We start from the raw sequence: 53,945 nt of genomic DNA on the forward strand, positions 1-53,945 counted from the left end.
ACAATTGCTTAGATCTGCTCAGCGATAATAAAGAAGCCATTATCAAATATCTGAATAAAAAGCTTTTAGAACAAAATCCTCAACGAGACACGCGAGTGTGCCTCTATGACATTACTACTTACGCCTTTGAAAGCATTCGAGCCGACAGTCTTCGAGAATTCGGTTACTCAAAAGATAAAAAATTTAATGAAGTTCAGGTAGTTATGGCCTTAGCTGCTGACAAAGACGGACTGCCAGTCAGCTATAAACTCTATAAAGGCAATCAGGGAGAATCTCCGACGATGATTCCTTTTGTAGAAGAATTGAAAAAAACTTATGGGGTTGAAAAACTTGTAGTCGTGGCCGATAGGGGCCTTAACAACACGGCCAACATTCACTGCCTGGTCGAGCTTGGTCACGACTATGTATTCTCATCGAAGATTAGAAGCGCTTCCGAGGAAGTCAAGGCCGCTGCCCTTTGCCCGGAAGGAAGAATCTCATATACCGTGGTCGATGATGACGGGGTTGTGGAAGAAAACTGGTACAAAGAGGTCACGCTTGAAACCAAAGTTAACTATCGTTATCCGGAGTTTGCAAAGGAGCATGATAATCCTGCAGAGATAGAACGGCTGGAGAAGATATTAAAGCCCTATGAAACTCGAGCTAAAAATACGAGAAAAAAAGGAACGCTCAAGCGCAGGTACATCGTTACATTCTCTAAAAAGCGCTTTGATAAAGACAGACACGATAGACAAAAGTTTATTGATAAAGCAATAGGGCTAGTTACCCGTCCCTCTACCTTCACAGCGGAAATGAAAAAAGGAGGCAAGGGATTAGTTCGCGTTGAGATTGATAAAGAGAGTTTGAGTTTAGACGAGGAAAAGATCGTTGAGCAGGAGAAGTTCGATGGAATGCATGTGATAGAGACTTCACTGGAAGATCCTGTAGAGGAAATCCTAAGCATCTACAGAGAGCTCTGGCACATAGAGAGCAATTTCCGCCTCTTGAAAAGTCAATTAGAAGCACGACCGGTGTATGTGCGCACTGAGCAACACATCCGCGGTCATTTTCTTTGTTGTTATATCGCATTAGTAATTTCGCGTTTGCTCGAGTACAAGCTCAAATCCAACCAGACCCCAATTTCCATAGAGAAGATCGTGGAAAGTCTCAACGGACTAAGGACGACAAGAATCAAATTAGAGAGACTGCCGGCGGTCTATGCAACTACAGGGATTTCAGACGATGTAAAAAACATCTGCAAAGCCGTATCTATGCCGGTGCTAGAGGACTATGAAACCGCAGCAACCTTGAGAAGGAAACTGGGGCTATCCGGAGATTTGAACAGTTACTTCTCTATCGAGTGAACTACTACTACGAGGAATAAAAAAATGAAAAATTAGAGATACATTGAGGCCCAATAGATATAACAAAATTTCCTCAATTTATTCTCTGAAACTCAGGAAGAACAAACTGAAATCCGCCGTAAGTCAAGTAGCGGTCTTTAAATTTGCCGACAAGAATCGTTTTATCTAAGCCTTTTTTCGGATCAATTAATCCTGCTTTTTTAACTTCAGCCATAGTTGCAAAACGGGCTGCCCCGTGCAGCGCTCTTTTGTCTTTTGTCAAAACAATCAGAACGGCAAGTCCTACAAGCAGGAGCCAAGGAAAAAAGAAGCAAAAATTGACCGCCAAACGCAGCCATTTATAACCGCTCTCTCGGTACATTGCCCAGTATTGAATAATCGTCCATGGACGAGACATTCCAACCGGCAGCCCGTAAATCTGCATGAAGATAAAACTTGCGGCCCAATAAAATAAGACCAGAAGAACAACACAAGCAAAAATGCCGAATAGGACTTTCTTTGAAGTATCGCTCATGCGCTGACTCCCTTTGTCAGAGGATCAGCATAAAAAATTTCGGTAATATGCCGTCCTTCTTCACGATCGCGGTGAACGTGAACAATGACATCAATTACTTGATGCAGAAGTTTTTGAATGACCTCATAAGGCAGCTGTCTTCCGGTATTAGACTGCAGCACTTTGAGAGCCAAGTATTCAAAAACCTGCTCACAGCTGCCGGCGTGGCAGCTTGTTATTGAGCCTGCATGACCGGAAAGACATATATTTAAAAAATCATATGTTTCTCCGCCTCGAAGTTCAGCAAGAAGAATCCTATCCGGTTTCATTCTCAGACAAGATCTCATCAGACTGGTGGCAGTCACGCTGGAGTCTTCCGTTGCCTCGGAAGGATAAAAAAGATTGACCTGATTGCCGTGTTTGGGCAGTCCGTAAAGCAGCTCCGGAACGTCCTCAATTGTGATAATTCTCTGTGAGGACGGAATATGCTGCATTAAAGCCTTCATAAAAGTGGTTTTGCCGGAACCGGTCTCTCCGGCGATGATGATTGTCTTTGCGCACTTAACGCATTCAACCAGAAACTCGGAACGGCTGGCAATTCTTATGGCTTCATCCGGATGAAAAAGATTTTCATAGAGATCGTGCAGTTTCTGAGCATTTGGATCAACGCTGTCGGATTTTCGGATTTTGTTGAAAAAACCGCTTTTTTTGTAATCCTCTATCTCGATAACCGAGCGGGAAATTTTTCTGACCGTAAGGCTCACTGTTCCGCTTTTACAAGCAGGAGGCATTACAAACTGGGCTCGTTCACCGTCCGGCAGTTCTACTGATAGGACAGGATTACCGCTATCGAAAACTTTATTTTCACCTCCGAAAACTGCAGCCGCATTGCCCAAAGAAAGAAGATAGTCGTATGTAACTGCCGGATCTTCAATCTTGGCCCATCCCCCCGACTCTTCAACCCACACAATCCCCGGAGAGTTAACGGCAACTTCCGTAATATCGCTTCTGTCTAAATACTTCTGCAAAGCTTTTTTTAATAGATTTCTAAGAACTGCATCGTGGGCTATTGCTCTTCCCATGCTGTCCTCCTTTTCTTCTTATTTTCAAATGCCTGTCTTTTGCCCCATAAATCGTGGGGCATTTGTTTACTTCGCACATATATCTCCGTCATCTCTGCATTCCTCCGGTTCTTTTCTCGACAACGGCTGCCTTTGGAAGCGGTTTACCGGCTTGTTCTAATTCGACGAATTTTCTGTAGAGAGTTTTTATTTCCGGTTCGGCATCCGTTATCTTGGAGTACTTGAAGTTCATGGCCTTGACGTGTTCTGCCAACACTTCCATTCCTCCCGGAGACAATTTCACTTCCGGCTTTTGACGGGCGATTTCTTTAACGTTTGCCTTAGCAATTGTCACCAGATCTCTTGGACTTAATTTGTCAACTTCTTTAAAGCCGTGTTCATATAACCAAACTGAAGTTTTGCTTTTTAACCCATTGAACCAACGAATTAAGGAAGGCTCTGTCACTGCATGAAGAGCACAACTTTCTACCAAGTAAGCACAAACCTCTTCCTTATAACCTTTTGACTTTTTTGTAATCTGGGCCAGTGTCAATTGCGACTGAGCATACAGCCCAATTGGATCACTTTTCGCCACTAAATGCTCAAGCAAGCTTGGAGCTTCTTCAATAATTGGCTGAAGTTTATTTTTGAAAAAGGTGTCATATGCCATATGAATACCAAGCTCGTGGAGCAAAACACTTGGAGCAGAAACGGCGGAAAGATTTTCAGCTACAAGAACTGCAATTTTTTTAGATTTCGAATAAAACCCTTGAATATTGTTAGCGTCAGAACGCAGGTTCCTCTTCGCCCTTTCAATAGCATTCCTTAAAGCAGGTGTATAATCAACGTCAAGATAATTATCCTCGTGCGACTTCGTAGACTGAGGTTCGGTATGTTTTCTCTCAGTAGTCTGTAAACAAGAGGAGAGCGGGACCGAAGCCGCTTGATCAGGAAAGATGAGCGCGCCTGATATTTTTATCCACTGATTGCCCCATAGATTTTGGGGCAATTCTTTTTTGCGAACCGGTCGAACGGTAACTACCTCTAAACGGTTCGATTTCTCATTAAGAGTACAAACTATCCCGTACTGATGCTTGGAAGAATAGAAAACATATTTCAAAGGATTCAGTTGATACAACTGAGAACTATTCTTCAAAACCTCTACCAATCCTTTTAAAGAACCTTCAGTTTTGTTTTCTTCTTTAGGAAAAAAGTCTCTGTTAGGAAACTCTATTACATTCCCAGTTAAATGCCGGGAACCTGCTCCTCTATGAACAAAAGGAATATGAAAGCCTATCCTTACAACAATTGGGCAAGCAGGAAAACCTTCCTTAAGATGAGGAAGCTCTGCGATAATTCCCTCCTCGTTATCCGGAGTTGCAAGTTCATCTGGAACAATGTTTTTTGTTTTTTTATGAATCTTCGAAGCGATAGAGATTCCATCAAGCTCATCAGTTTGCAGCTTTTCTATCACTCTCAAAAAGCCGCAAAGAAGCAAGTTGTCTATAGTACTTTTTCCAAAATAGTCACAAAGCGAAGCCAAAATGACATCTCTTCTTTGATGAGTTTTATTCAATCCTGTAGACATAGCCATCCTTTTTATCGTTGCAATCCGCTTTTCGGCTTCTCGACAACAGCTGCCTTTGGAAGAGGTTTTCCTGCCTGTTCCAGCTCAACGAATTTTCTGTAGAGAGTTTTTATTTCCGGTTCGGCATCCGTTATCTTGGAGTACTTGAAGTTCATGGCCTTGACGTGTTCTGCCAACACTTTCATTCCTTCCGGAGACAATTTCACTTCAGGCTTTTGACGGGCGATTTCTTTAACGTTTGCCTTGGCAATTGTCACCAGATCTTGCGTTTTTAGTCTGCTTACATCTAGAACCCCATGTTCAGAAAGCCAAACTTTCACGGTTGAGGTGACTTCCTGAAACCATCGTTGAACTTTCGGAGTTTTATTGATTTCCTTTGCAGCTTCTTCAATAAGATATCCGCAGACTTCCTCTTTGTAATTTTTAAAGAACGGGTGCACATTTGAGTCAGAAAGTCTTTTCTGGACTTTTTCCATTAAAGGATCTTTTCCTTTTAATCCTTCTTGGAAAAGTTCATTAGCCTGTGTAATCAGTCTTTCGGTTCTTTCTTTAAACTGCGAATCCCGTGACATATGCACGCCGATTTCATGAAGCACAACGGCAACTGCATTTTCTTTGGTTAGGTTGTCGGCAACGATATAAGAGCACTTTCTCTTGGGATCGTAAAAACCCAGGACTTTTTCGTTTAGAGGCTCTTGAACCGACAAAGTTTGGAAGTTACCCTCTCGTTCTTTTGTGGCGTGAATGAAAAGGGCCTCCTTCTGATTTTGAGCAATGTAAAGTTTGTTGGCCTTAATAAGCTGAACGATTCCGTTTTCACCGAACTCTTTGGTTAGAAGTTCTCTAATGTCCAAACGAGGGGTCCCGACTTTTTCTGTTATTTCTCTCGAATAAAGCTCTACTCCCTTTTTTGTTTCTTTATTTTTAATAACGGCAAAGAGTTCTCTGAATTTATCGCATACCTTCTTTACATCTTCTCCGTCCAAGTACGGATAGAAGTTATCTTTTCCTAGAGATTTTTCACTGAAAGCGGCATTAGTCAGGAAATCATTTTGTATGTTAAGTTCTTTACAGCGATACTGAACAAAGGCTTCAAAACTTCTGGCAGATTCTTCTATTTTCGACTGCCAATAAGCGTTTTTCTTCTTCATTCTTTGATGCATTGAAGAAGCTCTTATTGCTTCTACCACATCTCCCCACGCATGAAAAACTTGCGGACGCAGCTTGGTTTCATGCTCGAAGTGAATTTCTCTGAGGTCGTCTTTAGTAATTTGGTGTTTCAACGAATAGGTCACGCTTCTGCCGTCTTTAAATGCAGCGTGATGAGTAACGGTCTCCAACACAAGGCCTGTGCTTACGGCGGGAAACAAAGGGTTTGATGTAAGTTTGCTTTCAATTGATTCCACAACCGCATCGGGCGTTTTTGAGTAGGCTTCAATTTGTCTGCGCAGATTTTCTTTATAAGCCTCTGATAGACCGAACCTTACAGGTTCAGCCTTGTCGCTTAGGAATTTGCTTTCGAAGAGTTTCGCTTCATATAGATCACAAGCCATGTGGTGATCCAGTGCATGAAACCATTCATGCGCCAAACTCGAATATCCCTTAGTTTTTGTCAGATTAATCAGTCGATTTTGCGGGTCATAGTGAGCAGAAGCAGAGCCGAATCCTCGGGAACCAAAACAAAGTCCCAGTTCACCGTTCAGAGCAACGGCCTTAGGAGGTATGTTTAAAATTTCTGCCAGATCTTTGAGAGAATCAAAAGCATTGTTAAGCATCCACTGACGCTCTCTGCCGTGTTTGCCTTGTTTTACCCAATTACCGAATTCGACGCCACGGAAACCGAACGTTGACATAAACATTTCCGGCGTAGCGTCTTTTCCTTGCCGCCAATCAGTCCCAATTCTTTCACGAATAGGTGAATTTCCTCTCCAATCCTTCTCGCTTTTTGAATACTCCGTCCTTAGTTCAAGATATTTGCTTTCAAACTCTTCTTGATGTCTGAGCACATAATCCCAAAAATCCGCGTCGGATTTAAAAGCTATCCTTTCGGTAAGTTGAAGCTCTATGCTGCCCTGTTTTCCATAGATTTCATAAGTATGAGATTGACGGTCCCCGCGCCCAAACAATCGAATAGCTGAAATCTTTTTGGGTTTATCTTCCTTTTGTTCATCTTCTTGCTTTTCAGCCTCTAAATACCTTTGCAGAGAAATACTCAATTGCCGATTTAAATTTTGCTTAAATTCCTCTTCATCTTTGCCGACAACAACAGCTATATAAGGAATTCTTTCTCCGTCTTCGTCCAGAAAACACAGAGGATGTTTCTCTTTGGCGTTATTTTCATTAAAACCGACTGCAATTTGAAAGGGGTAATCGTTAATATCCGAACCATCACTCAATTTCCAATCATTAGCAGTGGGAATGGCTTTTGCGTTTCGGAATACACCCATTCTCAAAAAAGGCCAGAACTTACCATCGGCTAGAGATAGAACCTCATAACTTTCTTTTCCTATTCCATAAAATCTATCAAAAGCTCTGACATCTCCTACTTCTGGAGCATCCTCTCCAAAGAGCACCTGACGGTGCAGACCGATTGCGGTTAACGCTGTTTTTAAGTAACCTTGATAACGAGGCGAGCTTTGTGCAGGCTTTCTGCCGCTCATAGTTCCTCTAACAAGCCAGAGGCATGCGGCAGCCTTCGGATTAATTTTTTGAAGTTCTATTATCGAATCTTTGGGCCAAACTGAATCCAATGGCTCCCTTGATAGACGTTTCTCCAGTTCGCTTTGCTCGTCATAGAGAAACTGATTTGATTGTCTATTGACTCTGACTTTGCCTTTGCGGGTGTTGTTCAGATCCTCTCCGAAGTCTTCCAATTTCAGAGAGCCGTCTTTGTTGTGTTTAAGACTGTCTCGGTGTTTGAAAAAATCATTGTCTGCTTTTCTTTCTATTTCAAACAAAGCGGCAACATCCGCTTGAGTCAGACCGGACTGCTTAAGAAGTTCTGTATTTTGTGAAATATCAAAGACGGTACTAGCGAGAATTCTGAGTGCTCCGGCTCTAGCAAGAAGTTTGTTTCCTTTTTTATCAAGTTCTTTGCCTGCCTTCATTAATTCACAGCTGCGTTTGAATCGGTTTTCAAGCGAAAGCCGATTTCCAGCAGGCAAATAATATGAAGGATTTTTGTCCTGTAAGTACCCTAAAATTTCTGGTGTCAGGGCACTTAGGACTTTTTCAGCAGGTTCCCGCAGAGATGGATCTTTGTTTGGCAGCTCTTGTATCCACTCCAAGACGGAGCTATTCCGAGGAATTGGGTTCTTCACCTTATTGAAGTCTTTCTGTTGATAGACAGGAAAGAAAAAATCAAATCCAAGCTGTTCAGCCATCAATCTAGCCATATCATCCTCACTCTTTGTTATCGTTCTCGTTGTTTTTCAGCCGTCTTAGCCGGTTCTCCCGCTTTTTGCGGTTGTTCCTTATTAATCTTTAAAGTCACTCCCTTTTCTTGAGCGGCCAAAAACATATCTGCCAACTTAGATCGAAATGCGGGTTTTAAATCAGGATGTTGTTGGAACTCCTCTTGTTTGATATGAGCTTGATAGACGCTCTCAAAAGTTTTTTTATTCTCCTCTGACAAGTTACCTAACTTATTGTCAGTCTCGATTCTCTGCTCTTCAATTTTTATGAGTTCACGGTTAATTGCGACTACTTCAACGCAGTCAGCCATCAATCCGCTAATTTCACATCTTGCAAATACCGGTTCGTCTACAGTCTCCGATTTAACTTCAACAACTTCCCATTCCTTTTCAAATTTTTCTATGGCTTTTTCTTCATTTTCGTCCAAATCGAGAGGAAGCTCGTCTGTTGACCCGGAAAGATAAGGTGCCCATTGCCTGCCCACATAAAGAGGCCGGGCATACTCAAGCCTGTCTTTAAATTCCATTTCTTTTTTCCTTAAGGATTGGTTTGTCTCAGCTAGTCGTGCAAATTGAAATTAGTTTTATTTATTTTTCTTTTTCTTTTGATTGTTGTTTGATTTGGACTCTTACGGCATTACGGCTTGGTGCATTGATGTCGTAGCGGTTCAAAGAAATTTTTATTCCTTGTTCTTGTGCACTAAGAAACACTGAAGTGAGTTTTTCTTCAAGTCCTTCTGCAAGCTGCGGATGCTCTTTAAATTCTTTTGTTTTTCTGTACGCATCCAGCAGCGTCTGCAATGTTCTCTGATTTTCTTCATTGACCTTAGCCCGTAGGTCCCACTTTTTCTGAGCCTTTTCTACTATTGGAAGGAGCACCGCTTCAGCTATGGATTTAGCTTCGGGACGAACTTTTATCTTAACTATTTGATTCTCTGAATGAAATACTTTCTTCCAAGGCTCTTGGATATTCTTAGCATAGAAAGAAAAATCTTTTCGGAAATGCTTATAGGGTTCTTGTGATACGTAGCCTAGAACGCTAAACCTGGAGATATCTTTTTTATCCTTGTCAGAGAGCTTGCTTTTATCCAGCACAATTGTGAAACTGTTAGTCTTTTCATTGAATCCTGTATAGCCAACGACCGGAGGATTACTGAAGTTATGCCAGATATTCAAATTCATGTACCGTTGCCGACAGTGCTCTGTCAAATCAGGCAGGTAATCAACGATATCTTCAAAGCTGTGTCCTCTTACCGGCTCGCTTGTTTCAAAGAACTCTTTGACTTTATATTTGAGGGCCCGCTGATAAATAGCCAGTTTTTCTTTAACTTGATTTTCATCAACTGCAGGGATAATCATTGAACCGTCAGGATTGAGAGTTCGTTCAATAAAATGCCGTTCCGGACCATGTAGTTCATACTTGCAGTCCAAAAAATGAAAATCTATTGTGTAGTATGGCTTGCTGATCTTTTCTGCCGGAGAGCCAAAATATCCCCAAAAATCAGAATGCAATTTACGCTGCAGACGATTTGAAAAGTCTTTTTCAAAAATTTTCAAAACTTCTTCTTTTGATAATTCATCTACTGTTTTTTTCATTAATTTCTCCTGAAGTTTGGCAAAATAGCTAAATCAGATTGGCGGCTTGCGCAATCCTCACCGTGCTTTTAGGATTGGGAAATGGAAAGTTATCCGCCAATTTTTGATTACAAGGACGACTATTAATGACAAAACTAAATCCATGCCATCCCGGGCTAATCATTGAAGACGTCCTCACTGCTTTTAAGATCACGCCGGCTGCCTTAGCGAAGGCATTGAAGATCTCTCCTTCAACTGTTTCCAGAATCATCTCTGGAAAGATGGGTATTTCAGCGGATTTAGCTTTGCGTGTGCAAAAAACTTTAGGTATCAGTGCCCGCTTGCTTCTTGATATGCAAAGTGCATATGATCTTCGACAAGCGGAAATCAACGTTGAAAAAACGGGTTTGCTGCTTTCTCTTCCGGCCTTGGTTGAGAAAGTCTCTCTTACGCACAATTGAGGCTTCTTTAGCCTAAAAGCTTGAAGGAAATATTTGATGTCCCAAAAAAAACTTAATAAGTTCTCAGTGGACGATGAAATAAACCAATTCTGCGAAGATCTTATTTCTTCAGTCCGGCAGATGAAACAAGGCAAAGTTGAAAGAAAAACTTTTGTGGTTCCTATTGTCGAAACACGAAAGAAAACCGGCTTAACCCAAGAAGATTTTGTAAAATAGTATCTCATTTCTCCTTACCTCTTTATCGGATTAAGCTGATAGACACCCGAAAAATCAACGTCTCTGGCAACAAAAATGCCGATTCGCTCACCTTGATTTTTTGTCAGTGTCGGAGGAATATTGCCGCTTTGACGCATAGCCTCTTCAATGATTTTTTCCATGCCGTCTTGGGAATTTTGGTAGTAGTTAACGCCGCCGGAATTCTCAGTCTGTTTTGTCATCGCAAAGTCAAACCCGTCTTGCACTAAAGTAAACAGAAGAGCGTTTCCAAAACGTGCCCACCAATGAAAATCAATGTTTCCAGCAAGACCGGAGCCGCCCAAGGAATCGGTGCCCGGAGAGTCAAGCATGACTCTTACACCCTTTGGTGTTTGAACCTGCGTCCAGAGAACAAAGATTCTGTTAAGACCGTTTTCGACGGCTCCTTTGTACTCACCAATCGCTTTAGAGCCTTTCTCAATTAATAAAACTTTGCCGTTTGCTGAATAGATATCCTGCGGAATAACACAGCTTGTCATGCCCGGGACAGTCGTATCAAGCTTAGTTTCCAAAATGCAGTCAATAAACGTGCCCTTTGCTAAAAGCAGGTTCCTATCGGGCATCATGACGGCTCGTGTAGCCGGTGTTGCCATTCCATGCATTAAAGAACCGAGCTTTCCGCCGGCACCGGAACTAACATATCCTTCCTGCTCTTCTTCACGCAGGGTGCTTGCAAATCCTTTTTTAGCTCCCGAGCCGCCGTCAGAGGTGCCTGCGGATTCACCCATCATCGGGGCCATATTGCGTTTTTCTGCCAATGTCGGCTCCTTCTTTTGCTCTTTTGCCGGAGCACCGAATCCTTGAGGTGCCCCCTGTTCAATTCTCGGAGGCTCTGCAAATACTGTAACCGGAGTTGCAGGAATAGGAACCGGCTCAACCGGAGGCTTTTCCTCTTCAGTTTTTGTTGAAGTTCAGGTTTTGGTTCGGGAGGAGTAATCGACTCCAAAGACGGCAAAATCAAAGATTTTGCTGAGTTGTAATGAATAGGCTCTTTTTCCTTTGTTTCAACTGACTTTGGAGCAAATTTCTGATAAAAACCAACACTAATGCAGGCTAAAAGAAACAAAGCCAAGCAGACACCGATTACAGCTCCCTTTTTAGACTTGTTTTTTCTTTTTCCGGCAACGCTCGGAATGCCCTTACTCGTCTGAGCAAGTTCAGTCTCTTCTTGTTCGATTGAATTGATTTTGTCTTGTTGGGCCATATTAATTGACCTCCTTAATAAGCCTGCGCTCAACTCCGGGAACGCTCACGCCGGTTTCTTTTCTTACACCGCCTCCGCTATAGCCGTCGTTGTAGATACCAACTACTCCTTGTCCGGCTCTAAGTCTTAGTTCTTTGTAAATCCCGTGAATTACAAGCCATTGTCCTTTGACATGACTGTTAAGCAGAGTTTCTTCATCATCGTCTGCGACTCTGTAAACAGCAGGAAAATCGGTGTGCTTGTCAAACTTAAGATAAGTAAACTGGCCGTCATCAAAAACCTCAAGGGGAGCCAGATCTCTTGACAGAGAAGAGGAGCCGAAGTTTTCGGTATAAAGCGTATTCTTCTGGCCCTCGTCCTCGATTGCCGCTTCATTTAAAGGCGAGTTGCTTAACAAAGCATTCACAGTTTTTTTCTTAGCTTCTTCTTGAGCTTTCTGAGCCTCCAGCATTGGATATCTGAAGGTCATCGAGTAAGTGGCGTTCTTTTTGTTTGAAGTAAGTTTTACATCAAAAAGATAGGTGTACCGGTCAGTGACAACCACTAAGTTTGTTGTGCCTTGGAAATCTTTTGGCTTCAGGAAAAAATGATTATTTCGTGCAGCAAATTCCCAAGCAGTTGAATAGCCACTGCCCCAGTCAAGCACTTTTTCACCGTCGGCAAAAACAATTGCCGTAATAACGCCGTTGACAGCATTGATCGGATAGACCTGACCTTCTTTATGTTCGGTATAAAGAACTCGTTTGTCCAGACTGCTGGAAACCGGTTTTTCTAAGGCACTGACGGAAAAAGCAGACAGAGCAATCAAACTTGCAGCGATAACTTTAACTGTTAATTTTTTCATGGCGTACCCTCCAAAATGCGGTCAGTACGCCAGCTTGTAACAGTAAACCCAAGCGGATTAATCAGACGCTGCGACTCTTCCATCGAATACGTCGGGTTGTATTCGTATCCGATCGTGGCTCTCCAAGAGTGCCTCATCTCTTCTTGATTGGTATAGGTATCAACCAGTCTCTTAGTGAATCGAACAGTAGCTACACCGTTTCCGTTAGGAACGACTGATTCAATATCACAGATAATTTTCTTTTTATCTTTCAGTTTGTTTTGAATGGAGTTTTTATTGTCAGCACCATACTGTTCATCATAAGTTTGGAAAATTGCCGGCACGCTCATTAGTCTGACCCGAGCATGATCGTTTTCCAACGTTCTCCAGTCGTAACTTTCGTGACTTAACGTATATAAATTCAGCCAATATTTGTCCATCATCTCGTCGACCGGAATGTTTTGTGGATCCCGCAGATCAATGACTCTTGTAGTGCCAGTGGACTTATCTAATTCGACAATAAACGGATAAGCCTCTTTTTTTACCGCAATAACAACCGCAACTGTACTGACAATCAAAAGTAAGACGATAAGCAATGCCGAGACATTCCAACCAAGTCTGGCTTGTTTTTCTTTTAAAGCCATTCTTTCAATGGTCCAGTCTCTGGCATCCTGATAGTTGTAGCTGTCTTGTTCTACCTGGGCGTCAGGGCTTTTGCCTGCGGGGGAAGATTCAGGAACAACTTTATGTTCCTGAACGTCTTTTTTGGGTTTTTTCTTAAAAAACATATTGTTCCTTGAGATATAATTTAAGTGGTACTTTTGTGATACTTATATAACTTTTAAATGGTGTAAGAATGTTTACTATCAGTTTGAGAAAAACAGGAGGTTCCACTGTTGCAACTATTCCGAAAACTATTTTGGAATTGCTTAACATCAAAGCAGGCGACACAGTTGAATGCGAGCTCACCGACAAAGGACTCACAATGCTTCGAAATTCTTCGGGTTTGCGTCGTAGGAAACTAAAGATTAAAAAGTTCAATCTTGAGACTCTTTTAGACGAACACGAAAAAATTCGGCCAATGCTTGATAAGGAATACAAGGCTTGGGATGCTCTTCTCCCAGTTGGTGAGGAGATTGTCAAATGAGCAGAGACCTTAGGGAAGGCGACATTATTTTTGTCGATTTTGATCCTGCCTTTGGCCAGGAACAGGCCGGAAAAAGACCAGCTCTTGTTTTGAGCACTTTTCCCTTTAACCGCAGATCCAACAAAGTAATTGTTGCTGCAATCAGTCAAGGAGCCTGTTTCAGTCGAGATCAGGGGATGACCGTCTCTCTTATCGGGGCAGGTACTCAGACACAAGGGGTTGTTATTTGTGATCAAATTCGCACAATAGATGTAGTAGCCAGGAAAGCCTTTTACATTGAAACAGTTCCAGACTTTATCCTTGAAACTGTACTTGGTAAACTGGTTACCATCATCGGAATTGAACCTGAATAATTTCATTTTCCGCTCCTCCAGCTTCCTTCGCTTTCAAAACGAAAATTCCTTGTTGCCGCATCTTGCTTTGCTTGCGAAACTTTTTCTTTACGGACTGCTTCTCTCTGCTTAGCAAACTCAACCACAGAGACTTTCTGTCCTGAAGGCTGCGGAGCTTTTGGAGCACCGCACCCGGAAAGAGTAAGCACGCTTACCGCTGTCAAAAGAATTAGTAATTTTTTATTCATTTTTTATTCCTTTTTAGGATTTCTTCGGCTTTTCGTTGGTTTTCAGCCGCCACTGCTTCCTCTTTAGCTGCCGTCTCTGCAGCAGAAGCAGACTCTGAAGTAGATGAAGATTGATGGTTTAAATTCACACTGTCTGCCGGTGAGCCAAATCCGGCTCTTGAGTCAAACTGGCTTCTGTCCCAACCGAATTCACTGTCTGGAATACTCTGAGATTGAGAAACACTTTGAACGGAACTTGTAGAACTCTGTCCGCCAAAAGTTGTTGTGCCGGAACTCTGTGCCGTAGAAGCGTTTGAAGTAATAGGAGCGGCACTGCCCGAAGGGGAAGAGCCGGCCGGAGCAGACGCTGCTGGACTGCTTGAGTAGCCTGGAGAAATTGAAGAACTGCCGGAGGCATAATTTGCCCCAACTCTCATGGCATTTTGTGCTGCAGTTTGAGCTTCTGCGGGACTTTGAGCCATAGAACCGCCGGAAGGCGTGTGGCTGCCGGAATCAGCCGCTGCATCTTTGCCGGCGAAAAAGTTCATACCAGCCCCTAACGTGTAACCTAATGAGGATGCTGCAAAAGCACCTGTTTGATTTAATCCGCTTCCGCCAAGAATGTTTTTTGCTCTTTCTCTAATCTCTTCATTACCGCGGGCAGCTCCGTATCCGAGCATACTGCCTCCCACAAAGGCAGCTGCGGTATGTCCGATGCCGCTAAACATTCCGGCCATTGAAGCAGCCTGCAAAGCCACGCCTCCGGTTAGACCAGCGGCAAACGACGGAATCGACTTAACAACCGTAGCAATAGAAAAAACAACAACGGTAAAGATAGCCAGTTTGATAAACAGAGCAGAAAAGTTCTTTCCGCCTTGGGCTTGAGCGGCTGCTGTTGTTAAATCCATGACGTTATCCGAAAAGATACCGTTAATTAAAAGCAGGGTTGAAGCTATAGCCGCCAAGGTAAAAGTCCAGCAGATCATTGCCCGCAGCCACCCGTCGAACCATGTACGTGTCGATTGAAACATCAGGCAGGCAATGAACACGGGACCGAAAGCTAAACCCATTACGATGAAGATTTCATATAAAAGAAGGTATCCGACGGCAAAAATCATGAAGTAGACGCACACCACAAACATGATGAGCATCAAAGCAACGAGAAAGAAGATAATGGCGATGTTTTGTCCAAACATCCCTACTCCGGTCTTCTCCCAAACTCCTTGAATTGCGGTGAAACCCAACATAAAATTTTTCCAAGTCTCATCACAAGCCGCCCAGGCTGAGTCAATGCTACTTCCCGGCTGAACAGCCTTAGATACTGCCGACAGCAGCATGGATTCGACCCCGTAAACTGCGGGAATGACATATTGAGCAAACATTGCCGCATTCAGGGCAAACATCGACACCAGAGTTATCTTTACGCATGACTCCACAAGAGAGGGAATCGAGCCTTCGACACGTCCGCTGCTTATTTGCCAAGCTCTAACCAAAAAGAAAATCAAAATTGCAGAGCTCACTATCGGCAAGATATCCGTGATGATTGATGCAGAGACAGATTCAGCAAATCGCTGAATCATGCTTCTTACCTGATCCCCGAAGGCTTCAAAAACGCCGGCAGCCATATCAATTTCTCTTCTTCGGTTTATTAACAGGGGCTAAAAGATTGTCTAAATCCGCCTCAGTAATCGGAGGGAACATCTCTTGAAAAGCTTTTTTCTTTGCAGCTTCTTCCAGAGCTTTGGATTGTTGCGCCATCTGGGCCTGCTGAAACTGCGCCGCAAACTGCGAAGCGTTTAAAGCTACTTGTTCGGCTTGAATTCGAGCTGATAAATCTGCAATGGCTTTAGCGTCTTCTGCCTCATTGATTTTCGACATCAGTGATTCAATGTTCTGAAGTCTTTGAGCGACGGTATTCTGTCCTTGCTGTAAGGCTGCCGCAGTCTCGGCTTTATAGTTCTGAGACCTCAAACAATACTCTTTTGGTTCTCCTTCAAGCTGCTCACAAGCTCTTCCTAGTTCGAATTTTTCAAAAAACTGTTTCCCAAGATTACTAAGAGTGCCGGTTCCGCTAAGAATTGAATTAAGCCTTGATTGAACATCTTGAGGAATCAAATTTCTCAGATTCAGATCGTACTTAAGTGTGCCGAAACCACGGTTTCCGGTAAAGTTTTTCAGCTGATTGACCGCAGTGTTGTACTGTTGAAGCTGCGTCTGATAGGCTTGCTGCAGCTGTTGAAGCTGCAAAACAGCCTGAGTAATTGCGCTCACATCCACTGTCGGGATGCCGGAGGCAAAAACCTGACTGCCCAAACCTAAGCTCAGACAGAAAGCCAGAGAAATTACAAATTTTCTTTTTTTGATTTTCATTATTTTCTCCTTGGATAACTAATTACTGTCATTTTTTGGGGTTCTTATCCAACTGAAAGTTACATCCCCGTTGTCTAGGAACAACTCCTTTCAAGGCAGCAGAAAGCTTCTTTTGAGGACTCCCAGCAATAAAACTGTGGTTCTCCTATACAGTAGTTTTCTGCCCCCTTTAACCTTTGTTCCCCCTTTAACCTTTGTTTTTTAACCAACGAAACCAAAAGAAGTAAAGAAAAGGTAGTTCTTCTCAGAAGCGGGTTATTTAGGTGTACACTGTGGACACAAATAGGAGGAATACAATTGTTAGCGGTTAATTCGAATACTTTTCTTAAAGTCCGAGTCTCAGAAGATATAAAGCAAAATGCAGCTGCTTTATTTGAAGAATTAGGCATGAGTCTTTCTGAGGCAGTCAGACTATTTCTGATTCGATCAATTGCAGAACAAAGATTGCCCTTCGATCTGAAATCTAAAAACGAGCCATTAATTCCAGCTCTGATGACCGAAGAGCAATTGGTTTCAGAAGTCTTGGAAGGATATAACTCCCTGAAAACCGAAGAGACATTTTCTTTAGAAGATGTCAGGAAAGACACTGACCGCATTTTAAGAAAATGTGCTACAAAGTAACTATTTCCAAAAAAGCCCGTGATGATCTTGTAAAGCTCACTACTTATTTGGCCGTCGACTGTGCTGTCCCCATCACCGCAGAACGCCAACGCAATAGAATTCTGGAAGGCATAGAGTCTCTTAAGCAGTTTCCTTACAGGTGTAAATGTTTTCTTACCAAGGAGAAGTTCCAAGGCATTGAGTTCAGAACTCTGATCCTTGACCCCTGGCAGGTCATTTTTGTCATTGATGAAAAAAGTAAAACTGTTGATATTGTCCGTATCCTGAGTTCTCGGATGGATCTTCCCTCTCATTTGCAAAAACAATTCTCTTTGAGGCCTTGATTGAGTCGCTTTCTTCATGCCGCACCTTCCTCTTGAGGCAGTGACTTTTCCCCTAAGAAGTAAGGAATCCACTCGTTAGGTTCTTCTCCCACAAGATTGAACAATTTTTCTGCAAACTGAACCGAGCCGGCATTGCCGGACAGAATTTTCAGAGCTTTTTTAAATGGTCCGAGATCCAGTCTTACAAGCACAGAGACGGGACCCTGTTTGATGACAGCAAGGCGGCTTTGCGTATCCATCTTTTTGATAATGGAAAATTCATCTTTAGTTGTCTTGAAGCCCTCTACATAATCGCTTTCTTTGGCATAGGGATTCGGCAGATAAATCTTTGTTGCACTGTTATCAATAAATGCACTGCCTCTCTCGTTTTTAAGCACGTCTTCCGGAGACTGCGTAGCAAAGACAAAGATGCCGTTTTGTTTACGGATGGTTTTCAATTTGTCGAAGGCATACTTTGCCGTAACCGGATCGGCCAAATACTTCCAAAACTCGTCCATAACTATGATGGTGCGCCTCTTATCCTTCATAACCTGCGTTTCGATAAGATGCAAAATGAGTTCTGTAAAAGCCCCTCTGCATTCAGCATTTTCTAAAAAATCCGTTCCATCAATGCCGAAATTCGGATACTCGTTTAGATCTAAAGTGTTCTCTTCGTTGTCAAAGCACCAAGCCAAAGGACCGTCCAGAATCCACTTCTTAAGTCTAAGTTTCAGCGAAGTTCGAGCAGAGGCTGCCGTGTCTCCCTGCTGGAACAATTGCGACAGATACGCTAAGCGTCTGTCTTCTTTCGGCAGACTCATTACCGTAGTGACGGCTTGAGCGATTCGATCTTCGTCCATCGGATCAATCGGCAGTCCGTCTCGGGCTAAAAGCCGCTTGGTCCAACCGATTAAAAACTGAATATTTGCTTGAGTCGGCTCCAGCTGAAACGGATTAATACCCGAGGGAACTCCGTTTTCAATTGTGAGATAGCCGCCTCCCATAGCTCGAATAGCCAGCTCAGCACCTTTGTCTTTATCAAATAAAATGACTGAGAGCTTATGTTCGTTAGTTCTGTACTTTTGCGCACAGAACAAAAGGAAATTTAAAAGAACAGTTTTACCGGCTCCGGATGCTCCGATGATAGAAGTGTTGCCTAGCGGAACTTCTCCGAAAGAATCTGCCTTTGCGTCGGTGTAATGAAAATTAAAATAAAACGGCTGATTCGATGGCATTTTCAGCAACGCTACGGCTTCTCCCCACGGATTACGGTCTCTTTTTCCGCACGGGAAATTGTGAAACGCTGCTAAGTGAGCGAAATTCATGCTCGTAATTCTTGCGACTCTCGGGCGTTGTTTGCATCCGGGGATTTGATGCAGATAACTTGTCGGTAAAGCTAAAGTGGACTTTACCGGCAGAAATCCTGCGTCTTGCAGTTTCTTTACTACATCGTTAGCGTTTTTATAAACTTTTTCTTTATCTCCGAATACGAAAAGCGAGTAGCAGTATTCACCGACAACAATCTCACCGTTTGCGACCATATCACGAGCTGTCGAAAGAAGCCTGATCTGACTTAAGCCGTCATCTTCAGCATTGTTCAATTGATTCTGCTGCCGCTTCAGAACGGTTAGGCCTTTTTGTTTGCTCATGGCTGTAAAGGTCTGAGTTTCAATAAACGGATAAGGACTCTGATCGAAATTACTGTTGTAAAGCAGTCCGTCTAGGATTCGTGAGAAGGTTGCCAAGGGATAATCTTTGAGTTCTATGGACTGCGCATAACTGTTTTCAAGAGCAGTTTGAAATTCAATTGTGTCGCTTCCGACGAATATCTGAACATTGCCCAAGGCTTCATCCAAAGGCATCGAAGGAACTCTGATTTTTTGCCATTGACCGGTAATCAGATAGTTGTAAAAACTTAACTGATTAGAGTAAGTGATGCCGTTTTCAGCATACTCGGAAAGAATAACCGGCTCATAGTCCTGCAGGGACTCGTAAAGAGCTAAGAAAACTTTTTTGAAGTCCTCAATTCTTTGGTCTAGTTCTTCTTTAATTTCTTCCGCTTTTCTTTTATCTCCTCCGAAAATAGTAAAGATGCTAAGAGGATTTGCTTTATGACTGACTAACGTTACATAAAGCTCTGTTGCCATTAAATTGCCGTCGGAAATGTTCCTGTTGTACTCAGAAATGAATCTGTTTACAAAATCAGTTCTGGGATCGGTGGGAGCCGACAGCTCATCGTGAATTACTCTTCTAATCCGATGGACTTTGATGGATATTTCATCGGTTTGAGAGGCACCGGCCATCACTTTTAAAAAGTTGTTCTGACGCTCTGCATCTCTTTGTAGATCTTCGTTGCTTACAGCTTCAAAGACTTTGCCGGAAATTTTTACTGTTGCGACAAGATCTCCTTCTTTGCAGATCACAATTCCCGGCGCAATCACTGCCGAATAAGGCAAATAGGCAGATAAAGACTTTTCTTGTTTTTCTTTAGACTGTTTTTCTGAAAACACTGCCGTTTACTCCTTTAGGTCATTCAAAACACAAACACAGTCGGCTTTTTGTTTCGGTGCAAAAGACAGAATCCCTTCTCGGAAATTCCTATTTGCCCCGTTAGAGAGCGGCAATCGGTCAAAAAATTGCTGAAAAATTTGATCGTCTTTATCCGCTGCCGACTTCAGAAAAAAATGCATCGGTAAACACAGAAGCAAAAGCGGAAGCCACACCCACAAACCTAAAAGTGAAAAAATTCCGATATTGGCGACAAAGGCTTTAATAGGTACACCGAAGACACAAGGTGTCTTCGCTGCACCCTTAAACAAAGGAGCTTGTAAATCCATAAACTTAACCTACAAGCAGGTCTGCAAGCCAAGGAGCGGCAGCAATTGCGATAGCTCCTAAAAATGGCCCTGCAATGTGCTGGATAGAAGCCGAAGTCCAAATCATTCGGTATCCGGCCCATATGATCGCAAGAGTTACTACACCATAAGAGGCACTCTGGCAGAGCCCTAAGATTGTCTGCAGAAGGTTATTAACGCTTTGAGTGCCGCCGGCTGCCAATGCAGGCTCAGCAAATGCACTAATCAACGCAATAACAGCAAGTAATGCGGGGGCTTGAAGTTTGCTGATAAAGTTCATATAAATATCTCCTATAGGAAAGTTAAAAAATAAGTCCCCTCGTCTGTTGTGATGACGAGGAAATCAAAGGCCTGGAAGTGTTTACTTCCGGCAAATTCTTTTGTTCTGGTGCTGTAATAGAGGGCACTTGCGCTTGAAGTCCGGCAGAATTTCTTACTTTGTTGACATAACCATGTTCGTAGCCGGTTTTAAAGTTTCCCGAGTAATAACAAGACAATGCGTCATGCAAAGCTTGCTGGCCTCTGGCTCCTTTTCTTTGCGCTTTTGCGTAACACGCACCTAAAATCTTTGAAGCTGCCTTTAAATTCGTACAGGCATCCAATGCTTGAGCAGCGTCCAACCCATACTTCGAAAAATTCTTTTTATTAATTTGAGCTAGTCCCACTGAATAATTAGCCCCTGATAACTCAAGTTTGGCTATCGTGCTCATGGCTTCATGAAAGGCTTTAGGTTGAACGACTGAGCCTCCGACCACTCCTATAGCGTATGGATTAAAGTCCGATTCTGTTTTGACCAATGCACGCAGTGTGTCGACTGCCACCGTTGGAGCACACCGTTTAGCAAGCAATTCGAAGTCGTCTGCGGCTGCACTTGCTGCGGCAACTAAAACAAAACCTCCGGCTAGGATCTTCGTGAACTGCCGAAGACTGAAGCCTGTGGAACTTTCGTTAGGCATCGTGACCTCCTTTAAGAGTTCCTCTTCGATAATCTCTTGCCACATCTCTGACGAACCACAGATTTAAGTCAAGGAACTTGGAAAGACTCCTGTAGCCCCAGCCGGAACCAATAAATGCAACGACTATGGGTTTAAACGCCTCACGTTCGAGTCCCATTCTCTCCAGAAAATTCTCTTTTCTCCCGTGAGTTTTCAAATGCCCCCAGTCAATAACCGTTCTTCTCTTAACCGGAAGAATTTGTGAAACCTGCATACAAGTCAGTCCCGCTGCGAGCATATCTTCTGCGACCTCTCTGTAATCAGAAGCCTCACTTGTCATTTTTTCGTAACTCAATTGACTTCCTTTTCAATCAATACATCAGTGAACAAAGTCCTTAAGTTTTCAGTCATACTTTTGTATAACTTATTAAGGAAGTTGCTCATGACTAAAACAACATTGAGAAAAGCCGGCGGCTCTGCAATTACAACCGTCCCCGCACTCATCAGTGATTCTTTGAAACTGAACATCGGAGACGAACTAACATGGGAAATTGAAAACGGTAAGGTCATCCTTAAAGCCTTAAAACCGGTGCGGAAAAAATCAAAGCTCGATGACTTGTTAGACAAATTCGAAGCATCGCAAAACGTGCGTTCCTTGGAAGACGAACAATGGCTTAACTCCGCTCCCCGTGGCAAGGAACTCTTATGAAAAAGATATGCCGAGGAGAAATCTATAGAGTCTGTCTTGACCCCGTTCAGGGAAGGGAGCAGCAAGATTTTGGTTGTTTCTTCCGACTGTTTGAACACTGATTTGAAACAAAACTCTTTGAAAGAAAGAGAGTTGATTGCAAAACGCTTGAGAGCAGAGTTTTTGTTCAATTTCCAGGGCATATTTATCGCTCCATGCCTTTGACAGGCGTTCTCTCTTTGGTCACAACTGTCTGTTGAATCATCTGCTGCTGTTCGGAGTTTCTTGTCATCGCGCGGATCTTTTCCTTGACAATTTCCTTGATTGCGTCAAGTTTTTCTCTTTTTGTTAAATATGTAAAAAAGACCACAGTTAAGCAGGAGTATGTGAAATTCTTTCGCAGTGAAGGTAAAATGGAGCCGTACCCGTTAAGTACCACAGACGGGCTACATATCAAGAGAGTAGAGAAAATGAATGACACGTACATCAAAGTTCGGCTTTCCGAAGAACTCAAGGAGCAGGCACTCAGAACTTTTGAAAGTATCGGCATCAGTGCTTCAGACGCGATTCGGGTGTTTTTAACCCGCACCATTGCCGAGCAGAGAATTCCCTTTGAGTTGAAAGCCGCCAGAACACCTGTTTTTGCTGATAATCTTGAACCTGAAAAGCTCAGAGAAGAGATTCTGAAAGGCAAAGTGGCGATTGATGAGGGCAGGTATCTTCCGGCCGATGAAGCTTTTTCCCAAATTCGCAGAAATCTTGATTTATGAAATACACAGTCATTGTTTCTGAGGAGGCACTGGAGGATATTCAGGCAGTTTTTCATTACATTTCTGACAAAGAATGTCTTCCCGCAACAGCCCGACGTTGGGTTGATTCGCTGGAAACTGCTGTTAACGCCTTGAATTATCAGCCGTATCGTTATCCGCAATACGAAATTCAAATTCCCGGAGTTTCGTCGCTTCGAAAACTTGTCGTCGGAAAGTATTTGGTGCTGTATACGGTCGATGACTCTAAGCAGCTCGTTTCCGTGTTCAGGGTGATTTCCTCCAGACGGGATATTGCTTCGCTGCTTGACGGCGAACTCTCTGAGAGCAGATAAATCACTCATTTGATTCTCCCGATGTTAAGAAAAACGGGGTCACCACCCTTTTGACAGCGTTTTGCAGCACTTCAATTGAAGCTCTCATTGTTTGAGGAGACTGAGTTAAAAACCTCTCAACTTCACTTCTAAACCGCTCTTTAACCGTATAGCTCAAGAATTCTTCGCTTACTGAGAATCCCAGGTTGTTAACAAAAATAGTGAAAGCTTCAAAGCGCATATCTTTGGAGACAGAAAGAAACTGAGCAAGTACAACCGAAAGGGCAAGTTCTCCTTGAACTCTCCAAAAATCTTCCTTTTCTTCTAAAAGCAAATTCCCTAATTTCTTAGAGCTTGCTAGGAAATTGTTTGCGTTTTGAAACTGAGAAATTACCGAGTTGAATTCATTTATTAAGTTTGCTGCTTTCATTTTAAATTTCTCTAGGCAGGGAAAATCCTCTGCCTTTTTCCTTAGAACCTATACCTACCCTCAAGCTTGACTGCCGCATCAAGCTTGCCCGCAGAGCCTTTTGTCAAACCAAATTGCAGACCTCCGGAAACGCCTTTTCTTTCAACCTGTATTCCGGCCTGAAGTTTTGAGGAGAACCTTCCGGCAAATTGATTGGACATAGAATCAAGTTCTCCGACAGTAACTCCAGAAACAGTTGTAGAGTTTTTAAGGTTTCCAATGCTGTAAACAAGAGTCAAATCAGCTTGAGGACGAATCCTCCAGTCACCGATAGAAGCTTCTGCTTCAACACCGACACCAAGGGGAACCTGCAGCAAATTCGTGGAAGTACTGCCGTAACGGAAGGCACTTTGACCGTTAAGTTTCGTGGTGTATCCCTGAGTATGAGTTCTCATCCAGCGTAAGCCGGCGTGCGGAACGATATGAACGTTTTCAGAGAGCTGAATGTTCTTCTCAAGTTTTGTAGCAACGTTGGCAACTGTATTTTTAATACGTGCATCCGAGCGATCAAAACCCGACCACAACGGCAGAGACTGAGACGCTTTACTTACATTTTGTCCGACATTGATAGAACTAATCCAGTTAAGGTCGTTGTCGAAGTCCTTGGCTACATAGCCATGAATCATCCACTGGCTAAATTTGTTCCTTGTCGCAATGTAATCTCCGAGAGAATCTGCTTTTCCTTTCTGGAAGGAAAATGCTAAACCTGCTCTTACATCAGGCATCGCTGCGAACTGATGATCCGCACCAAGAATGAAACCGCCGGAATAAGCTCTGAACCCGCCGTTCATATTGCCGGCACCGTCCAAGTCTTTAGTCTTTAAACGTGTTCCAAGCAAATCAGCCCACAAATGCAGACCTGAATAGTCTTTAAGCATTCCATTGGCATATCCGTAATCTCTAAAAGAAAGGTGTTTTTCTACAGAATCCGTTGTGCTATCGGCCAAGTCGTTTGTAATGGACAAAGCTCCCGATGCCTGCCCGATCATCACCACTGAATTCAACAGTTTTGTCTTAACATCTCTGCCGGCTGTCTTATCCTTGAGAATCTTGCAGATGAGCTGCTCGTCAGCTCCTCCGGAACAAGGACCGTTTAACGCTTTGTTAACGTTATTCGGTATAACGATATCCGGATAAAGAGTCCTAACATCGGCTAGCTGAGCATTGACCCAAATATTCGCTGGGTCATGATGCAGCGTCAGAATCCACTCAAGACCGGTACCTTGCTGCGCAAGTGCATAAAGATTATCTTTTGCTATCCAGCCTCCGATCCAGCCGCTTTCATCTTCATTGCCTGTAGTGACAAAACCGCTGACAATTGAGTAATCTCCGGGCTCCTGCAAATCTCCTAAGACTAAAGTTGCACCCGGCTCCACAGTCACTTTGGCTATATCGCTGGTTGTAGTAAATATCGGTGAATTTGCAGCCGCTTCAGCTTTGATCACCGTGTAGCTGCCGTCTGCAAAATACAAATCACCGTTGCCGATTTGGACATGATTGTCTTCATCTGTCCAGACTTTCGGACCAACCGCAATTCCGCCTCCAGGCCCGGTAACAACCTGCTCTGTAACAACCAAGCGGCTCGGAACATCAGGAATACGAAGAGCACTTACAACGTCTGCAAACTCCAGTGCATCTTCACCTAAGCCTAAGTCACCGTTATTTTTTACATAAATATTCGTATCTATCGGCTTATCGGTTTTCAGCTCTGCTTGAGCTTTGTTTTCTTCTGCCAACGGCTTATCGTTGCCGATGACTAAGTCACCGCCGTTCAGATCGGTATCTTTTGCATTGAGTTCACCTGCACCGATCTCAACTTTTCCGTCGTCGATAGTGAGCTTGTCAGTATCGGTCTTACCTGTATTTTCAAAATCTCCGCCGTCGACTTTAATTTCATTCCAAATTGAAGTGCCGGAGTTTTTATGAGTACCGTCGGGACCAACGGTTTTGATATCTCCTTTTTCATAGCCTTTATTATCTGAGAGGCCACCGTCTTTGATAGTCATATCATCGTAGTTGGCCGTTCCGTCATTGGTAAGAGTACCGGTGACTTCAGTGTTCTCGACTTCTGTTGCATCAAGCCTGCCGTCTTTCTCATTGTTCAGCTCACCGTCAACAGCAAGTTGGTTCCAGATAGAAACTCCGGAATTAGCGTGTTTGCCTCCGTCTTCAATCTTGAGCCACTCTCCTTTTTCGTAGCCGGTATTAATAGAGCTGCCGCCGTTTTGCACAGTCATATCTTTGTACTGAGCTTGCCCGTCATTTGTAAGAGTACCGGTGACTTCAGTATTTCCGACTTTTGAAGCATCGAGTGTGCCTGTCTTTGTATTAACAAACTCTCCGGCAACTTTAAAGGCGTCAGCTATTTCCAAAGATCCGGAATTTTCCTGCTTGCCGCTCTGGCCGACATCAATCTTGTTCCAGATGGAGACTTTAGAGTTTTGATGAGAACCGTTGACTGTCAGCCATTCTCCTTTTTCATAATTTGCTGTAGTCGAAGAACCGGTAGCTGAAATTACCATATCGTTGTAATTGGCCACTCCGGTATTGTCGAGCTCTCCGGCGATCTGAGAGGTTTGAATAGAGCTGGCGGTTAAGTTACCTTTGTTTTCAAAACGTCCTCCGGCTGCAACTTCAAAAGCCTTCACATCCGTATCGGCATCTGTTTCGGCCAAAGTTGACGTCGAAGAGTCAGCTCCAATCACAAAATCTTTAAAGTTTTGAATAAGACCGGAAACACTGACTTTCTTAAAGAAAGAGGAGCCCTCGTTGACGTGTTTTCCTCCGGTTTGAACCTCAATGGCTTTTCCGCTCTCTTCTCCCTTATTGACAGAAACTCCGTTTTCAGCAATGGTAAGTACAGAATAAAGCCCGGTACCTTTGTTCAAAAGTTCATTGCTGACAATAAGGTTAGTTTTATTAGCAGAGCTGAAAATTGCTCCTTCTGCATTTTCAAACTTACCTTTAATCTCAAATGGAATATGGTCTTTATCGGCAACTTGTCCCGAATGAGAGTTACCTAACCAGATTTGACCTTCGTTGAGCCAATCTCCGGTGCCAGTATAGTTATGCGAATGAAGAATAGAGCCTTTATTGATGTGAATCTTGCCGTTGTTTTCAATATCCCAAACAGCATATTCTCCGTTCTTGGCCTCTACAGTGCCTGACTCATGGATGAGCAGGGAGCCAATCCAGTCGATTGTCGGAGTATGCGCTGCGAAGCTTCCATAAGTAAACTTTCCGGAAACTTCAACATGACCTCCATCATTGTTGTCATTTTTAATTAATGCTGTCTTCTCATTGAATAAAACACTGTCAGGAACACTGTGAACGTTGTTTCTGTCTTCATCAGTTCTGATATCGTCATCATCATGATGACCGACAAGCACGAACTCCCGACTTTGACACCAGATTCATCAAGAAATCTGCGGGAACCTAGGCTCCATCGAGGTTCCCAGACTTTATAAAAATTACGTCTGTGTAGCTAAAGTTTTTGCAATCGGCAAATGTAATTTCCTTCTTAGAGAAGACGGAGTTTCCACTCGATTGAGAGCGTCCAGCCCAAATACGGTGGACATTCGGTCGAACAACCCAGCCTCATACAGTCTTAAATAAAGAGGCACCTGAGGGTTAATATCATCGTAAACAACACTGGCGGTTTTGATGCTCTCAAGCATCTTGTCGTGTGTGATTTCTTCTTTGCCTAACTCCCTTTTAAGCATGAAGAGCATGTATTTTTCAATGACCAGGCTTATAAAACAACTAAGGAAGTGTCCATAAATGTGAGGATCCGTCCACACGAAGCACTGACGTGTTTCCAGATGAGTTTTTGAGACTCTAAAACAATCTTCAATTTGCCAGAGTTTTCGATAAATACTGGTTGCTTCATGAGGCGAAATTTCAAGATTCGTACAAATAACGTAATAACCGTCCCACTTGGCCTGTTCTTCAATTTTGTCCCAATTTATACGAGGAGAACCGGTCCCTTTAGGGATCGTAATAAGGGATTTATACCCGCAGCTTCGAAGTCTGTTTGGATCATCGACCGCCTTCTTTGCCTTCTCAATGGCTCTGTCTCTATCGGCCTTATCTTTAGCCGCTCTTGCCGGGCTGTAAGAGACGATCCAATTTAGTTCCATGGTGCCTAGAACCTTTGGGGCCCGGTACCGGCGATGAGTAGTCGGACTTTCTTTCCTCTCGTGCAGTTCCTGAGTCACATTCAGTGTTTTATATTGACACTTAACCTCTCCGTCGTCTTTGCAAATAAACTCCTCCCAGTTGTCGGGATCCAGAATTTGAGTCTTTATTTGCGCCGCAGAGTTTTTAAACTTCTGAGCAATAACGAAGTCGCAGCCAATTTCTTTGAGAGCAAATAGGTTCTCAGCACAATTCAAGCCACGGTCAGCAACCACAATCAGCTGTTTGAGATGATAGGTATTTTTTATTTTCTTAATCAACGGCACCATCGTCCCGAATTCACTGGTGTTGCCTGCAAGGAGTTCATAGTCAATGGGGATGCCGTTCTCATCCATAACAAGTCCAAGCACGACCTGAACCTCGTTAACCTTATGATCTTTGCTTAGACCGAAATCCTTGTATTCAGAGACACTGTGGCTCTCAAAACTGTAGGTGGTCACATCGTAAAAGGCAGCCGTGACAGTCCTTTTTGTTCTTTTCTGGATTTCTTTATTTAAATGTCTGACGATGGTTTTCTTATCTTCTTGAAGCACATCGAGAACTTTATACAAATCTTCAAGATGATCGACTTGGCCGTGATCAATGATGCTATGAGCACGGTTATTAAAGCTTTTCAACTTACTTGAGGGATTTAAGAACCTCTGCTCAGTCAGAAGGTAAGCAGTCTGGTCATAGGGATATTGGATTTTTCTGCCTTTTTGAAGATGGCGGAACATCTCCGGCATTTTTAAATCTAACCACACCTTCCTTATAAGAGCCGAGCCAACATTGAGGCTCTTGAAATTGCCCGGTTTCTCGTTAAGACCTTTAGCAGAATCAGCCAACTTATCCATTCTTCTTTTGGCTTGATTTTCAAGTTCCAGAGATTTGTTCTGAGCTTCTAGAGCATTCTCCTTAGCAATGCGTTCTTTGAGTCTTTCCACATACTGAGGATCTTTTTCTAAAGCGGCATCAAGTCTGCCGTGGTTTTCAATTATTCGAGAACGAGGTTGTCCTTTTTCATTTCGATAACTCGAATAGACACGGATGTATTGATGATTTTTAACTTTAACCACTGAAACATGCAAAGGCATTTTTCCGACTCCGACTACTGTAAGGATATTATACCTGAATTTTTTAAAACACGCTACTTTTACGCTACAAAGACGGTAAATTTTTTTGCAGAGGAACCCAGAGCGCGTCTGGTCTCATCTGCAAAAATAGGTGTCAAACTCGGGAAACACTGTCAGGAACACTGTGAACGTTGTTTCTGTCTTCATCAGTTCTGATATCGTCATCATCATGATGACCGACAAGCACGAACTCTTTGCCTTCTTCAATATGAACTTGATCCGCTCCGTCAACACTTAAAAAACCAATACCCTGGTTGACATCAATAACGTTCGCATTCGGATGATTATGCTCATTAAAGCCGATAACCAAATTATTGTTTAATTTATTGGGATCGCTTGCAGACTCGTTGTAAAGAATCGTGTGACTAAGTACCACACCGGCAAGATCTCCTCCGCTCTGCTCTGAATCGAACTGATTAGCTAAGTCAACAGTTAATTTTCCGTCAACTTGGCCTGTGAAAGCCAAGTACAAGCCTGTAGAAGTATCTCCGGGCGTGTAAGGATTATCGGGATCAATGACTCCCGGATTTTCGGCATCCGCTACAAAGTGCTGCATAGCATCAATAACGCCGGACATTTTCAGATATTCGTCATTGAATACGACTAGTCCGCTATGACCGTAGACAGCGTTTTTGACTTCTTCTTTCATGGAACCGACGCTTGTTGCGCCGAGTACATGAGTAGGAACTCCAATCTGACCGCCTGAGTCCGTTCCATCCAAAGTTAAAAGATCTCGCTTAACATCATTGAAAACTTGATCAAGTTTTGTTTCTAAGGCACCGCCGGCTAACACAACAGAATTTTCAGTTGTGCCGTCAAAATTGAGTTTGTCGGCTTGAAGAACACCGCCTTCGTAGACATTAACCGTTGTTTCGCTTGTGATCTCCGGCGTATAGACAACTGTTAAGTTATCTTTCCAATTTTTCTTGCTTTCAGCCGGATCAGTTGTGACGATAATCGGATTTTTACCGTTGCCCCTGATATTGATTGTGTTGTTGCCGAGTCCGGCAGCATTTCCTTCAGAGTCTTTAATCAGAGAGCCATCGAGTTTTCCGCCGCTAATATTCAATGTGGCATTTTCAAACCAACCGGAATCGGACTGAAGAGAACCGCCAGTCTGGTTGTAGACTGCTCCGGCAGAAGAATCGATGGAAGTCAGATGAAGATTGGCTGAATTATTCAGAACAGAGCCCTCAGCGAGCTCAGTATGCCCGAGTGAAGCGTCACCTTTGACATCAAGTTGACCCTTAACATCAAGTTTTCCGCTCTGCGAAGCCCCTTTTATAGCAAAAACCGCTCCTTGCTCGACTTTGACAGAGCCAGCCCCGGAAACGCTTTCCGACTCATAGACGCCGGCCGCAACAAGCAAAGCTGCGTTGGTGTCGGTAAGGTGAACTGCTGCAGTCTTTCCGGAATAAGTATCTTCTAAGCCTTTGGAACCGAAAACAAGTTTAGAAAATCCTTCGACTACCGTATTGACTGCGGCCATTAAGAAGTTGGAGTTATTTTTTTCTCCGACAAGTTCTAAAGTCTTACCGTCTTTGACAGTGATAGAGGCAGCCTCGTTTATGCCTTTGAAACCTGCAGAATGCTTAACGCCGTTTTCTCCAATTTCAACGTCTTTTCCTTCACCTTCCAGATTGTGACTAATGATTGTGACGTCTCTTAAGGACTCAACGTTGTCATAAAGTTCATTGACTTTGGCAACATTCAATTTATCATCATGTGAAACGCCGGCTATCGTGCCTTGGAATTCAAGCGTGGTAGCGGATCCAAACTTTGATTTGAATGCTTTTGTCAAATCAGCTGCCTGCGTCTGCGTCAGATTGACGCCGGTAACGATGACTTTTCCGCCGGTAAACGTGGCGTGGTCAACCAGATTCTGAGCAACGGTTCCGGGAACATAGTGACGGAATAAGTCAGTCAATGCAGTCTTCGCTTCTTCCGGCAATTGCGCATTCATACTGACGATCGTCAATGCCGTTTGTCCTTGACTCCCCAGGGAGTCAAAGATATTTGAGGCATTGCTGGTTTGAATAGTGCCGGATGAATTCAGTTTTCCGTTAGAAGCAAAAGTAAAACCATTCTGGAAGTTGATTGCTCCAGTGTTGTTGAGATTGCCGGCAATAGTGAATGCATTAGTTTCCGTCCAGCTGCCACGGTTATTTAGCGTTCCTGTCGAAGACAAGTTTCCTCTGCTCGTAACATTGCCTGTAAGCGTCAAAGTTCCGCTCGAAGTCAATGAACCATATAAATCAGAGTTTCCAATTGACAGAGTTCCGGTATTGGAAGAGGAACCTCCTGACTGATTAAATTGAGTAATTGCTAAAGTGCCGGCGTTGCTAAGAGTACCGTTGCTCTTATTGAAAGTACCGAAGTCATAACTGCCGCCTGTTATGTTGATACTCCCGGCTATCTGAGTTAATAAATTTCTGTTGGTTAAATTACCGCCCTCTAAAGTAAGCGAATTACCAACAGAAAATTGACCGCTCTTTCCTCCTACTACCAGCGAAGATTCGTTAGAAAGGGTGCCTCCTAAAACTGATAATGAATTGGAAGCATAGGTTTGGATGTTATTTGTTTGATTAAAAGTACCGCCACGTACAAAAAGATTTTCTGTACTTATTGATCCGTCTTTGATTCTCGTTAGATCTAGAATTCCTTCAGAATCAATTGTTTTGGAATACACATTGATATGCGTATTACGGTAATCGCGATGAACATCAACAAAACCTGTTTGGGTTATTTTCCAAGTATTGCCCACGTTGAGATTGGAAATGCTTGAATCTTTGTCGCCTTCATTTCCGCTGCCTAAAGCTAATTCACCGCTAACATTTAAATTGCCACCAACGTTTACGGTTCCGTTTAATTGAGCTCCGCCATCCCCGTTATGACTTACAGTTAATTTGCCGCCATTATCAATATGAAGATTGCCTTGAACAGTCAGGACTTGATTGTTGTTGGTATAGTCCTTTGAGGTCCAAACTACCGATCCATATGATCCATTGCCTACGGTTAGATCACCTGTAACTATGTAATCCGAAGCCATAATGTGATGCTTGGAGTAAATCATCTCATCGAAGCTATGATTTCCTTCCAAGGTGACTGCGGCATGAGTAGTTAGAGGCAGAAGTAAACTTGAAATTCCGATTATGGTTGGTTTTCCTGCTCTTTGGCAGGCAGAAGACACTGCTTCGGATACTGCAACAAAGCACCCTCTAGCCTTATTCCAAATCTTTTTATAAATTTTGTTCATGATTTTTAATATACAATTACATTGTTATGACAAATTAACTACATTAAAACTATGAGTACAGTTACAGACACCCAGATTCAAGTTCGGCTGACACAAGACTTGAAAGAACAAGCTTCGGTTCTCTTTGAAAAGATGGGTATGAGCCTTTCCGAAGCTGTCAGAACATTTTTGAGTCAAGCGGTTGCAGAACAAGGAATGCCATTCAGAGCGCATATTCCTAACAAGGAGACCATAACTGCTATTAAGGAAGTGGAGGCAGGAGGCGGAACCAAGTACAAAAATCCAGAGGCTTTTTTTAAAGAGATGGATATTTAACTCATGAAAGAGTTTGTCGCATCCTCTAGGTTGAAAAAGGACATAAAACTTGCGAAAAAAAGACATAAGGATTTGACTCTTTTCAAAGAGATAGTTCGATTGTTGATGTCTGAGCAACCACTTCCCGCCTCTGTCAAAGACCATCTCCTTATTGGAAATTGGGCAGGTTATCGGGAGTTGCATCTTGAGCCTGACTTTCTTTTTATTTATGAAAATCGCCCCGAGCAGATCTATGGAATACGTCTTGGATCCCACTCGGATCTCTTCTAATTCGTCTCTGACAGATAGCGAATTGTTCTGGCTCATAGGTTTTCTCCTGAAAGAAATACAGAAACTTCAGTTAGCACTCTTGTGGAAAAGTGCTGGCGTTGCTAAGAGTACCGTTGCTCTTATTGAAAGTACCGAAGTCATAACTGCCGGCAGTAACCTGAATTGCTCCTCCGACTTGCGTAAGAAGTGAACGGTTCGAAACGATTCCGCCGCCCAAAGTTAAAGTACGGCCTACTGAAAAATTACCGCTCTTTGTTCCGACAACAATGCCGACAGGATTAGTTGTAGTTCCACCGTAAAGATTCAAATCATTTACCGCATGAAACACATGGGAAGAGCTAGTACGCAGTACGCCTCCGTACTGGTTCACTGTATTTATTGTTGAATAGCCGCCGGAGGCATCCAGTGCGTAGACTCCCGAGAGATTTAGGACATTTAAATTAACATTTGCAGTCGTCTTTACATCCGCTGCGTTGGAGATGCCTCCGGACGAGTTGACGGTTGTGACGCCTCTTACCTCGACGTTAGAAATAATACTGCCGTCATGGTAGCCTCCGCCGCCTCTCACACCAAGGCCCCAAGCTCCGTCTAGCGTAGCATTGCCGCTGACAAAAAGTCTGAAATTCGATACCTCAGAGCTTTTTCTGTTGTGTCCAAAGTGGGCCACCGTCCTGGCTTGCGCATAATAATTGCCGTTAACGGTTAGAGACATATTGGGATAATGATAGTGTTCGTCGGTGACCGCATACATGAGTCCAACGTCCTGCGTGAAATTCCCATTCACTACATTAGTCTGGCTTGCACGAGGTCCTTCATCCGTTGAAAACTGAGACGCATTAGTATCTCCTTCCCACACAACTTCAGCACTTGCGGCAGCAGGCAGGCAGAAGAACGGCAAAACTAATGTACTTGCTACAGCTTTTTTACAGCCTGTTTTTGATACTGACGAAGCAGCCTCAGATACGACTACAAAGCAGCCTCTGCTTCTGTTCCAGATCTTCTTAAAAAATATCTTGTTCATATTCGTTCTATATTTAACTTGGCCGGTTAACTGGACGCTTATGAACTTTTGAGAAAAATTATCTTTTACCGTACCTTCTCATTACGGGGCCGTTGTCTTTATGGATGCTCTGACAATTTAAAATAGGACAGTTCGGAGGCGTTTAAATTTACCGGCCAAGTAAAAATTTAAACTTTTTAGCATCCGGCCTCCGAACAGCCTTGAAGAAAAAACCTTTGTAAAATAAACGTTTGCACAAATAAGCTGAGGTATAAAAATTCACAAAGGTGTAAAACCTTACGCTGCCTTCTTTTTCTGAATCCACGCCAGCAACTCGTTCAAATCTTCTGACTTCTTTTTCAATGTCTTTTGTCCTTGTTTGACTCTTGCTTCATAGATAGCCAGTTTCCGAGGGCCGGCAAAACCGGGTTTAAGTTTTTCTCCGATTTTGACAACTTCAACGTCCTGAATTTTTTCTTTATTAATAATCATTTTTTCTTCCGGTAAGTACCACAGAGAAAATCTTTTGAATCTACCGGGGGATAAAAACTCATCAGATATTTCTCTATGGTGTTTAAAACTCTCCCTTTTACCAATGAACGCGTCTGAACACTTTTCCGTCGATATAAACATCGATCGCACGACGGCTCTGATAATCCTGCCAAAGAACTTGTTCGTAAACTTTCACAGGGCGATAGCAAGTCGTCGGATAACTGTCTTGATAGCAGGTGTAAGGTTCATAAACAGTACCTTGGTAACCTTTCACGCAGGCCTTTGTTCCGCCCCAGTGACCGCCGGAACCAGTCGTCTCTACAGGAAAGTATTGTTCTTCTCCCCAATTGAAGGAAGAAGAACCTCGCTTGACGTACTGAGTCTTTCTTCTTTTATTAGTCGTGAGCTCAAGTGCATCAAGTTTTCCCTGCATCAAATGGCCTTTTGGTGCATCTTCCAATCCATATAAGGAACATGGATCGAAGCCGTCATTGAGCTGCTTCGCATAATTTCCTTCTCCGGCCATCGGGCAAGACGGGAATTTACAAGGATGACGCTTTGACAGGCATTTAAACAACTTGTCGATAGGAGGCCGGCATTCGCTTACCGCTCGTGGCCCGTTTGGGTTTGCGAGACAAAGAAGAACTTCGCATCCCCAGCGGTCATCACCGGTCATAAAATCGATGCTTGGCATCCCCGGAATCTTTGAATAATTCTCCTGAGCCATGACCTTAAATGCAAAACAGCTTAAAAGGCCAGTCCCGGCGATAAAACAAAGTGCAGTTTTTAGTCTTCTGGATTGGGTTATCTTCATTTTTCATCCTTGAATTGCCGGAGAGGGAGATTGAGTCCTCCGAAGGAAATAATAGAATTTGAGTGTCGAATTCAAAAAACTAAACAATCCTCGGAGGAAAAAGATGTCTGCAAAAAAAATTGTGATTAAAGAAACTCTCCTTATCTTGCTTCTGACCGCATTATCGGTGGTTTCCTTGTACCATGTCAGAGAAGTATTTTTTTCTCTGAAAAACTTAATTCCTAAGGAAGATATTGAGGCTTTTATTAGTTTCCTCATTTTTCTTTGTTCTTTTGCTGCCTGAGTAAGTTCAATAATTAATGCCAGAGCGATTCTGAAAGCGGAGGAACCTGTCATTGACTGGACTATTACATCTACAAAAGTACATGGGGTTTTCTTGCTCACAATCTCTTTCTTAGACGTTAAGCATCCCCTATATTTGGAAGAAATTAAATGTAAAGGTTTTATCTTTGATAATGCACCTTCCAATTCCAGTGTAATCAAGCTAGATAAAAAGATACCTTCTACTAGATTCCAACAGTTGGAGCCTGAGAAATATAAAATCCATATTCCTTTCAGACTACGCAACACAAATCGAGTATGTAGCGTATTACATTTCACAGTTTTGGAAGGTAACCTTCCAAAACTCAAGCTAAAGGTATTCATTTAATATGCCTCAACTCCTGAGAACTTCACTCAATGCACAACCTTTCTAGCGTGAAGTTATAACTATAAATCGCTAACTCCAGAATCAAAGTAAAAAACAACGCAAGCAGCCCATACTTGTACATTGCCTCAATATCCTTGGAGATCGCCGCCATAATTCCGTAAATTGAAACGGCTACTGATATAGTCGCCAACACCAATAGGATAAACAAACTCAAAAATTTAAGAACATCAATTGTCATCCTTCATTCCTATGTGACTATTGTTTGGATGTAGCTTTGTATACATCTCTCCAATCCTCTCCTGTCCGGATAGAAGGAGTCTCCTCCTACTGTCCAATAGCAGAGACAGCCCTCTCTTGTCGTATAAAGCAGTGGATCCTCCGAAGGGAAGAATAGAATTTAGCTACCACGCCAAAATTACTAATCAACCCTCGGAGGATTAAATGAATAAAAGGCAATTTCTTGTTGCTGCAAAACTCTTTTGTCAGAATCGGATTCTTGGTTCTTGCATTTTTATTAGTATCGTTATAGTTACATTTTCTGGTTTGTATCCAAGACTCTTGCTGGAAGTTATGAACTTCGGAAAGCTTGGAGATACTATACTTAATTGGCTTTCTACAGCTTTGGCGGGAGCCGCTTTGCTCTTTGCTATATATTGCTTTCTCTACCAAACAAAAAATTTCACAATCATCAACATTAGATCTAAAAAGAATAGAATTTTTAAAGAAGCTTGGATAGTTCAAGAACTTTCGTTTGAGATTCAATCCACTAGAGAGCAACTTTACTTGGAGAAAATATATGTTTCTGATCCATTCAATCGATTTTTTAGAAAGCCAATTTCCCTCAGTTGGGAGCAAAACGGAGTCTTTCGTCCGGAAATAGACGGAAAACAAATCTTGCTCTTTCCTTTGGACGAAAAAGTTAGAAAAAGTCTTTTTATAGAATTCCCTCCAGAAAGCACAGAACACTTTCTGACGTTCTCCTTCAGCGATAATACCCGCAAAGAAATCTATATTAGAGTCGACCATGCTTTGACAAAAATGTCTGAATTGATGTAATAGCCGAAGAACGTAGCGAATATCGATAAAATCAAAAAAGTTAAGTAACTGATAAAAAGAATTTTTTCTTTTGGCCAAAAATAGGGTAACAATGATGTCAGAATTGAAAGTATTAGTGCTCTGTGCCACTCTTCCGTGTACATATATTCTTTTAGAGAGGCATTTGTTATCAAAGTTGCCATCGAGTACACGTGACATAAAAAAGTAGTCAATGACGGCCGAATAAGAAACAAAAAGAGGCAAAAAGAAGTACACACAAGAAGGTTCTGGACGAACAGTATGTACATCACATAGTCTTGATTCATTTTTTGAGTCCGAAGATCTAATACAACTTCTCAGTGCAAGCTTCAAAAATACGGAATACACAAAGCTCCCACTGTAATAACAGCAAACGCGGCATACTCTATAAACAATTCCAGCGGTTTTGGAAAGTAATAAGGCAGGCCTGCGATTAGGCAGGCGGTGAAGAATTCCGTACCCCAACTGGAAGTATTGAAAAAAGGTTTTAGATCCGGAAGAATTGCTGTAGCTATAACTGATCCAAGGAAAACCAATGTAGTTGTTGGACATGGCTCTTTCAATCCATTTACTGCGCAATAAACAACACCCAAGATACTGGCTTGAAGGAGTATTTGATACTGAATAGCTTGGGTAAACATAGTTTTTCCAGTTTCCGCTTTTTTCATCCTTCCCGATAAATCTCATTGGCTACACCTCTTTGAAATCATCCGGCAAAGCGCACAAATCAAAACTTTTGCCTAAGACAGACAAATTCCTCCTCAGTCCTTTTACAAATCCTTTTGTAGTTGAAACATATATAGGGGCACAGTCGTGAAAATAACCATAACCGTTAGCCGCCCATTCCAAATTCTCCACAGTAGAATAGACAATTTGGTAAATTTGCGGTTCTGATTCTGACGCCGGCACATCTTTGTACATCTCGGTCAGAAGACCCCTTAATCGGGTCACAAACTGAGGTTTTAATTTCTTTGTTAACTGGATGCAGTTGTTCATAATCACTCTCCCACTGCTGCCGCCAAAATGACAAGAATCATTCCAAGAACCAAGAGTCCCATCACAGCAAACTGCCCCATACCGACGGTTTCCTTTTCAAACAAAAACGCCGGGCTCAAGGCAATACAGGCCAATCCGCTCAAAAGCAGAATCAGTTGAATTTCTTTGGGATTTACTAGCGTCATTTTTGTTTTAGGAGATGAGGTTAAAAAAATTGCTCTTAGCCGGTTAGCTGATATACGAGAAAAGATCTCCGGGGAGGTTTGTAAAATTTGAGCTGAGAAAACAAATTCAAACCCAAACCCCGGAGATAAGCTAAATAAAAAACAGATCTAAATCTAAAAAGAAAGCCGCTAACCAACTTACCTTGCTTTTGATAATTTATTGCGGAGTGATTTTCGTGTTCTAACTTTTCGTCCCTGACTTCGTGAACACTATGTGTGCCGCTCTTTCGGCTGCTTGCGCTTTTTTTTCCCGCTCTTGCTTTGGCTGACATGAAAGAGGTCCAAAATCAAACTGAGCAGAACAAACCTACCCCTTCTCGGGCAATTAATAAAAGAAGAAAAAGACTCATCAGAATCAACCATATGAAAAGAACGAGAAGATAGAACACTCTTCCTACATTCGGCTCCCAAATTGCTATTGAATCGATAGCTCTTTTTGAAGACGATAGGTAAAAATAGTCGCGGAAAAGACAGTAGGTGGCAAATACCGGAATAAAAATTAATGTGCCCCCTACGATCACCTCCACAAGCTCTTTTGTCAGCATATAGAACTCGCAGGAGACCAGCCCGTCGCACAATGAAAGTAATTGTTCTTTGTTGCGTCCGATCAGAGTCGTTAATACCGTGACATTGAAAAAGAGAACCGGAAGAAAAGTTTTTCTGGATCTCAGAAAGAGACTGTAGGGAAAGAGCAGCATAGCTGCTGTGACTGCCGCAAGACCCAGCAAAAACCAATCTGCATAATTCATTTCTTTCCTTAGGGTTTATGGCTGTTATCATTTTTGTACCTTGGGTTCTGTTCTTTGTTGTTTGCGGGGGTTCGGTTAAAAATTTAAGCCACTTCTGCCGGTTTTATCTTATTTACCCTCTTGTTGTACTCATAACAAAATACAGAAGCCTTCAAGAGTCTCTCGGTCAAACTCTCGATTGACTCTCCGGTTGTACGAGCCGCTTTTTTAATGATGTAAGCATCAATCTCGCACTCAAAGAAAGATACCCAACGAGCTGTGTAACGAGTCGGAATCGGAAACTCCTTATCTTCCTCCATTAATTCATAGACACGCTGAACCGAACAGCCGAGCTTTTCAGCCACTCTTTTCAGTCTTATCTGTTTCAAATTTGGTTCTTGGGCGTACATAACTTGCTTTCCAAATAACTGTCATCAGGTTTTTGATATTTGCTAATCAAGTTCCAATCGATGTCAGGCCTAATTTCCTCGCACCTTACTTGATTCTGGGTGTACATACTGATTTGCAAACACCGTTGAATCGTAGGTTTTTCTCCATTTATCCAGCGATAAGCGATACCCGGCGTTACATTTAAAGCTCTTGCAAGTCGCATACCGAAACCCTTACCTGAAACTGAAGCAAATTCTTTTAGCAGCACGTCTTTCTCACAAATACAAGAAAAATACTCTAGTAGGCTTTAATTATACACTACTGGGATTATATACAAGTAGTAAATTTAATTAATTGTTTCAGGTAAAATAGGAGAGCGAAGTAAAAATTATTCATTCTGTATTAATCGACTAACTGGCACCTAGGTAAAACAATGCGCATTCGAGGAAAAGATAAAACTGACTACTCCGAAGTTAGAAGAAGAAACTTAAAGCTATTGGTTGAACTTTACGGTTCAATGGTTAAATTAAATTTGGCTTTAGGGAGAAGAAAGAATGACACCTCATTGGCGCAAATCAAAAATGAAGCCTTTAATAAAACCAAAAATACACCAAGGCGAATGGGAAACTCGATAGCAAGAGAAATAGAAGATAAATTAAATTTAAAAAGAGGTTGGATGGATGAAGAACATCCTGATGCTTTCCCTTTGCCTTTTCAAAATTCTTGTGAAACTCAGAACACAGAAAACAGAAAGAATTTAAACAGCTCAACGACAAGTGTTTTAAGCAATAATAACAACCTTCTTTCAAACATTCCTTTGTACGAGGTCAGCTCTGAAAGAAATTCGGGACTTAACTCTATCCCAATTTCTGTAGGAGAAATCGTAATGCCTGATGCATTTTTGACCTTACTGCCTAATTTAGAAAACAAGTCAGAGATTCAAGCTTTTTACATGAAGGACAACAGCCTCAGTAAAACCATCCCTTATGGTTCTATTGTGATTGTTGACGTTAGTGTAAAAGAATTTATAAAGGACGGGATCTATCTTGTTCGAATCAATAACAATACTATTGTTAGAAAGATCGTTTTGGCGGCAACAGGAGGTTACTTTGTGATTAATGACCTTAATCCCCCTGAGAAAGTGGATACTTTATCGGATATCCAGATCTTTGGTTTGTGTCTAGGAGGATGGGAACCAAGAATCTTTTAAAAGTCAACCACACAAGAATAACAACTTGCGAGGAATCGGAATCTAACGAAATCCTTTTTTCTTACAAGTTTGTTGATGTTTCATAATACCCATTTGATTTTTTGAATATTCCTCCAAACTTATCTTCGAGTAAGTGTACAAAGATAAGTTTCTTTCAGCTACTTCATTCGTATAGCCGACTCTGCATGAATATTCATCTGGCTTCAATTTTTCAACGTACTGTCTTACTTCTTGCGGTGTCATCTTTTTTGCATCATTCGCGCTCCAAGCACTTCCAGAAAAAACTAATACTAGAAGTAAAGCAATCAGCTTTAAACTTTTTTTCATAATCTAAATACCTTAAATATTTACTACTAGATCCGATAATATCTTTTATTATATACTGGTAGTATATTTTTGTAACTATAACTTTAGCTATTAACAAATTTATTGATATAGCCGAAGTAGAGAGCACATTATGCCTCAAGCTGAATTGAAAGCGCAGAATTTTTATCCGATAAAATCCGATGAGTACACCACAGATTTTCTTCAATTAACCACAACTCAAGCCGGGTGCTTGTTCAAGTTGAGAACAGCCTACTTTTTTTCAAAGAACCCCCTGTCACCTGAACAGGTTGCTTATCTCTGTCCCGCAGTTACGGAGCAAGATCAGCAGGCTCGGGAGTTCGTTTTATCTAAATACTTTACTTTCTCCGGGGGTTTCTATCATTCAGAACTTATGGAAGAAAAAATCTATTTGGCGAAGCAGGAACAAGAAATTCTTGAAGCCGAAGAGAAAGCCCGAAAAATCAGATCGGAAAAAGCCAGAAAAAAAGCGATGTCTCGGTGGGGAACAATTGAGAAGGAAATGCCACAGCATGTGCTACAGCATAAAAACGAAAATGCTACGGCATATGCACCAGCACATGCTACAGCATCCAACTCAGATGAAAGTATGCCACAGCATGTGCCACAGCATAAAAACGAAAATGCTACAGCATATGCTACGGCATATGCACCAGCACATGCTACAGCATCCAACCCAGATGAAAGTATGCTACAGCATATGCCACAGCATAAAAACGAAAATGCTACAGCATATGCTACGGCATATGCACCAGCACATGCTACAGCATCCAACCCAGATGAAAGTATGCTACAGCATATGCCACAGCATAAAAACGAAAATGCTACAGCATATGCTACGGCATATGCACCAGCACATGCTACAGCATCCAACCCAGATGAAAGTATGCTACAGCATATGCCACAGCATAAAAACGAAAATGCTACAGCATATGCTACGGCATATGCACCAGCACATGCTACAGCATCCAACCCAGATGAAAGTATGCTACAGCATATGCCACAGCATAAAAACGAAAATGCTACAGCATATGCTACGGCATATGCACCAGCACATGCTACAGCATCTTTATTACCTGGCAAAAGCTCCGAAACTCCTGAGCATCAAGCTGTTTCGGGCGATTCCAAAAACTCCGAAAAAACGGTGCAATCTACCTCGCACGCGTACGCGCACGCGCGTACCGATCCGATGTCCGATATCCGATCTGTATGTATTAATAATTTAATAAATAATAAACAACATAGATCGGTATCGGTATCGGGATCGGGATCGGATCTGGAAAACACCGTTAGAGATCTTTTTAACAGAGAAAACACCCCCTGGACCGTTGACGAAGTTTTGCAAACCATGACTTTTTTCGGACTCGACGCAAAAAGTCTCGAACGTTGGCGAAAACGAAGTCAGGAAAACGAAACGGCAGTTGCTGAACTGGCCCAAACGGGCATGCCGGGGTTTGATTTTGAGACCGTTGCTCAGGTTTTTGCTCGCTGCCAGCAGGCCAAGGACAAGGAGGGCAAGTCGCTTTCATCGGCTGTTGCCTTTGTCGTCAAATCGCTGCAAAGAGAGCTTTCGGCAATCCGGAACCGCAAACTTGCTGCTAAAGCAGCGAAGCCCGAAGATGAAGCCGAGCCCGCAGAGACTCAGGACCCGTACGATGTGAGCGGAATGATTAGAAATCCGAACGGATCCTACCGGTTTGGGCCAAAAAGAAGCTCGTACGCAGACCGCGATTACACCGCCGGCCTGATTCAAAACCCCGACGGCACTTACCGTATTGCCCCCAGACCGAGGAAATCATGATGATCCCAAGAGAACCAACTCCCAGAAGCTCGATTGATGAATCGAAATACATTGCGGCCGAATGCCCGATTCATGGTTGGTTTGTGTCCGGCATCAGAAACAGCACAAACCCCCGCTCGCTCAACAATGCCGTACGCTACTTTGCCGGCGGCTGCCCTCGTTGTGCGGCAGAACGAAAGTCCAAAGCTATCTTTGAGCAAAGCTTGATTCCGCCAAGATTCGCCAACAAAAATTTTGAGAACTATTCGGTCTCCGGCTCGTGCCAGCAAGCCGTCTTTGAAACCTGCAAGGAATTTGCTGACAAAATCATCGAAAACATCCAAAACGGGCGTGGGCTGTTGCTCATCGGCACGCCCGGAACAGGAAAAACTCACCTCGGATGCTCAATTCTCTCAGAGGCGATTTGGCAAGGCAAAACCGCACTTTTTACGACCGTCGGAAAAATGCTCTCGAAGATAAAAACCGCTTGGGTAGCAGGAGCTGCGGTTAGTCAGGACGAACTCGTTAAACGGTTTACGGAAGTTGAAATTTTGGTCCTGGACGAAATCGGAGCCTACCGCAGCCTCACCGAACGAGAAAAGGACCTGCTTTTTGAAATCGTCAATGAACGCTATGAGCAAATGCACTCGACGATTTTCATTTCAAACCTCCAGCTCTCAGGCCGTGACAGCATCGATAAGTATCTCGAAGAACGCATCATGGACCGTATATGCGAACAAGCACAAGTACTCATCTGCAATTGGGAAAGCTACCGGAGGAACTGATGAACGAAAAAATTGTTATCCGAGCCGAAAAAATTCTAGGCAAAAATCTTATGGCTAGAGCCCAGAACGCTCAACCGGAACTTAAAAAATTATTTAAGCAAAGGATGCGATGCTATAAGACATTCGATGCCAAAGTTACTGAGGCAATATCCGCTCAGTGCGCTGACGCAAAATTGATTTTTGAGGCAATTGGCCGATATCGTCAAAAAAGAGCCTTTCCAATCCACAGGGATCATCTTCTTGCTTTGCAGTTTGATGTGATAGTACCTAATTCGCTCCAAAACGCTCTAAAAACCACGAATGCTTTTGTTTTGTCCGGAGGAATCGTATGAAACAATGCAATGAAGTTTTCCAAAATTTTTATCTAAGAAGGACGAAGAAAGTTACTCCGATTGCTAAACCTCAGGCAATCATGGCCAAACGAAAACAAGAGATTGAGAATCAAAAGGTTATAAATTTCCTTTGTTCGGAAAACGGCAATGTGCAGAAGGATAAAATTTTGATTCTTTGCGAGGGATATACCGAAGTTAAGTATTTCAGCTCTCTTGTGGAAAAGTCCGATGGACTAGAGAAGATAAAAATAAAGAAAGGAAAAGATGTTGATCCCTTGAGTCTCGTTGGCGAAGCTAAAAGGTACCTTTCCTTTGATCGAACTCATGAGAAAAAACTATCCGAAGTTTGGATCGTTTTTGATCGCGACAACCATTACAGCTACCAAAGTGCTCTGGAAAAGGCCTCAAGAGATTCTCAAATCAAAGTCGCGTGGTCGAATCCTTGTTTTGAATTTTGGTTCCTGCTGCACTTTAGAAGAAAATTTGATGACTTCTCTCGGACAAAATCAGTCTGGAATCCGACAACCAACGAATTTGAACACCTCTACGACAGTAAGGCGTGCGTCTCAAAGTTAAAAAGTTGTATCCAAGGATACAAAAAATCAGATATTTCAACTTTTAAAAATTTACGCACCAGAACCCTAAAGGCAATTGAGAACTCCTCTTTCAATCAATCCGATGCAAACGAATTAGGGTCTTCTGTTGGCCTTTTAATACAAAGCATCATCGACTCTTTAGTTATACAAGATGATTTTTGGAACAAAGAGGATTAATTCTTCTAGTTTGGAGGAAAACAAAATGAAAACTATGGGAAGAAAAGGTATTCTGGTTAGGAAGCCCGAAGGCTCCCTCGTATCAAAAAAGAATACGGCCAATGGCTATTATTTCAGCCATTTAGCAACCATGGTCAGTATTGCGCAAAATGCCCCAACTGAGACACAGAGCTTTACTCGGAACTTGCGTTCTTTTCTCGTCTTGTGCGACAATATGACCACGGAGAAAAACGATGGTTTCGTAGCTTTCATCGCTTCTACTCCTGCTTTTGAGAATGGCTCGGGTGCGACCGGGCCATTGTCGTTTGCGCCTTCCAAAATGAAAAGGCACACTGCCTTTCAATCTCACAAACTCATCAAGAGTCTGCTCAATATCCCCGGCAAGCAAAAACATAAGCCGCAGAGGTTGCCGATTTTATCAGGGTTTCATTCTGCCGGATATTCTCCATTCGCTCCTGTTGCGTCTTTGACTTGAGAATTGCGCCATGACAAATAACACATATAAGTTGCTCCCTGACAAGCTAATCGAAGTTGTCAGAAACCTTCTTACCGATGACGTTTTCTTAGACTCCGTCATCCAAACCGCTTTTGAAAGCCGTTCGGCTAATGAGCTTGTTTTCAACGTTCCGGCAGAAATCAGCGTAACCGGCAATTCGTTAATCCTAATCGCAGATAGAAAACATCTGACAGGCGAGCCGGCTTATCAGCCGGGAGACTGGAATCGTTGGCCTGACGTAATTCCTCCACGTCTGAACACGGAACCTTTTATCGAAGGGAAACCGCTTGAATGCGATTATTGGCTCTTACGGCTTAAAACAAACAAGTTCATGACAGGAAAGCTCACAACCCAAAAGAATTGGATTCAAGTTCCGGAAGATCAAATCGAGGCTTACCGTGAGTTCTCTCCCTATCCGGCTATCGCAACATTGAACGCAAAAGAAAACTTTTCTGACGACGGCTGGAACGCTTATCCGAAATTCGTTCCGAAAAACGGAACTTATGAAGTTGTTTTGTGCGACGGCAGACAAAGAGTTTGTTCTTGGAAATCAAACGTATGGTCTTTTTACGGCGATGAAATAGTCGCTTTTAAGAAAATTGTTTAATGATTCAACTGAAAAATATAAGGAATCAAAATGAAAGTCCTATCTATCCTCAACGAGAAAGGCGGTGTCGGCAAATCTTTCATTGCCACTCAATTTGCGTATTTTTGCCGGTACAAGCTAGGAAATCGTGTGTTAGTCATTGATCTTGACCAGCAAGGAAACTCCGGAGACATTCTTTCGGCTTCCGGGCTCTGCCAGCCTGCCTCGGTGTTTAGTGGAAAGATTATGAAAGAGGGAGTTCCGATCGAAGCTAACAGCACCTTTATGGTGGTAAAAGGCGACGATTCTTTACTTGAATTGTCTGATGTAGGCGACGATGGTATTGTTACTTACAACCTAAGCAAAGCCATTACTGACGTTCAAGACAACTTTGATATCTGCATCATTGACTGCCCGCCGAGTGCCGATGTCCGGCAATTTGCCGCTTTAAGCGTAGCAACTGACTACCTAGTTCCTTTCCAAGTAAAGGCTGAATCAATAGCGGGCGTGGACAAAACGCTTTCCCGTGCAACAGTCATCAAAGACTCCATCAACCCCGATTTGAATTTTTTAGGTTTGTTGATGAGTTTGGTTCGTATGCAAGGTATTCAAAAATCAAATTATGAAGCTCTGCTAAAGACGATGGGGCATATTCTTCTGAAGCGTTACGACCCGAAAACCAAGACAGAATCAGGAGTCTGTTGTATCACTGACCGCAGCGAATATGCAGCTGCCCAGCAAATGAAAAGGCCCGTATTTTTCTCTGAAAACGGGCAAACAAGAAAAGAAGCCCTAGAAGTTGCCAGAGTCTGGATCACATTAATTCACCAATTGGGACTTCCAATCAAGAAGCCGATAAAGATTGAAAAAGATCCGCAAACAGGAAAACTTCGGGAAGTTCCTTCCCCGATAGAACAATTTAAACCAACCGTATCCGACGAGGAAAACGCACAGGAGCAAGTAACCAATGCTTAGAACAATGGATTTAGACAGCCTTAGAAAAGTTTCTAAAGACTTTACTCACAGAATTGTGAACCCTGAATTTTCAATCGTTAATCTGAACCTCAACGAAATAGAACCCGATCCCAATCAACCAAGAAAATTCTTTGATGAAGAAGAGCTAAAGCAGCTAGCTGACAACATAAAAACTTACGGACTCCTGCAGCCTATCGTTGTCCGCAAGATAGGCGAACATAAGTATCACATTATCAGCGGAGAACGTCGGTATCGTGCTCATCTTCTCAATGAAGAGAAAACGATTAAGGCGATTGTAAAGACATCTTTTGATCCGAGTCAGATCGGTTATCTTCAGATGGCAGAAAACATCCAGCGTGCGAACTTAAGCACCGCAGAAATTGCAGAATTTATTGTCTCGAGAAGAAAAATTCCTGAGTCCCAAGGAGAGATTGCAGATCGTCTCGGACTGAATAAAGCTATCGTTTCTCAATACTGCTCTTGGTCAGACTTCCCAGAAACGATAAGAGAGGCCGTTTTGACAAATAAAATAGGAAGCATTCAATCTGCTTATGCACTTTTCAAAACATGGAAAGAATATCCGGATGAAACGGAACAATTCATAGAAGCCAACGAAAAAATATCTGCTTCTCAGGCAAAAAAATTTAATCCTTCTATTAAACCGGAGGAACCACAATCCCCGGCACTGGAGGAAACGCCGGAAGAATCTTTACCCATATCATCGGATGAAAACGAAACATCTAGTGAAACGAACGACTCTTCGGAAGAGTCTTTTGAGACAACTAGTTTTCCATCAGAACCGGAAGAGTCAGAGGACTCAGATGAAACTGTTGAAGAACAAGATACAACTGACGAACTTTTACCAGAGCCTCCTCAGACAATCAAAGTTAATGACCCTTACGAGGAAGACATGGCAATTGAAGAGGACGTCTCCTCAGAGCCTATGCAAAACGAAGATGTAGCGGACAACTGTGACTCTTCCGAAAGTAATCCTCAGCATGAAAGCGAAGAATTTTTTGAGGAAAGCCTTAAAGAGCCGAAAGAAGACCAATACAAAAAACCTTTTATTCTTTGTTTAGTTGAAGGCAGAGAATGCGAGCTGCTTTACAAAAAGAAAGCCCTAGACGGCATGGTTTTTGTTAAATGGGAAGACGGCTCTGAAGAAGAGCTCCCTGCTGAAGAATTAGAAATTAATCGAATTATCGAAGGTTAACCAAAGAAGGCGGAACATTCCGCCTTTCATCAACAAAATGAAAAAATCAGAATCCTTTGGAGTATGGCTTACCTCCGAACAAAAAGAAAAATGGAAAAAACTTGCGAGTCAAAACAATATGACTCTATCCTCTTTTACTTCCCACACTATTCAGGAACTTTTAACTAACCGTGTAATAAGAAACAAAGATGAGGTTTCCTTCACTGTGGGTAATTCAATTGATGAAGTTCGAAGTCCTGTTCTTGTTCGTCTAAGTAAGAGTGAACTCGAAGTTTTAAAAGATTTAGGAGAAAAAAGAGGACAAAGCCGACAAGAAATTATCGTCGCAGCAATAAGACAATTTCTCTTAAAGAAGCTCCAGATTGATTTAAACAGCAAGCAAGCGTTGCTGGATTCAACTTTAGAACTCAATAAAGTAGGCGTTAATCTCAATCAAATTGCCAGAGTTCTAAACACACAGGCCAAAGTCGGGGATGTCAAGGAGGAAGAGATTCGTTCGGCCCTACAAGCAATATCGGTAATGGACGACCATATATCCTCTCATATCAAGACTGTCGATAATTTTTTAAAAGAACATTCACGCCGCAATCAACTTATTGTCCAAAATTAACAGAAAACTTTTCAATAGAGAGGTAAAGAAGTTTGTTTGAATAAAATAATGATGTTGTAATGATATTGTTGTATTTATTCTTTATAATATGCGAAACTATAAAGCTAGAAGAGGGATAAGATGTCGCAAATAAGCAATGTCAATTTTCGAATGGATAGTGATTTAAAAAACGATATGGAACAAGTCTGCTCTGATATGGGACTAACCTTGACCGCAGCATTTACAATTTTTGCTAAAACGGTAACTCGAGAGAAGCGTATTCCGTTTGAAGTTACCGCCGATCCTTTTTATTCAGATTCAAACATGAGACATCTTCGTCGCGGTATGCAAGCTTTAAATGATGGAAAAGGCGTTGAACACCCTCTGATTGAGGAGCAGGAGCAATGAGAAAGGTGTGGTTTGAGGAAGCTTGGGCTGATTATCTCTACTGGCAAATTCAGGACAAGAAAACTCGCAAGCCGGTGTGACTCCCTCGTTTTTTGTTTACGAAAAATCATGTTGAACGTCTCAGGGAAAGTTGACTCACAATTTTTTTGCTCACTACACCCAGTGTCGTGCCAAGCGTTCACAAATCAAAATTGATGGACAACTTTCCAGAAGAGGGGTAAAAAAGTTTATACGTATAAACTTTTTTACCCCTCTGAGTATGACCATTTAGTCTGTCTTTTGAAAATTGATCAGTCATCGGATGCGTCGCAGCCGCCATCCTCAGAAAAGAAAAAACTCGCAAGCCGGAGTGACTCCCTCGTTTTTTGTTTGCGAAAAATCATGTTGAACTTCTCCGTGAAAGTTGACTCACAATTTTTTTTACTCACTACAGCCAGTGCAGTACCAAGCGTTCGCTTCAAAAATTGATGGACAACTTTCTAAAATCCAACCTTCTTCTTTTCGAGTAGTCTCACCGCACGACTCCCTTTCATTTCTTTTTACGCTGGCGATTGAAGAGAACGTTGAATATTTTGCACTTGCTCCAAAGTTAAACCTGTTAGGGCTACAACCTTTCCCAAAGATTCTCCGAATTTAAGCATATTTTTCGCTACTTCAGCTATCCCTTCGGCTTTCCCTTCAGCTTTTCCTTCAGCTCTGCCAGCAGCCCTTTCTCTCTTTGCAATCTTTGCTTCAATTCCTTCCATTTCTTTTTGACCCTCTTCTGTTTCTTTGAAAAATTCAACCCGTTCTTTCAACATGGCGTTTTTCATCTGCTCCGCTCCTTCTGCATGAAAATCATTCATGAGGTTTCCAATGGGATCATCTCCCCGATAATTTCCATTAACAAAAATGAATCGTGTTCCATCATCAAAATCCGAATGATCTTCCAAAAAAGCTCTCTTGACCTGATAAGCTGGAAGTTCTTGTTTTCTCAAATCATAATCTAGGATAAAAATAACATAGGTATCGGGAAGTTGGGCAAAATCTTCTCCGCTTGTGAGATTATTTGTATCCATCAATGAGCTGTGATACCTTGCTCTGCGAAATAAAGAACGCTTTTTTGCTCGTTGAACTTCGATATTAATCAGATTGCCGTTAACATCAGTTGCCACTGCGTCCAAACAGGCATTCCGATTCTCAACAGTCAGGAATCTTTCTTGGGTCTCAATGCTATTGACTTTCACCAAAGGAATGCCAAGCTGCTTAAAAATTTCGTTGATTACGGCTTCAATGTATTTTGGGTTGCTCCGAAAACAAAGCTCGAAGAAGCTATCATCCATCAGCCGCGCGTGACGGATGAAATCCTGAGCCCGTTCTATTCTGCTGTATTCTTTCATATAGTTATTGTAGTTAATTCTATAAACCTCTACTTGAACATTATAGGAAGAATAAAGAAGTTTATTCGAATAAACTTCTTTACCCCCTCCTTATCTTCTTTGAATCAGTCTTTAAGAGCTTGATCAGTCTTCGGATTCACCGCTGGTGCCATCCTCAGAAAAGAAAAAACTCGCAAGCCGGCGTGACTTTCTCGTTTTTTAGTTAGGAAAAATCATGTTGAACTTTTTTGGGAAAGTTGACGCACAATTTTGTTTGCTCACTACAGCCAGTGTCGTGCCAAGCGTTCACAAATCAAAATTGATGGACAACTCTCTAGCAGACGGGTAAAACATCTACACATACAAAAGTATGGCATAGGTCGAGATTTCGTATAAAATACGAAATATGTAATACAAACATATTACAAGGATTTAAAATGACGACTGCTATTGTATCTTTTCGAGTTCCTGCCGAAATTCGAGACTCAGTAAAACCAGTTTTAGAAGCCAATGGGATAACTATCTCTGAACTTTGCCAGAACGTTTTGACTTACGTGGCAGAGACAGGAAAACTTCCTATAAAGAGGGTTTTTGTCAGTGATGAGGACGAAGAGTTAATTCGTATTGCTCGTGAACGTCTTTTGGAACCTGGAGCGATCCGTGTACGCCTTGAGGATTTGTAATGGCATACTCGCTGGAATTTAAGCCGTCAGCTCTAAAGGAATGGGAAAAATTAGACAACACGGTAAAAATTGAATTCAAAAAGAAACTAGAGAAAGTGTTGGAGCATCCAAAAATTGAGGCTCACCGTCTCTCCGGATTGCCGAATTGCTACAAAATTAAGCTTAGAACGCTGGGTTATCGATTAGTCTATCAAGTAGAGGATGAGAGAATAACTGTTCTAGTTTTGGCAATAGGAAAGCGTGAGAAGTCAAAAGTTTACGAGACAACTAAAAGCCGATATTAAGCCTGATTTTCCTTCTTTTAATAGAAGGAATCGAACATAAGGAGTGCCACGCTATATTCGGATGCAACTCTGCTGCCATCCTCAGAGAAGAAAAAACTCGCAAGCCTGTGTGACTCCCTCGTTTTTTGTTTACGAAAAATCATGTTGAACTTCTCAGGGAAAGTTGACTCACAATTTTTTTGCTCACTACACCCAGTGTCGTGCCAAGCGTTCACAAATCAAAATTGATGGACAACTTTCCAGAAGAGGGGTAAAAAAGTTTATACGTATAAACTTTTTTACCCCTCTGAGTATGACCATTTAGTCTGTCTTTTGAAAATTGATCAGTCATCGGATGCGTCGCAGCCGCCATCCTCAGAAAAGAAAAAACTCGCAAGCCGGAGTGACTCCCTCGTTTTTTGTTTGCGAAAAATCATGTTGAACTTCTCCGTGAAAGTTGACTCACAATTTTTTTTACTCACTACAGCCAGTGCAGTACCAAGCGTTCGCTTCAAAAATTGTTGGACAACTTTCTAGCAGAGGGGTGAAAAAGTTTGTTTAAGTAAACTTTTTTACCCCTCTTTCCTCCTTTTAGTCTGTCTTTGGAAGTTTGATCAGTCTTTGGATTCACCGCTGGTGCCATCCTCAGAGAAGAAAAAACTCGCAAGCCGGCGTGACTTTCTCGTTTTTTTGGACGAAAATTCACGTTGAACTTCCCCGGGAAAGTTGACTCACAATTTTTACGCTCACTACAGCCAGTGCAGTACCAAGCGTTCGCTTCAAAAATTGATGGACAACTTTCTAGCAGAGGGGTGAAAAAGTTGATTCAAATCAACTTCTTTACCCCTCTTACCTTCTTTGAGTTTGATCAGTCATCGGATGCAACTCTGCTGCCATCCTCAGAGAAGAAAAAACTCGCAAGCCGTCGTGACTTCCTCGTTTTTTGTTTACGAAAAATCATGTTGAACTTCTCCGGGAAAGTTGACTCACAATTTTTTTTGCTCACTACAGCCAGTGCAGTACCAAGCGTTCGCTTCAAAAATTGATGGACAACTTTCAGAAATCTTCTTCCCTCTTCATCGAGTTTCAGCCCAAGTCCTCATCTTTGCTTGTTGGAAAACTAAGGCGGTGTGCTGAAAAATAAGGTCAAAAACCAAACAAAAGAGTTAATGCAGGAACGCAACTCGATATCAAATCCTTCAGGATTTTCTATCGAGTTGCACGTCGCACCTCCTAACGGAGGTCGAATTTCTTCGAAATTCGGCTAGTCCTGCCCACCGCTGAAGCGGTCGAAACTACGTTTCGGGGATGTAGTTTGTTCCAGCAATGAGTTATCTTTTACCCCCAAGAGTGGACAGCACTTTTCCGGAGGATTTTTTTTAAATTCCGGTCTATGGTCCTTCTGCTCCAATAAAGGTAAGCAAATCAAAGTTTTTTCTCCTTCCAGGCGTTTCTATCAGCTCTTTTTCTCAAGAGTGCCGATTGAAATCTCTGAATTCTTTTCTTTGAGGAGAAAAAAATGCCCAGTCTTTTTCAAAAAATCCAAAGCAAATATTTCAGAAAATCTGTTTTGAATTTAATTCAGTTTAAGCCAGCGGCTAACGTCAACTTTGTTGCTGAGCACATGATGAATTCGCACAACACAACGTCTTTTATCAACCGTGTAATAAATGCCATACGAAGAACAATACCGAACTCGAAGTCCCAGAGAAAACCACGGCTCTTGTTCAAAACAACGACAGCGTTCAGGCATATAACTGAGGGAAGCTATGCCTTTGTGAAGTTTTTCAATCAGTCCAGCTGCTGTTTCCGGCAAACATTGTTCGTATGCAATAAAGTCAAATATGTCAGAAAGATCTTGCTCAGCGGATACGGTAATTTCAATGCTGAAAATCATTTACCTGTTCTTTCTTTGAGTTTCGCAAAAACCTCTTCCATTGAGAGAACCCGTCCTTCCTCAATGTCACGAAAACTTCTTTCCATCCGAGAGTCAAACTCTTCTTTGCTCATCTGCGAAGCATCTAAATGTCTCGGCATCTTCAGAACGAACGGCAGAGCCTTTTCATCAACAACTCGTTTTAAAAAAATACGGATGGCATCCGACATGGTTAAGCCTATGGATTCAAGAACTTCATTCGCCTCGTGTTTTAACTGTTCATTGATTCGGACTCGAATAACTTCATTGGCAAGAGCTTGCATAACATCACCTTTGGAAAAATACGTATTCACATTGTAGACACAATTATAGGACTAATCATGAACAGGATATGTGAACTACCCACCGACTAAAGTCGTGGGCTTCTCCGGGCGGTCTCGATACTGCACTGAGACTCCCGGATTCTAAAGGTGCCGGAATTTGCGTCCAGCACCTTGGGCCGGAACAAGCGACCCCCTACCGCTGGCTCCCCGAGGAGAGCATCACGGACTTCTTTGTCAAAGAGCTTACGAATGACATTGATACTGCCGTTTACGTCAGCGTTGAGCAACCGCCCGCTCAGAGTACGGTACAAACCTCGTTTGACTCGTTTGCCCTGGAATTTGACTTCTTTGCCTTTTCCGTATTCAGGAATCGGGTCCAAGTCCAATGCACTGGCTTTGGACGTATACGCTTCTTCAACCTCAATGACTTCTATGCCTACAGATTCCGCCTTGTATCGCAGGTATCCGACAAACTGCGCATGCGGAATCTGCACAAACGACTGATTGTTTCGCTTTCCGGTATTCACCTCCTGCTTCCAATCTTTGTTGCGTCCTATGCAGATTCTCCCGATTCCGTGATTCAGACAATACTCAATCACGAAGTGGCTCAGTTTATGCAGATAGTCCTTGATTCTGAAAGCTCTTCTGTTGGCTTTAGCCCCGAGATGTCCGTACTTCTTACGGCTTTTGAGTTCTGCACACTGCTTGTTCCAGTATTGATTAAGAGCCTTTAACCGTCCGCCCTTGGCTATGAGCGGATACAGGTTTTCCGTATCCGGGCCTACAGCCGTCATGGTTGCGAAGTTGGTTACGCCTAAATCAATACCGAGAATCCGTGCGGAATCCAAGCCTACTGTACGAGCATCGTATCGATTCGCCTCTTTGTAGGCTAAGTGAACAACGTATATTCCGTTTCTCGGAATAATCCGTACCTCTTGCAGAACCGATCTGTCTTTCTTCTCGTTGAATTGCTGATTAGCCACACAACGAATCTTCAGCGATCCGAGTCCCGTGATACAAAGAATATGATCTTTGACGGAAAAACCGTTTCTTTCTACGACAAAGGTCTTTTTCCCTTTGCAGTATCGGGGTATCTTCGGTTTTGCTTTGAACTTCTCAGGATGCTTTTCGTATTGCTTGGTGGCTTGGAAAACGCTCTTCCAGTCATTCTGCAACACAATCAGAGTCCT

Annotated in this window: 63 protein-coding genes (2 of these 63 only partly in view); 27 read left to right on the top strand and 36 right to left on the bottom strand. The window is 42.5% G+C overall.

The window, feature by feature from the left end; translation table 11 throughout:
* Positions 1–1,343, top strand: partial view of an IS1634 family transposase gene (locus ADH67_RS06115; protein WP_089275718.1) — the 3' portion only. Its footprint begins 529 nt before the window's first position; only the last 1,343 of its 1,872 coding nucleotides appear in the window; its start codon lies off the left edge, out of view; it ends in the stop codon at positions 1,341–1,343.
* Positions 1,344–1,416: 73 nt separating this feature from the next.
* Here ADH67_RS06115 and ADH67_RS06120 read toward each other — a convergent pair whose 3' ends face one another.
* From ADH67_RS06120 to ADH67_RS06145, 6 genes are all read right to left on the bottom strand, one after another.
* Entirely contained in the window at positions 1,417–1,857 is a 441-nt protein-coding gene (locus tag ADH67_RS06120; RefSeq protein WP_066593129.1) for a hypothetical protein, read from the bottom strand.
* Positions 1,854–2,918, bottom strand: coding sequence for a P-type DNA transfer ATPase VirB11 (gene virB11, locus ADH67_RS06125; RefSeq protein ID WP_066593130.1), 1,065 nt, complete (start codon positions 2,916–2,918; stop codon positions 1,854–1,856). Before virB11 ends, ADH67_RS06120 begins: the two co-directional genes overlap by 4 nt.
* Positions 2,919–3,006: 88 nt before the next feature.
* Positions 3,007–4,491, bottom strand: coding sequence for a hypothetical protein (locus ADH67_RS06130; protein ID WP_158212631.1), 1,485 nt, complete (start codon positions 4,489–4,491; stop codon positions 3,007–3,009).
* 5 nt (positions 4,492–4,496) lie between these two features.
* Positions 4,497–7,880, bottom strand: a complete 3,384-nt coding sequence (locus ADH67_RS06135) for an LPD1 domain-containing protein (RefSeq protein ID WP_066593132.1) — start codon at positions 7,878–7,880, stop codon at positions 4,497–4,499.
* A gap of 17 nt (positions 7,881–7,897) precedes the next feature.
* On the bottom strand, positions 7,898–8,425 hold the full coding sequence (locus ADH67_RS06140) for a hypothetical protein (RefSeq protein WP_066593133.1): 528 nt from the start codon (positions 8,423–8,425) through the stop codon (positions 7,898–7,900).
* Between the two features lie 61 nt (positions 8,426–8,486).
* Positions 8,487–9,494, bottom strand: a complete 1,008-nt coding sequence (locus ADH67_RS06145) for a hypothetical protein (protein WP_066593135.1) — start codon at positions 9,492–9,494, stop codon at positions 8,487–8,489.
* A 125-nt stretch (positions 9,495–9,619) separates the two neighbouring features.
* Here ADH67_RS06145 and ADH67_RS06150 point away from each other — a divergent pair, with 125 nt between their 5' ends.
* Positions 9,620–9,934 (top strand): HigA family addiction module antitoxin, encoded by a 315-nt coding sequence (locus ADH67_RS06150; protein WP_066593137.1) that lies wholly within the window; start codon positions 9,620–9,622, stop codon positions 9,932–9,934.
* 36 nt (positions 9,935–9,970) lie between these two features.
* Positions 9,971–10,150, top strand: a complete 180-nt coding sequence (locus tag ADH67_RS06155) for a hypothetical protein (RefSeq protein ID WP_066593139.1) — start codon at positions 9,971–9,973, stop codon at positions 10,148–10,150.
* Between the two features lie 14 nt (positions 10,151–10,164).
* Here the strand turns inward: ADH67_RS06155 and virB10 are convergent, their stop codons facing one another.
* From virB10 to ADH67_RS06170, 3 genes are all read right to left on the bottom strand, one after another.
* On the bottom strand, positions 10,165–10,947 hold the full coding sequence (gene virB10 / locus ADH67_RS13455) for a type IV secretion system protein VirB10 (RefSeq protein WP_236578520.1): 783 nt from the start codon (positions 10,945–10,947) through the stop codon (positions 10,165–10,167).
* 447 nt (positions 10,948–11,394) lie between these two features.
* Positions 11,395–12,237 carry a TrbG/VirB9 family P-type conjugative transfer protein gene (locus ADH67_RS06165; RefSeq protein WP_066593145.1) on the bottom strand — a complete coding sequence of 281 codons (843 nt, stop codon included), beginning with the start codon at positions 12,235–12,237 and terminating at the stop codon, positions 11,395–11,397.
* Positions 12,234–13,004, bottom strand: coding sequence for a VirB8 family type IV secretion system protein (locus tag ADH67_RS06170; RefSeq protein WP_084081482.1), 771 nt, complete (start codon positions 13,002–13,004; stop codon positions 12,234–12,236). Before ADH67_RS06170 ends, ADH67_RS06165 begins: the two co-directional genes overlap by 4 nt.
* A gap of 68 nt (positions 13,005–13,072) precedes the next feature.
* On the opposite strand from ADH67_RS06170, the gene ADH67_RS06175 reads away from it, so the two are divergent.
* Both ADH67_RS06175 and ADH67_RS06180 read left to right on the top strand, forming a co-directional pair.
* Positions 13,073–13,363 (top strand): AbrB/MazE/SpoVT family DNA-binding domain-containing protein, encoded by a 291-nt coding sequence (locus ADH67_RS06175; protein ID WP_066593147.1) that lies wholly within the window; start codon positions 13,073–13,075, stop codon positions 13,361–13,363.
* Entirely contained in the window at positions 13,360–13,716 is a 357-nt protein-coding gene (locus ADH67_RS06180) for a type II toxin-antitoxin system PemK/MazF family toxin (RefSeq protein WP_066593149.1), read from the top strand. The genes ADH67_RS06175 and ADH67_RS06180 overlap by 4 nt, the downstream gene beginning before the upstream one ends.
* Before the next feature lie 2 nt (positions 13,717–13,718).
* Here ADH67_RS06180 and ADH67_RS06185 read toward each other — a convergent pair whose 3' ends face one another.
* Genes ADH67_RS06185 through ADH67_RS06195 form a run of 3 tightly spaced genes read right to left on the bottom strand, consistent with a single transcriptional unit; the run spans position 13,719 to position 16,292 of the window.
* Entirely contained in the window at positions 13,719–13,943 is a 225-nt protein-coding gene (locus ADH67_RS06185) for a hypothetical protein (protein ID WP_066593151.1), read from the bottom strand.
* Positions 13,940–15,547: a TrbL/VirB6 family protein gene (locus ADH67_RS06190; protein WP_066593153.1), complete on the bottom strand. Its 1,608-nt coding sequence runs from the start codon at positions 15,545–15,547 to the stop codon at positions 13,940–13,942. The genes ADH67_RS06185 and ADH67_RS06190 overlap by 4 nt, the downstream gene beginning before the upstream one ends.
* A gap of 1 nt (position 15,548) precedes the next feature.
* Complete coding sequence (locus tag ADH67_RS06195) at positions 15,549–16,292, bottom strand: type IV secretion system protein (protein WP_066593156.1); 744 nt, start codon at positions 16,290–16,292, stop codon at positions 15,549–15,551.
* Positions 16,293–16,589: 297 nt separating this feature from the next.
* Here ADH67_RS06195 and ADH67_RS06200 point away from each other — a divergent pair, with 297 nt between their 5' ends.
* Positions 16,590–16,913, top strand: coding sequence for a type II toxin-antitoxin system RelB/DinJ family antitoxin (locus ADH67_RS06200; RefSeq protein ID WP_066593158.1), 324 nt, complete (start codon positions 16,590–16,592; stop codon positions 16,911–16,913).
* Positions 16,898–17,236 carry a type II toxin-antitoxin system RelE/ParE family toxin gene (locus ADH67_RS06205; RefSeq protein WP_066593160.1) on the top strand — a complete coding sequence of 113 codons (339 nt, stop codon included), beginning with the start codon at positions 16,898–16,900 and terminating at the stop codon, positions 17,234–17,236. The genes ADH67_RS06200 and ADH67_RS06205 overlap by 16 nt, the downstream gene beginning before the upstream one ends.
* A 14-nt stretch (positions 17,237–17,250) precedes the next feature.
* On the opposite strand, the gene ADH67_RS06210 is transcribed toward ADH67_RS06205, so the two are convergent.
* From ADH67_RS06210 to ADH67_RS06230, 5 genes are read right to left on the bottom strand one after another with little or no spacing between them, the layout of a single operon-like run.
* Entirely contained in the window at positions 17,251–19,725 is a 2,475-nt protein-coding gene (locus ADH67_RS06210; protein WP_066593162.1) for a VirB4 family type IV secretion/conjugal transfer ATPase, read from the bottom strand.
* A 6-nt stretch (positions 19,726–19,731) separates the two neighbouring features.
* Complete coding sequence (locus tag ADH67_RS06215) at positions 19,732–20,052, bottom strand: VirB3 family type IV secretion system protein (RefSeq protein ID WP_066593164.1); 321 nt, start codon at positions 20,050–20,052, stop codon at positions 19,732–19,734.
* A gap of 4 nt (positions 20,053–20,056) precedes the next feature.
* Positions 20,057–20,350: a TrbC/VirB2 family protein gene (locus ADH67_RS06220; protein ID WP_066593166.1), complete on the bottom strand. Its 294-nt coding sequence runs from the start codon at positions 20,348–20,350 to the stop codon at positions 20,057–20,059.
* A 22-nt stretch (positions 20,351–20,372) separates the two neighbouring features.
* On the bottom strand, positions 20,373–21,026 hold the full coding sequence (locus ADH67_RS06225; protein ID WP_066593167.1) for a lytic transglycosylase domain-containing protein: 654 nt from the start codon (positions 21,024–21,026) through the stop codon (positions 20,373–20,375).
* Positions 21,019–21,360, bottom strand: a complete 342-nt coding sequence (locus tag ADH67_RS06230) for a hypothetical protein (RefSeq protein ID WP_066593168.1) — start codon at positions 21,358–21,360, stop codon at positions 21,019–21,021. Before ADH67_RS06230 ends, ADH67_RS06225 begins: the two co-directional genes overlap by 8 nt.
* 87 nt (positions 21,361–21,447) lie before the next feature.
* Between ADH67_RS06230 and ADH67_RS06235 the strand changes: the two genes are divergently transcribed.
* The 3 genes from ADH67_RS06235 (at position 21,448) to ADH67_RS06245 (ending at position 22,795) form a co-directional block, all read left to right on the top strand.
* A complete protein-coding gene (locus ADH67_RS06235; protein ID WP_066593169.1) occupies positions 21,448–21,714 on the top strand; it encodes an AbrB/MazE/SpoVT family DNA-binding domain-containing protein in 267 nt (88 codons plus the stop codon).
* 449 nt (positions 21,715–22,163) lie between these two features.
* Positions 22,164–22,463 carry a type II toxin-antitoxin system RelB/DinJ family antitoxin gene (locus ADH67_RS06240; RefSeq protein ID WP_066593173.1) on the top strand — a complete coding sequence of 100 codons (300 nt, stop codon included), beginning with the start codon at positions 22,164–22,166 and terminating at the stop codon, positions 22,461–22,463.
* On the top strand, positions 22,460–22,795 hold the full coding sequence (locus ADH67_RS06245; protein WP_066593176.1) for a type II toxin-antitoxin system RelE/ParE family toxin: 336 nt from the start codon (positions 22,460–22,462) through the stop codon (positions 22,793–22,795). The genes ADH67_RS06240 and ADH67_RS06245 overlap by 4 nt, the downstream gene beginning before the upstream one ends.
* A gap of 1 nt (position 22,796) precedes the next feature.
* On the opposite strand, the gene ADH67_RS06250 is transcribed toward ADH67_RS06245, so the two are convergent.
* The 4 genes from ADH67_RS06250 to ADH67_RS06265 form a co-directional block, all read right to left on the bottom strand.
* Positions 22,797–23,204, bottom strand: a complete 408-nt coding sequence (locus ADH67_RS06250; protein WP_066593178.1) for a hypothetical protein — start codon at positions 23,202–23,204, stop codon at positions 22,797–22,799.
* Positions 23,205–23,245: 41 nt separating this feature from the next.
* Positions 23,246–26,632, bottom strand: a complete 3,387-nt coding sequence (locus ADH67_RS06255; RefSeq protein WP_066593180.1) for an autotransporter outer membrane beta-barrel domain-containing protein — start codon at positions 26,630–26,632, stop codon at positions 23,246–23,248.
* 81 nt (positions 26,633–26,713) lie between these two features.
* Positions 26,714–28,513, bottom strand: coding sequence for an IS1634 family transposase (locus tag ADH67_RS06260; RefSeq protein ID WP_066591030.1), 1,800 nt, complete (start codon positions 28,511–28,513; stop codon positions 26,714–26,716).
* A 133-nt stretch (positions 28,514–28,646) separates the two neighbouring features.
* Positions 28,647–31,808, bottom strand: coding sequence for an ESPR domain-containing protein (locus ADH67_RS06265; RefSeq protein ID WP_066593181.1), 3,162 nt, complete (start codon positions 31,806–31,808; stop codon positions 28,647–28,649).
* Between the two features lie 51 nt (positions 31,809–31,859).
* Between ADH67_RS06265 and ADH67_RS06270 the strand changes: the two genes are divergently transcribed.
* Entirely contained in the window at positions 31,860–32,123 is a 264-nt protein-coding gene (locus ADH67_RS06270) for a type II toxin-antitoxin system RelB/DinJ family antitoxin (protein WP_066591426.1), read from the top strand.
* 3 nt (positions 32,124–32,126) lie between these two features.
* Positions 32,127–32,393, top strand: coding sequence for a type II toxin-antitoxin system RelE/ParE family toxin (locus ADH67_RS13780; RefSeq protein ID WP_066593184.1), 267 nt, complete (start codon positions 32,127–32,129; stop codon positions 32,391–32,393).
* A 70-nt stretch (positions 32,394–32,463) separates the two neighbouring features.
* Here the strand turns inward: ADH67_RS13780 and ADH67_RS06280 are convergent, their stop codons facing one another.
* From ADH67_RS06280 to ADH67_RS06290, 3 genes are all read right to left on the bottom strand, one after another.
* Positions 32,464–33,414, bottom strand: a complete 951-nt coding sequence (locus ADH67_RS06280) for an ESPR domain-containing protein (RefSeq protein WP_066593186.1) — start codon at positions 33,412–33,414, stop codon at positions 32,464–32,466.
* Between the two features lie 276 nt (positions 33,415–33,690).
* Positions 33,691–33,885 (bottom strand): hypothetical protein, encoded by a 195-nt coding sequence (locus ADH67_RS06285; RefSeq protein WP_066593187.1) that lies wholly within the window; start codon positions 33,883–33,885, stop codon positions 33,691–33,693.
* 97 nt (positions 33,886–33,982) lie between these two features.
* Complete coding sequence (locus ADH67_RS06290) at positions 33,983–34,699, bottom strand: TrbM/KikA/MpfK family conjugal transfer protein (RefSeq protein ID WP_066593188.1); 717 nt, start codon at positions 34,697–34,699, stop codon at positions 33,983–33,985.
* A 103-nt stretch (positions 34,700–34,802) separates the two neighbouring features.
* Here ADH67_RS06290 and ADH67_RS06295 point away from each other — a divergent pair, with 103 nt between their 5' ends.
* Complete coding sequence (locus ADH67_RS06295) at positions 34,803–34,982, top strand: hypothetical protein (RefSeq protein WP_066593190.1); 180 nt, start codon at positions 34,803–34,805, stop codon at positions 34,980–34,982.
* Between the two features lie 388 nt (positions 34,983–35,370).
* Here ADH67_RS06295 and ADH67_RS06300 read toward each other — a convergent pair whose 3' ends face one another.
* A complete protein-coding gene (locus tag ADH67_RS06300) occupies positions 35,371–35,586 on the bottom strand; it encodes a hypothetical protein (RefSeq protein ID WP_066593196.1) in 216 nt (71 codons plus the stop codon).
* A 203-nt stretch (positions 35,587–35,789) separates the two neighbouring features.
* Between ADH67_RS06300 and ADH67_RS06305 the strand changes: the two genes are divergently transcribed.
* Complete coding sequence (locus ADH67_RS06305; protein ID WP_066593197.1) at positions 35,790–36,404, top strand: hypothetical protein; 615 nt, start codon at positions 35,790–35,792, stop codon at positions 36,402–36,404.
* Between the two features lie 347 nt (positions 36,405–36,751).
* On the opposite strand, the gene ADH67_RS06310 is transcribed toward ADH67_RS06305, so the two are convergent.
* The 6 genes from ADH67_RS06310 to ADH67_RS13785 form a co-directional block, all read right to left on the bottom strand.
* Positions 36,752–37,063: a hypothetical protein gene (locus ADH67_RS06310; RefSeq protein ID WP_143597731.1), complete on the bottom strand. Its 312-nt coding sequence runs from the start codon at positions 37,061–37,063 to the stop codon at positions 36,752–36,754.
* A gap of 49 nt (positions 37,064–37,112) precedes the next feature.
* Entirely contained in the window at positions 37,113–37,418 is a 306-nt protein-coding gene (locus tag ADH67_RS06315) for a hypothetical protein (protein ID WP_066593199.1), read from the bottom strand.
* A 2-nt stretch (positions 37,419–37,420) separates the two neighbouring features.
* A complete protein-coding gene (locus tag ADH67_RS06320; RefSeq protein ID WP_066593201.1) occupies positions 37,421–37,603 on the bottom strand; it encodes a hypothetical protein in 183 nt (60 codons plus the stop codon).
* Between the two features lie 326 nt (positions 37,604–37,929).
* Positions 37,930–38,391 (bottom strand): hypothetical protein, encoded by a 462-nt coding sequence (locus ADH67_RS06330; protein ID WP_066593207.1) that lies wholly within the window; start codon positions 38,389–38,391, stop codon positions 37,930–37,932.
* 83 nt (positions 38,392–38,474) lie between these two features.
* Positions 38,475–38,780, bottom strand: coding sequence for a helix-turn-helix transcriptional regulator (locus ADH67_RS06335; protein ID WP_066593209.1), 306 nt, complete (start codon positions 38,778–38,780; stop codon positions 38,475–38,477).
* Positions 38,756–38,983 carry a transcriptional regulator gene (locus ADH67_RS13785; RefSeq protein ID WP_089275720.1) on the bottom strand — a complete coding sequence of 76 codons (228 nt, stop codon included), beginning with the start codon at positions 38,981–38,983 and terminating at the stop codon, positions 38,756–38,758. The genes ADH67_RS06335 and ADH67_RS13785 overlap by 25 nt, the downstream gene beginning before the upstream one ends.
* Positions 38,984–39,256: 273 nt before the next feature.
* Between ADH67_RS13785 and ADH67_RS06345 the strand changes: the two genes are divergently transcribed.
* Positions 39,257–39,970 carry a S24 family peptidase gene (locus ADH67_RS06345; RefSeq protein WP_143597732.1) on the top strand — a complete coding sequence of 238 codons (714 nt, stop codon included), beginning with the start codon at positions 39,257–39,259 and terminating at the stop codon, positions 39,968–39,970.
* A 42-nt stretch (positions 39,971–40,012) separates the two neighbouring features.
* Here ADH67_RS06345 and ADH67_RS06350 read toward each other — a convergent pair whose 3' ends face one another.
* Entirely contained in the window at positions 40,013–40,297 is a 285-nt protein-coding gene (locus tag ADH67_RS06350) for a hypothetical protein (protein ID WP_066593213.1), read from the bottom strand.
* Positions 40,298–40,427: 130 nt separating this feature from the next.
* On the opposite strand from ADH67_RS06350, the gene ADH67_RS06355 reads away from it, so the two are divergent.
* The 10 genes from ADH67_RS06355 to ADH67_RS06400 all read left to right on the top strand — a co-directional run bounded on the left by ADH67_RS06355 (position 40,428) and on the right by ADH67_RS06400 (position 48,252).
* Positions 40,428–42,116 carry a DUF1376 domain-containing protein gene (locus ADH67_RS06355; protein WP_089275721.1) on the top strand — a complete coding sequence of 563 codons (1,689 nt, stop codon included), beginning with the start codon at positions 40,428–40,430 and terminating at the stop codon, positions 42,114–42,116.
* Positions 42,116–42,880, top strand: a complete 765-nt coding sequence (locus tag ADH67_RS06360) for an ATP-binding protein (protein WP_066593216.1) — start codon at positions 42,116–42,118, stop codon at positions 42,878–42,880. Before ADH67_RS06355 ends, ADH67_RS06360 begins: the two co-directional genes overlap by 1 nt.
* On the top strand, positions 42,880–43,212 hold the full coding sequence (locus tag ADH67_RS06365) for a hypothetical protein (protein ID WP_066593219.1): 333 nt from the start codon (positions 42,880–42,882) through the stop codon (positions 43,210–43,212). The genes ADH67_RS06360 and ADH67_RS06365 overlap by 1 nt, the downstream gene beginning before the upstream one ends.
* Positions 43,209–43,985 carry an RloB family protein gene (locus ADH67_RS06370; RefSeq protein ID WP_066593222.1) on the top strand — a complete coding sequence of 259 codons (777 nt, stop codon included), beginning with the start codon at positions 43,209–43,211 and terminating at the stop codon, positions 43,983–43,985. Before ADH67_RS06365 ends, ADH67_RS06370 begins: the two co-directional genes overlap by 4 nt.
* A gap of 25 nt (positions 43,986–44,010) precedes the next feature.
* Positions 44,011–44,460, top strand: coding sequence for a hypothetical protein (locus ADH67_RS06375; protein ID WP_066593224.1), 450 nt, complete (start codon positions 44,011–44,013; stop codon positions 44,458–44,460).
* A gap of 10 nt (positions 44,461–44,470) precedes the next feature.
* Complete coding sequence (locus ADH67_RS06380; protein ID WP_066593226.1) at positions 44,471–45,088, top strand: hypothetical protein; 618 nt, start codon at positions 44,471–44,473, stop codon at positions 45,086–45,088.
* A gap of 30 nt (positions 45,089–45,118) precedes the next feature.
* Positions 45,119–46,042, top strand: coding sequence for a ParA family protein (locus tag ADH67_RS06385; protein ID WP_066593228.1), 924 nt, complete (start codon positions 45,119–45,121; stop codon positions 46,040–46,042).
* Complete coding sequence (locus tag ADH67_RS06390) at positions 46,035–47,255, top strand: ParB/RepB/Spo0J family partition protein (RefSeq protein WP_066593233.1); 1,221 nt, start codon at positions 46,035–46,037, stop codon at positions 47,253–47,255. The genes ADH67_RS06385 and ADH67_RS06390 overlap by 8 nt, the downstream gene beginning before the upstream one ends.
* Before the next feature lie 37 nt (positions 47,256–47,292).
* Complete coding sequence (gene mobC / locus ADH67_RS06395) at positions 47,293–47,865, top strand: plasmid mobilization relaxosome protein MobC (protein ID WP_066593234.1); 573 nt, start codon at positions 47,293–47,295, stop codon at positions 47,863–47,865.
* 120 nt (positions 47,866–47,985) lie between these two features.
* Positions 47,986–48,252, top strand: coding sequence for a type II toxin-antitoxin system RelB/DinJ family antitoxin (locus ADH67_RS06400; RefSeq protein WP_066593238.1), 267 nt, complete (start codon positions 47,986–47,988; stop codon positions 48,250–48,252).
* Between the two features lie 539 nt (positions 48,253–48,791).
* Here ADH67_RS06400 and ADH67_RS06405 read toward each other — a convergent pair.
* Positions 48,792–49,631 (bottom strand): PD-(D/E)XK nuclease family transposase, encoded by an 840-nt coding sequence (locus ADH67_RS06405; protein ID WP_066593241.1) that lies wholly within the window; start codon positions 49,629–49,631, stop codon positions 48,792–48,794.
* A 416-nt stretch (positions 49,632–50,047) separates the two neighbouring features.
* On the opposite strand from ADH67_RS06405, the gene ADH67_RS06410 reads away from it, so the two are divergent.
* Both ADH67_RS06410 and ADH67_RS06415 read left to right on the top strand, forming a co-directional pair.
* Positions 50,048–50,293 carry a type II toxin-antitoxin system RelB/DinJ family antitoxin gene (locus ADH67_RS06410; RefSeq protein ID WP_066593243.1) on the top strand — a complete coding sequence of 82 codons (246 nt, stop codon included), beginning with the start codon at positions 50,048–50,050 and terminating at the stop codon, positions 50,291–50,293.
* Positions 50,293–50,577, top strand: a complete 285-nt coding sequence (locus ADH67_RS06415) for a type II toxin-antitoxin system RelE family toxin (protein ID WP_066593244.1) — start codon at positions 50,293–50,295, stop codon at positions 50,575–50,577. Before ADH67_RS06410 ends, ADH67_RS06415 begins: the two co-directional genes overlap by 1 nt.
* Before the next feature lie 1,555 nt (positions 50,578–52,132).
* On the opposite strand, the gene ADH67_RS06430 is transcribed toward ADH67_RS06415, so the two are convergent.
* The 3 genes from ADH67_RS06430 to ADH67_RS06440 all read right to left on the bottom strand — a co-directional run.
* Positions 52,133–52,453, bottom strand: coding sequence for a type II toxin-antitoxin system RelE/ParE family toxin (locus ADH67_RS06430; protein WP_066593252.1), 321 nt, complete (start codon positions 52,451–52,453; stop codon positions 52,133–52,135).
* The gene (locus ADH67_RS06435) at positions 52,450–52,755 is read right to left on the bottom strand and encodes a type II toxin-antitoxin system RelB/DinJ family antitoxin (RefSeq protein ID WP_066593253.1); all 306 of its coding nucleotides are present in this window, start codon (positions 52,753–52,755) and stop codon (positions 52,450–52,452) included. The genes ADH67_RS06430 and ADH67_RS06435 overlap by 4 nt, the downstream gene beginning before the upstream one ends.
* A gap of 86 nt (positions 52,756–52,841) precedes the next feature.
* Positions 52,842–53,945 carry the 3' portion of an RNA-guided endonuclease InsQ/TnpB family protein gene (locus ADH67_RS06440; RefSeq protein ID WP_066593254.1) on the bottom strand. It continues 219 nt past the right edge of the window, so the window shows 1,104 of its 1,323 coding nt (coding positions 220–1,323); its start codon lies beyond the right edge, outside the window — the gene reads right to left on this strand; its stop codon occupies positions 52,842–52,844.

Source organism: Turicimonas muris (assembly GCF_002221595.1).
GTDB classification, from domain to species: domain Bacteria; phylum Pseudomonadota; class Gammaproteobacteria; order Burkholderiales; family Burkholderiaceae_F; genus Turicimonas; species Turicimonas muris.

Excerpts from the sequence above, each read along its gene's own strand:
- ADH67_RS06120 (WP_066593129.1), bottom strand. The coding sequence starts at position 1,857 with ATGAGCGATACTTCAAAGAAAGTCCTATTCGGCATTTTTGCTTGTGTT.
- virB11 (WP_066593130.1), bottom strand. The coding sequence starts at position 2,918 with ATGGGAAGAGCAATAGCCCACGATGCAGTTCTTAGAAATCTATTAAAA.
- ADH67_RS06130 (WP_158212631.1), bottom strand. The coding sequence starts at position 4,491 with ATGGCTATGTCTACAGGATTGAATAAAACTCATCAAAGAAGAGATGTC.
- ADH67_RS06135 (WP_066593132.1), bottom strand. The coding sequence starts at position 7,880 with ATGGCTAGATTGATGGCTGAACAGCTTGGATTTGATTTTTTCTTTCCT.
- ADH67_RS06140 (WP_066593133.1), bottom strand. The coding sequence starts at position 8,425 with ATGGAATTTAAAGACAGGCTTGAGTATGCCCGGCCTCTTTATGTGGGC.
- ADH67_RS06145 (WP_066593135.1), bottom strand. The coding sequence starts at position 9,494 with ATGAAAAAAACAGTAGATGAATTATCAAAAGAAGAAGTTTTGAAAATT.
- ADH67_RS06150 (WP_066593137.1), top strand. The coding sequence starts at position 9,620 with ATGACAAAACTAAATCCATGCCATCCCGGGCTAATCATTGAAGACGTC.
- ADH67_RS06155 (WP_066593139.1), top strand. The coding sequence starts at position 9,971 with ATGTCCCAAAAAAAACTTAATAAGTTCTCAGTGGACGATGAAATAAAC.
- ADH67_RS06165 (WP_066593145.1), bottom strand. The coding sequence starts at position 12,237 with ATGAAAAAATTAACAGTTAAAGTTATCGCTGCAAGTTTGATTGCTCTG.
- ADH67_RS06170 (WP_084081482.1), bottom strand. The coding sequence starts at position 13,004 with ATGTTTTTTAAGAAAAAACCCAAAAAAGACGTTCAGGAACATAAAGTT.
- ADH67_RS06175 (WP_066593147.1), top strand. The coding sequence starts at position 13,073 with ATGTTTACTATCAGTTTGAGAAAAACAGGAGGTTCCACTGTTGCAACT.
- ADH67_RS06180 (WP_066593149.1), top strand. The coding sequence starts at position 13,360 with ATGAGCAGAGACCTTAGGGAAGGCGACATTATTTTTGTCGATTTTGAT.
- ADH67_RS06185 (WP_066593151.1), bottom strand. The coding sequence starts at position 13,943 with ATGAATAAAAAATTACTAATTCTTTTGACAGCGGTAAGCGTGCTTACT.
- ADH67_RS06190 (WP_066593153.1), bottom strand. The coding sequence starts at position 15,547 with ATGGCTGCCGGCGTTTTTGAAGCCTTCGGGGATCAGGTAAGAAGCATG.
- ADH67_RS06195 (WP_066593156.1), bottom strand. The coding sequence starts at position 16,292 with ATGAAAATCAAAAAAAGAAAATTTGTAATTTCTCTGGCTTTCTGTCTG.
- ADH67_RS06205 (WP_066593160.1), top strand. The coding sequence starts at position 16,898 with ATGTGCTACAAAGTAACTATTTCCAAAAAAGCCCGTGATGATCTTGTA.
- ADH67_RS06215 (WP_066593164.1), bottom strand. The coding sequence starts at position 20,052 with ATGGATTTACAAGCTCCTTTGTTTAAGGGTGCAGCGAAGACACCTTGT.
- ADH67_RS06220 (WP_066593166.1), bottom strand. The coding sequence starts at position 20,350 with ATGAACTTTATCAGCAAACTTCAAGCCCCCGCATTACTTGCTGTTATT.
- ADH67_RS06225 (WP_066593167.1), bottom strand. The coding sequence starts at position 21,026 with ATGCCTAACGAAAGTTCCACAGGCTTCAGTCTTCGGCAGTTCACGAAG.
- ADH67_RS06235 (WP_066593169.1), top strand. The coding sequence starts at position 21,448 with ATGACTAAAACAACATTGAGAAAAGCCGGCGGCTCTGCAATTACAACC.
- ADH67_RS06240 (WP_066593173.1), top strand. The coding sequence starts at position 22,164 with ATGAATGACACGTACATCAAAGTTCGGCTTTCCGAAGAACTCAAGGAG.
- ADH67_RS06245 (WP_066593176.1), top strand. The coding sequence starts at position 22,460 with ATGAAATACACAGTCATTGTTTCTGAGGAGGCACTGGAGGATATTCAG.
- ADH67_RS06250 (WP_066593178.1), bottom strand. The coding sequence starts at position 23,204 with ATGAAAGCAGCAAACTTAATAAATGAATTCAACTCGGTAATTTCTCAG.
- ADH67_RS06260 (WP_066591030.1), bottom strand. The coding sequence starts at position 28,513 with ATGCCTTTGCATGTTTCAGTGGTTAAAGTTAAAAATCATCAATACATC.
- ADH67_RS06265 (WP_066593181.1), bottom strand. The coding sequence starts at position 31,808 with ATGAACAAAATTTATAAAAAGATTTGGAATAAGGCTAGAGGGTGCTTT.
- ADH67_RS06270 (WP_066591426.1), top strand. The coding sequence starts at position 31,860 with ATGAGTACAGTTACAGACACCCAGATTCAAGTTCGGCTGACACAAGAC.
- ADH67_RS13780 (WP_066593184.1), top strand. The coding sequence starts at position 32,127 with ATGAAAGAGTTTGTCGCATCCTCTAGGTTGAAAAAGGACATAAAACTT.
- ADH67_RS06280 (WP_066593186.1), bottom strand. The coding sequence starts at position 33,414 with ATGAACAAGATATTTTTTAAGAAGATCTGGAACAGAAGCAGAGGCTGC.
- ADH67_RS06285 (WP_066593187.1), bottom strand. The coding sequence starts at position 33,885 with ATGATTATTAATAAAGAAAAAATTCAGGACGTTGAAGTTGTCAAAATC.
- ADH67_RS06290 (WP_066593188.1), bottom strand. The coding sequence starts at position 34,699 with ATGAAGATAACCCAATCCAGAAGACTAAAAACTGCACTTTGTTTTATC.
- ADH67_RS06295 (WP_066593190.1), top strand. The coding sequence starts at position 34,803 with ATGTCTGCAAAAAAAATTGTGATTAAAGAAACTCTCCTTATCTTGCTT.
- ADH67_RS06300 (WP_066593196.1), bottom strand. The coding sequence starts at position 35,586 with ATGACAATTGATGTTCTTAAATTTTTGAGTTTGTTTATCCTATTGGTG.
- ADH67_RS06305 (WP_066593197.1), top strand. The coding sequence starts at position 35,790 with ATGAATAAAAGGCAATTTCTTGTTGCTGCAAAACTCTTTTGTCAGAAT.
- ADH67_RS06310 (WP_143597731.1), bottom strand. The coding sequence starts at position 37,063 with ATGTTTACCCAAGCTATTCAGTATCAAATACTCCTTCAAGCCAGTATC.
- ADH67_RS06315 (WP_066593199.1), bottom strand. The coding sequence starts at position 37,418 with ATGAACAACTGCATCCAGTTAACAAAGAAATTAAAACCTCAGTTTGTG.
- ADH67_RS06320 (WP_066593201.1), bottom strand. The coding sequence starts at position 37,603 with ATGACGCTAGTAAATCCCAAAGAAATTCAACTGATTCTGCTTTTGAGC.
- ADH67_RS06330 (WP_066593207.1), bottom strand. The coding sequence starts at position 38,391 with ATGAATTATGCAGATTGGTTTTTGCTGGGTCTTGCGGCAGTCACAGCA.
- ADH67_RS06335 (WP_066593209.1), bottom strand. The coding sequence starts at position 38,780 with ATGTACGCCCAAGAACCAAATTTGAAACAGATAAGACTGAAAAGAGTG.
- ADH67_RS13785 (WP_089275720.1), bottom strand. The coding sequence starts at position 38,983 with ATGCGACTTGCAAGAGCTTTAAATGTAACGCCGGGTATCGCTTATCGC.
- ADH67_RS06350 (WP_066593213.1), bottom strand. The coding sequence starts at position 40,297 with ATGAAAAAAAGTTTAAAGCTGATTGCTTTACTTCTAGTATTAGTTTTT.
- ADH67_RS06355 (WP_089275721.1), top strand. The coding sequence starts at position 40,428 with ATGCCTCAAGCTGAATTGAAAGCGCAGAATTTTTATCCGATAAAATCC.
- ADH67_RS06360 (WP_066593216.1), top strand. The coding sequence starts at position 42,116 with ATGATCCCAAGAGAACCAACTCCCAGAAGCTCGATTGATGAATCGAAA.
- ADH67_RS06365 (WP_066593219.1), top strand. The coding sequence starts at position 42,880 with ATGAACGAAAAAATTGTTATCCGAGCCGAAAAAATTCTAGGCAAAAAT.
- ADH67_RS06370 (WP_066593222.1), top strand. The coding sequence starts at position 43,209 with ATGAAACAATGCAATGAAGTTTTCCAAAATTTTTATCTAAGAAGGACG.
- ADH67_RS06375 (WP_066593224.1), top strand. The coding sequence starts at position 44,011 with ATGAAAACTATGGGAAGAAAAGGTATTCTGGTTAGGAAGCCCGAAGGC.
- ADH67_RS06380 (WP_066593226.1), top strand. The coding sequence starts at position 44,471 with ATGACAAATAACACATATAAGTTGCTCCCTGACAAGCTAATCGAAGTT.
- ADH67_RS06385 (WP_066593228.1), top strand. The coding sequence starts at position 45,119 with ATGAAAGTCCTATCTATCCTCAACGAGAAAGGCGGTGTCGGCAAATCT.
- ADH67_RS06390 (WP_066593233.1), top strand. The coding sequence starts at position 46,035 with ATGCTTAGAACAATGGATTTAGACAGCCTTAGAAAAGTTTCTAAAGAC.
- mobC (WP_066593234.1), top strand. The coding sequence starts at position 47,293 with ATGAAAAAATCAGAATCCTTTGGAGTATGGCTTACCTCCGAACAAAAA.
- ADH67_RS06400 (WP_066593238.1), top strand. The coding sequence starts at position 47,986 with ATGTCGCAAATAAGCAATGTCAATTTTCGAATGGATAGTGATTTAAAA.
- ADH67_RS06405 (WP_066593241.1), bottom strand. The coding sequence starts at position 49,631 with ATGAAAGAATACAGCAGAATAGAACGGGCTCAGGATTTCATCCGTCAC.
- ADH67_RS06410 (WP_066593243.1), top strand. The coding sequence starts at position 50,048 with ATGACGACTGCTATTGTATCTTTTCGAGTTCCTGCCGAAATTCGAGAC.
- ADH67_RS06415 (WP_066593244.1), top strand. The coding sequence starts at position 50,293 with ATGGCATACTCGCTGGAATTTAAGCCGTCAGCTCTAAAGGAATGGGAA.
- ADH67_RS06430 (WP_066593252.1), bottom strand. The coding sequence starts at position 52,453 with ATGATTTTCAGCATTGAAATTACCGTATCCGCTGAGCAAGATCTTTCT.
- ADH67_RS06435 (WP_066593253.1), bottom strand. The coding sequence starts at position 52,755 with ATGCAAGCTCTTGCCAATGAAGTTATTCGAGTCCGAATCAATGAACAG.